At 71.5% G+C, this 56,929-nt stretch carries 54 protein-coding genes (1 of these 54 running past the window's edge); 41 read left to right on the top strand and 13 right to left on the bottom strand.

All coding sequences use genetic code 11. The features are described 5' to 3' along the window. From EFL26_RS04025 to EFL26_RS04015, 3 genes are all read right to left on the bottom strand, one after another. A protein-coding gene (locus EFL26_RS04025; protein WP_123221588.1) for a DUF5667 domain-containing protein crosses the window boundary here: on the bottom strand, positions 1-298 show its start. Its footprint begins 857 nt before the window's first position; the window shows 298 of its 1,155 coding nt (coding positions 1-298); the start codon lies at positions 296-298; its stop codon lies beyond the left edge, outside the window. Positions 299-422: 124 nt separating this feature from the next. Continuing rightward, on the bottom strand, positions 423-1,271 hold the full coding sequence (locus EFL26_RS04020) for a sigma-70 family RNA polymerase sigma factor (protein ID WP_245999996.1): 849 nt from the start codon (positions 1,269-1,271) through the stop codon (positions 423-425). A 160-nt stretch (positions 1,272-1,431) separates the two neighbouring features. Next, complete coding sequence (locus tag EFL26_RS04015; protein WP_123221587.1) at positions 1,432-2,319, bottom strand: HAD family hydrolase; 888 nt, start codon at positions 2,317-2,319, stop codon at positions 1,432-1,434. A gap of 166 nt (positions 2,320-2,485) precedes the next feature. Between EFL26_RS04015 and EFL26_RS04010 the strand changes: the two genes are divergently transcribed. The 7 genes from EFL26_RS04010 (at position 2,486) to hemB (ending at position 10,215) form a co-directional block, all read left to right on the top strand. Continuing rightward, entirely contained in the window at positions 2,486-4,066 is a 1,581-nt protein-coding gene (locus EFL26_RS04010; RefSeq protein ID WP_123221586.1) for a class I adenylate-forming enzyme family protein, read from the top strand. 13 nt (positions 4,067-4,079) lie between these two features. Next, positions 4,080-4,334, top strand: coding sequence for a glutaredoxin family protein (locus tag EFL26_RS04005; protein ID WP_123221585.1), 255 nt, complete (start codon positions 4,080-4,082; stop codon positions 4,332-4,334). A gap of 185 nt (positions 4,335-4,519) precedes the next feature. Further along, positions 4,520-5,194 carry a redox-sensing transcriptional repressor Rex gene (locus tag EFL26_RS04000; RefSeq protein WP_123221584.1) on the top strand — a complete coding sequence of 225 codons (675 nt, stop codon included), beginning with the start codon at positions 4,520-4,522 and terminating at the stop codon, positions 5,192-5,194. Then, positions 5,191-6,480 carry a glutamyl-tRNA reductase gene (locus EFL26_RS03995; RefSeq protein WP_123221583.1) on the top strand — a complete coding sequence of 430 codons (1,290 nt, stop codon included), beginning with the start codon at positions 5,191-5,193 and terminating at the stop codon, positions 6,478-6,480. Before EFL26_RS04000 ends, EFL26_RS03995 begins: the two co-directional genes overlap by 4 nt. Continuing rightward, the gene (gene hemC, locus EFL26_RS03990; protein WP_123221582.1) at positions 6,480-7,517 is read left to right on the top strand and encodes a hydroxymethylbilane synthase; all 1,038 of its coding nucleotides are present in this window, start codon (positions 6,480-6,482) and stop codon (positions 7,515-7,517) included. Before EFL26_RS03995 ends, hemC begins: the two co-directional genes overlap by 1 nt. A gap of 41 nt (positions 7,518-7,558) precedes the next feature. Continuing rightward, positions 7,559-9,232, top strand: coding sequence for a bifunctional uroporphyrinogen-III C-methyltransferase/uroporphyrinogen-III synthase (locus EFL26_RS03985; RefSeq protein WP_123221704.1), 1,674 nt, complete (start codon positions 7,559-7,561; stop codon positions 9,230-9,232). Between the two features lie 5 nt (positions 9,233-9,237). Further along, entirely contained in the window at positions 9,238-10,215 is a 978-nt protein-coding gene (hemB, locus tag EFL26_RS03980) for a porphobilinogen synthase (protein WP_123221581.1), read from the top strand. A gap of 60 nt (positions 10,216-10,275) precedes the next feature. Here the strand turns inward: hemB and EFL26_RS24470 are convergent, their stop codons facing one another. Continuing rightward, the gene (locus EFL26_RS24470) at positions 10,276-11,529 is read right to left on the bottom strand and encodes a lytic transglycosylase domain-containing protein (RefSeq protein ID WP_221176836.1); all 1,254 of its coding nucleotides are present in this window, start codon (positions 11,527-11,529) and stop codon (positions 10,276-10,278) included. A gap of 273 nt (positions 11,530-11,802) precedes the next feature. Between EFL26_RS24470 and hemL the strand changes: the two genes are divergently transcribed. The 8 genes from hemL to EFL26_RS03935 all read left to right on the top strand — a co-directional run bounded on the left by hemL (position 11,803) and on the right by EFL26_RS03935 (position 19,737). Next, a complete protein-coding gene (gene hemL / locus EFL26_RS03970; protein ID WP_123221580.1) occupies positions 11,803-13,137 on the top strand; it encodes a glutamate-1-semialdehyde 2,1-aminomutase in 1,335 nt (444 codons plus the stop codon). Continuing rightward, positions 13,134-13,889: a histidine phosphatase family protein gene (locus EFL26_RS03965; protein WP_123221579.1), complete on the top strand. Its 756-nt coding sequence runs from the start codon at positions 13,134-13,136 to the stop codon at positions 13,887-13,889. The genes hemL and EFL26_RS03965 overlap by 4 nt, the downstream gene beginning before the upstream one ends. 1 nt (position 13,890) lies before the next feature. After that, positions 13,891-14,466: a TlpA disulfide reductase family protein gene (locus EFL26_RS03960; protein WP_123221578.1), complete on the top strand. Its 576-nt coding sequence runs from the start codon at positions 13,891-13,893 to the stop codon at positions 14,464-14,466. Continuing rightward, the gene (locus EFL26_RS03955; RefSeq protein ID WP_183408016.1) at positions 14,463-15,227 is read left to right on the top strand and encodes a cytochrome c biogenesis CcdA family protein; all 765 of its coding nucleotides are present in this window, start codon (positions 14,463-14,465) and stop codon (positions 15,225-15,227) included. Before EFL26_RS03960 ends, EFL26_RS03955 begins: the two co-directional genes overlap by 4 nt. Beyond that, complete coding sequence (gene resB, locus EFL26_RS03950; RefSeq protein WP_245999995.1) at positions 15,227-16,969, top strand: cytochrome c biogenesis protein ResB; 1,743 nt, start codon at positions 15,227-15,229, stop codon at positions 16,967-16,969. Before EFL26_RS03955 ends, resB begins: the two co-directional genes overlap by 1 nt. Further along, complete coding sequence (gene ccsB, locus EFL26_RS03945) at positions 16,966-17,922, top strand: c-type cytochrome biogenesis protein CcsB (protein ID WP_123221577.1); 957 nt, start codon at positions 16,966-16,968, stop codon at positions 17,920-17,922. Before resB ends, ccsB begins: the two co-directional genes overlap by 4 nt. 65 nt (positions 17,923-17,987) lie before the next feature. Beyond that, a complete protein-coding gene (locus EFL26_RS03940) occupies positions 17,988-19,124 on the top strand; it encodes a zinc-binding dehydrogenase (RefSeq protein WP_123221576.1) in 1,137 nt (378 codons plus the stop codon). A gap of 115 nt (positions 19,125-19,239) precedes the next feature. Further along, a complete protein-coding gene (locus tag EFL26_RS03935) occupies positions 19,240-19,737 on the top strand; it encodes a DUF4232 domain-containing protein (RefSeq protein WP_183408015.1) in 498 nt (165 codons plus the stop codon). A gap of 22 nt (positions 19,738-19,759) precedes the next feature. On the opposite strand, the gene EFL26_RS03930 is transcribed toward EFL26_RS03935, so the two are convergent. Beyond that, complete coding sequence (locus EFL26_RS03930; protein ID WP_123221574.1) at positions 19,760-20,242, bottom strand: glutathione peroxidase; 483 nt, start codon at positions 20,240-20,242, stop codon at positions 19,760-19,762. 79 nt (positions 20,243-20,321) lie between these two features. Beyond that, the gene (locus EFL26_RS03925; protein WP_123221573.1) at positions 20,322-20,540 is read right to left on the bottom strand and encodes a hypothetical protein; all 219 of its coding nucleotides are present in this window, start codon (positions 20,538-20,540) and stop codon (positions 20,322-20,324) included. A gap of 23 nt (positions 20,541-20,563) precedes the next feature. Between EFL26_RS03925 and EFL26_RS03920 the strand changes: the two genes are divergently transcribed. Next, a complete protein-coding gene (locus EFL26_RS03920) occupies positions 20,564-20,830 on the top strand; it encodes a DUF4229 domain-containing protein (RefSeq protein ID WP_183408014.1) in 267 nt (88 codons plus the stop codon). Positions 20,831-20,838: 8 nt separating this feature from the next. Continuing rightward, positions 20,839-22,524, top strand: coding sequence for an aminotransferase class V-fold PLP-dependent enzyme (locus tag EFL26_RS03915; RefSeq protein ID WP_123221572.1), 1,686 nt, complete (start codon positions 20,839-20,841; stop codon positions 22,522-22,524). A gap of 85 nt (positions 22,525-22,609) precedes the next feature. Here EFL26_RS03915 and EFL26_RS03910 read toward each other — a convergent pair whose 3' ends face one another. Beyond that, positions 22,610-23,485, bottom strand: a complete 876-nt coding sequence (locus EFL26_RS03910; RefSeq protein WP_123221571.1) for a 1,4-dihydroxy-2-naphthoate polyprenyltransferase — start codon at positions 23,483-23,485, stop codon at positions 22,610-22,612. Between the two features lie 33 nt (positions 23,486-23,518). Here EFL26_RS03910 and EFL26_RS03905 point away from each other — a divergent pair, with 33 nt between their 5' ends. From EFL26_RS03905 to EFL26_RS03880, 6 genes are all read left to right on the top strand, one after another. Beyond that, complete coding sequence (locus EFL26_RS03905; protein WP_245999993.1) at positions 23,519-24,538, top strand: AMP-binding protein; 1,020 nt, start codon at positions 23,519-23,521, stop codon at positions 24,536-24,538. After that, positions 24,531-25,466 (top strand): o-succinylbenzoate synthase, encoded by a 936-nt coding sequence (locus EFL26_RS03900; RefSeq protein WP_123221570.1) that lies wholly within the window; start codon positions 24,531-24,533, stop codon positions 25,464-25,466. The genes EFL26_RS03905 and EFL26_RS03900 overlap by 8 nt, the downstream gene beginning before the upstream one ends. A gap of 16 nt (positions 25,467-25,482) precedes the next feature. Then, positions 25,483-27,075: a 2-succinyl-5-enolpyruvyl-6-hydroxy-3-cyclohexene-1-carboxylic-acid synthase gene (gene menD, locus EFL26_RS03895; RefSeq protein WP_123221569.1), complete on the top strand. Its 1,593-nt coding sequence runs from the start codon at positions 25,483-25,485 to the stop codon at positions 27,073-27,075. A gap of 37 nt (positions 27,076-27,112) precedes the next feature. Further along, positions 27,113-28,963 (top strand): Na+/H+ antiporter, encoded by a 1,851-nt coding sequence (locus tag EFL26_RS03890; protein WP_123221568.1) that lies wholly within the window; start codon positions 27,113-27,115, stop codon positions 28,961-28,963. A gap of 183 nt (positions 28,964-29,146) precedes the next feature. Continuing rightward, entirely contained in the window at positions 29,147-30,703 is a 1,557-nt protein-coding gene (locus EFL26_RS03885; protein WP_148046620.1) for an autotransporter outer membrane beta-barrel domain-containing protein, read from the top strand. 18 nt (positions 30,704-30,721) lie between these two features. Further along, on the top strand, positions 30,722-30,994 hold the full coding sequence (locus EFL26_RS03880; RefSeq protein ID WP_123221566.1) for a transposase: 273 nt from the start codon (positions 30,722-30,724) through the stop codon (positions 30,992-30,994). Here EFL26_RS03880 and EFL26_RS03875 read toward each other — a convergent pair whose 3' ends face one another. The 3 genes from EFL26_RS03875 to EFL26_RS03865 form a co-directional block, all read right to left on the bottom strand. Beyond that, on the bottom strand, positions 30,995-31,426 hold the full coding sequence (locus EFL26_RS03875; RefSeq protein WP_123221565.1) for an Lrp/AsnC family transcriptional regulator: 432 nt from the start codon (positions 31,424-31,426) through the stop codon (positions 30,995-30,997). Positions 31,427-31,481: 55 nt separating this feature from the next. After that, positions 31,482-32,090 carry a LysE family transporter gene (locus EFL26_RS03870; RefSeq protein WP_123221699.1) on the bottom strand — a complete coding sequence of 203 codons (609 nt, stop codon included), beginning with the start codon at positions 32,088-32,090 and terminating at the stop codon, positions 31,482-31,484. Between the two features lie 92 nt (positions 32,091-32,182). After that, the gene (locus EFL26_RS03865) at positions 32,183-33,670 is read right to left on the bottom strand and encodes a flavin-containing monooxygenase (protein WP_123221564.1); all 1,488 of its coding nucleotides are present in this window, start codon (positions 33,668-33,670) and stop codon (positions 32,183-32,185) included. Positions 33,671-33,743: 73 nt separating this feature from the next. On the opposite strand from EFL26_RS03865, the gene EFL26_RS03860 reads away from it, so the two are divergent. Further along, positions 33,744-34,385, top strand: coding sequence for an MBL fold metallo-hydrolase (locus EFL26_RS03860; protein WP_123221563.1), 642 nt, complete (start codon positions 33,744-33,746; stop codon positions 34,383-34,385). Positions 34,386-34,470: 85 nt separating this feature from the next. Further along, the gene (locus EFL26_RS03855) at positions 34,471-35,373 is read left to right on the top strand and encodes a TauD/TfdA dioxygenase family protein (protein WP_123221562.1); all 903 of its coding nucleotides are present in this window, start codon (positions 34,471-34,473) and stop codon (positions 35,371-35,373) included. A gap of 7 nt (positions 35,374-35,380) precedes the next feature. On the opposite strand, the gene EFL26_RS03850 is transcribed toward EFL26_RS03855, so the two are convergent. From EFL26_RS03850 to EFL26_RS03840, 3 genes are read right to left on the bottom strand one after another with little or no spacing between them, the layout of a single operon-like run. Then, positions 35,381-36,211, bottom strand: coding sequence for an NAD(P)H-binding protein (locus tag EFL26_RS03850; RefSeq protein WP_123221561.1), 831 nt, complete (start codon positions 36,209-36,211; stop codon positions 35,381-35,383). 36 nt (positions 36,212-36,247) lie between these two features. Next, positions 36,248-37,540 carry an isochorismate synthase gene (locus EFL26_RS03845; protein ID WP_123221698.1) on the bottom strand — a complete coding sequence of 431 codons (1,293 nt, stop codon included), beginning with the start codon at positions 37,538-37,540 and terminating at the stop codon, positions 36,248-36,250. 45 nt (positions 37,541-37,585) lie between these two features. Further along, positions 37,586-38,497 (bottom strand): L,D-transpeptidase family protein, encoded by a 912-nt coding sequence (locus EFL26_RS03840; RefSeq protein WP_245999991.1) that lies wholly within the window; start codon positions 38,495-38,497, stop codon positions 37,586-37,588. A gap of 93 nt (positions 38,498-38,590) precedes the next feature. Here EFL26_RS03840 and EFL26_RS03835 point away from each other — a divergent pair, with 93 nt between their 5' ends. The 16 genes from EFL26_RS03835 (at position 38,591) to EFL26_RS03760 (ending at position 56,419) form a co-directional block, all read left to right on the top strand. Then, positions 38,591-39,283 (top strand): demethylmenaquinone methyltransferase, encoded by a 693-nt coding sequence (locus tag EFL26_RS03835; protein WP_123221559.1) that lies wholly within the window; start codon positions 38,591-38,593, stop codon positions 39,281-39,283. Positions 39,284-39,455: 172 nt separating this feature from the next. Further along, complete coding sequence (locus EFL26_RS03830; protein WP_123221558.1) at positions 39,456-39,815, top strand: NADH-quinone oxidoreductase subunit A; 360 nt, start codon at positions 39,456-39,458, stop codon at positions 39,813-39,815. A 147-nt stretch (positions 39,816-39,962) separates the two neighbouring features. Then, a complete protein-coding gene (locus tag EFL26_RS03825) occupies positions 39,963-40,517 on the top strand; it encodes a NuoB/complex I 20 kDa subunit family protein (protein WP_123221557.1) in 555 nt (184 codons plus the stop codon). 89 nt (positions 40,518-40,606) lie between these two features. Then, positions 40,607-41,317 carry an NADH-quinone oxidoreductase subunit C gene (locus EFL26_RS03820; RefSeq protein ID WP_123221697.1) on the top strand — a complete coding sequence of 237 codons (711 nt, stop codon included), beginning with the start codon at positions 40,607-40,609 and terminating at the stop codon, positions 41,315-41,317. Then, a complete protein-coding gene (locus tag EFL26_RS03815) occupies positions 41,314-42,660 on the top strand; it encodes an NADH-quinone oxidoreductase subunit D (protein ID WP_123221556.1) in 1,347 nt (448 codons plus the stop codon). Before EFL26_RS03820 ends, EFL26_RS03815 begins: the two co-directional genes overlap by 4 nt. Before the next feature lie 89 nt (positions 42,661-42,749). After that, positions 42,750-43,493: an NADH-quinone oxidoreductase subunit NuoE gene (gene nuoE, locus EFL26_RS03810; RefSeq protein WP_123221555.1), complete on the top strand. Its 744-nt coding sequence runs from the start codon at positions 42,750-42,752 to the stop codon at positions 43,491-43,493. Then, positions 43,490-44,800 carry an NADH-quinone oxidoreductase subunit NuoF gene (gene nuoF, locus EFL26_RS03805; RefSeq protein WP_246000009.1) on the top strand — a complete coding sequence of 437 codons (1,311 nt, stop codon included), beginning with the start codon at positions 43,490-43,492 and terminating at the stop codon, positions 44,798-44,800. The genes nuoE and nuoF overlap by 4 nt, the downstream gene beginning before the upstream one ends. Then, positions 44,797-47,292: an NADH-quinone oxidoreductase subunit G gene (locus EFL26_RS03800; protein ID WP_123221553.1), complete on the top strand. Its 2,496-nt coding sequence runs from the start codon at positions 44,797-44,799 to the stop codon at positions 47,290-47,292. Before nuoF ends, EFL26_RS03800 begins: the two co-directional genes overlap by 4 nt. A 17-nt stretch (positions 47,293-47,309) precedes the next feature. Further along, a complete protein-coding gene (gene nuoH / locus EFL26_RS03795; protein WP_183408025.1) occupies positions 47,310-48,590 on the top strand; it encodes an NADH-quinone oxidoreductase subunit NuoH in 1,281 nt (426 codons plus the stop codon). Then, complete coding sequence (nuoI, locus tag EFL26_RS03790; RefSeq protein ID WP_123221552.1) at positions 48,590-49,135, top strand: NADH-quinone oxidoreductase subunit NuoI; 546 nt, start codon at positions 48,590-48,592, stop codon at positions 49,133-49,135. The genes nuoH and nuoI overlap by 1 nt, the downstream gene beginning before the upstream one ends. After that, positions 49,135-49,917, top strand: a complete 783-nt coding sequence (locus EFL26_RS03785) for an NADH-quinone oxidoreductase subunit J (RefSeq protein WP_123221551.1) — start codon at positions 49,135-49,137, stop codon at positions 49,915-49,917. Before nuoI ends, EFL26_RS03785 begins: the two co-directional genes overlap by 1 nt. A 2-nt stretch (positions 49,918-49,919) precedes the next feature. Continuing rightward, positions 49,920-50,219, top strand: a complete 300-nt coding sequence (gene nuoK, locus EFL26_RS03780) for an NADH-quinone oxidoreductase subunit NuoK (RefSeq protein WP_123221550.1) — start codon at positions 49,920-49,922, stop codon at positions 50,217-50,219. 10 nt (positions 50,220-50,229) lie between these two features. Next, positions 50,230-52,176: an NADH-quinone oxidoreductase subunit L gene (nuoL, locus tag EFL26_RS03775; RefSeq protein WP_123221549.1), complete on the top strand. Its 1,947-nt coding sequence runs from the start codon at positions 50,230-50,232 to the stop codon at positions 52,174-52,176. A 75-nt stretch (positions 52,177-52,251) separates the two neighbouring features. Continuing rightward, on the top strand, positions 52,252-53,844 hold the full coding sequence (locus tag EFL26_RS03770; RefSeq protein ID WP_123221548.1) for an NADH-quinone oxidoreductase subunit M: 1,593 nt from the start codon (positions 52,252-52,254) through the stop codon (positions 53,842-53,844). Continuing rightward, complete coding sequence (gene nuoN / locus EFL26_RS03765) at positions 53,841-55,430, top strand: NADH-quinone oxidoreductase subunit NuoN (RefSeq protein ID WP_123221547.1); 1,590 nt, start codon at positions 53,841-53,843, stop codon at positions 55,428-55,430. The genes EFL26_RS03770 and nuoN overlap by 4 nt, the downstream gene beginning before the upstream one ends. A 59-nt stretch (positions 55,431-55,489) precedes the next feature. After that, positions 55,490-56,419, top strand: coding sequence for a polyprenyl synthetase family protein (locus EFL26_RS03760; RefSeq protein ID WP_123221695.1), 930 nt, complete (start codon positions 55,490-55,492; stop codon positions 56,417-56,419). Positions 56,420-56,929: the final 510 nt, after the last annotated feature.

The following is a 56,929-nucleotide window of genomic DNA, read 5'->3' as shown; positions in this document are numbered from 1 at the left end:
CGACGACGACGAAGGCAGCTGCAGCGGCCGCGAGGCGGCGCTGGCTGCGGCGCGGCCGGAGCGGGACGACCTCAGCCGGCACGGAGTCGACCGGCACCAGCAGCGTGTCGGCGGCGGCCATGAGCTGCGCGCGGAGGTCGGCCACGAAGTCGGGTCGGGCTGCAGGGGTGTCCTGCCTGCGGAGGAGATCCACGGTTGCGGTCAGGTCGGCGTAGCGGTCGGCCACGTCTCCCTGGGAACCGTCGACCACGCGGGCGAAGTCCTCGGCCGCTCTGCGTGCCGAGATCAGCGAGGTCATGATGGCGTTCCTGGGGTCTGGGAGGGCACGCACGCGGGGCCCGCGGGGGTGGTGCGGTCAGCCGTGCGCTCGTTCACAGTGGTCAACGAGGTGACGGCACGGGGGGTTATGCGTGAACCGGACATCATTCACGCTCCCCGGCCGGGATCAGCTTCGCGAGGTTGCGTACGCCGCGCAGCTGCAGCTGCTTCACCGCGCCGCTGCTGCGCCCGAGGATCTCCGCGGTCTCCGCGATCGAGAGTCCCTGCAGGAACCGCATGATCAGGCACTCCCGCTGCTCCGTGGGCAGCTCGCCGAGCGCACGGAGGAGAGCCTCGTTGGTCAGCGACGAGAGCACCTCGATCTCGGGACCCTCCGAGGTGGAGTCGAGGGTCTGCATGTCCTCGGTGGTCTGCTCGAGACGGGTGCGGCCGGCCTTGAAGTGGTCGGCGGTGAGGTTGCGGGCGATGGTCATCAGCCACGCCCCGAAGTCCTTGCCCTGCCAGCGGAACGAGTGCATGCTCCGCAGCGCGCGGAAGAACGTCTCAGCCGTCAGGTCCTCGGCCAGGGTCATCGAGCCGACCCGGTAGTACAGGAACCGGTAGACCGACGGCTGGTAGTGGTCGTAGAGCTGGCCGAACGCCTCCTTGTCGCCGCTGCGGGCGAGCTCGACGAGCGCGATCAGGCGGCTGGCGACGGCGGCGTCCTCCGCCGAGGAGGTGGCCAGGTCGGCGTCGCCGTGGTCGTTGCGGTGACCACCGGGCGCCGCGCCGGCAGGAGCGTCGACCTCGGAGCGGGCGCCGTCGGGTCGGCGCTGGCCGGAGACGGTCGTGGCGGCGAGCAGGATCGAGTCGCTGTGCAGCCACCACGGGGAGCCCGGCCCGGTCGCGACCACGGGGACGGGAGCGCGGAGCACGTCGGCCAGGGCGTCACGCAGCACGCTGAGGCCGCGTGCGGTTCCCCTGCCGACTCCCATGAACTCGATCTCCCTCACTGGCCCCCCGCCAGGCGCTGAGCACTCAGGATAAGGGGAGACCCGCGCGGATGGGAAACAAACGACAATACCGCGGAGGGGCCCCAGAATCCGTCATTTCGGACTCAGTACCCCGTCAGCGTCTCACTAATCGCCCCGGTATGTACTTTTTGCGCCCGGATCAGCGGAGCTTCCGCCGGATCGCCGTGCCGGCCGCCAGGCTGCCGACCGCCGCCCCGGCGACGGCGGCGGTGAACACGCCGACCCGCGCGGCGCGGCGGCCGGTGCGGTAGTCCCGGATCCGCCAGCCGTGGGCCCGGGCGTGCGCACGCAGCTTCGCGTCGGGGTTGATCGCGCAGGGATCGCCGACCATCGAGAGCATCGGCAGGTCGTTGTAGGAGTCGGAGTACGCCGAGCAGCGGGTCAGGTCCAGGCCCTCGCGGGCGGCGAGCGCGAGGATGGCCTCTCCCTTGGCCGGGCCGTGGAGCATCTCGCCGACCAGACGCCCGGTGTAGACGCCGTTGATGTGCTCCGCGACGGTGCCGAGCGCGCCCGTGAGCCCGAGTCGGCGGGCGATGATGTTCGCGATCTCGACCGGTGCCGCAGTCACCAGCCAGACCCGCTGGCCCTGGTCCAGGTGGAGCTGGGCCAGAGCCCGGGTGCCCGGCCAGATCCGGTGGGCCATCGCCTCGTCGAAGATCTCCTCCCCCAGCGACTCCAGCTCCTCCACGGTGTGGCCGGCGATGAAGGCGAGCGCGGCCGAGCGCGCCTCGGCGACGTGCTCGGGGTCCTCGACGCCGACCACGCGGAAGTAGGCCTGCTTCCACGCGGCGCCGAGGATGTCACGCGTGGTGAAGAACTTCCGGCGGTGCAGGCCCTTGGCCAGGTGGTAGATCGAGGCGCCCTGCATGACCGTGTTGTCGACGTCGAAGAAGGCCGCGGACGACAGGTCGGCCTCGACCGAGAGGCTGCTCTCCACCTCGGCCGCCGCGGCGGCCGCCTCGCCGGCCAACCGCGAGCGGCGCTTGAGGTTCACGGGCCTGCGGCTGTGGCCGGGGGAGGGCGTCACAGGGCCACCCTAGAACGCGGCACGGTCGTCGTGCCCGCCCCGACGCCGTGCGATCGTCGCTGCGCTCCTCAACAGGCTCCATCGCCTCGGCAGAGGCTTCGGCCACGGAGAAGCGTTGTGGCCGATCCTCTGCGCTCGGCTCAATCGCCTGTGGGAGACTCCCCGGATGGGGAGCAATGTCGCCGATCTCCTGGCCACCGCTGCACGCGAGGAACCCGAGCGGATCGCCCTCTCGGAGGCCGCCACCGGCCGCACCGTGACCTGGGCGGTGCTCGACGACCTCGCCAGCCGCGTCGCGCACGGTCTCTCCTCCGCCGGCATGGTCGCCGGCTACCGGGTCATCATCGCCACCACGAACCGGATCGAGTTCGTCGCCACCTACTACGGCGTCCTGCGGGCCCGCATGGTCGCCGTACCGATCAATCCGCGCAGTGCCACCGGCGAGGTGGTCCGGATGCTCGCCGACAGCGGCGCGCGGATGGTGGTGAGCGACCCGACGACCGCCGGCACCGTGCGGGCCGCGGTCGTCGGCGTGCGCGAGGCGCTGGCGGCGTCCGGCGACGCCGCGGCGAGCCCGCCGCGCGTGGTCGGCATCGACGTGGCCGTCGAGGACGGCGAGCGCAGCTGGGAGCAGCTGGTGGCCCAGACCGGCGAGCCGGTCCCGGGCGAGACCGACCCCGAGTCGCTGGCCGTGCTGCTCTACACGAGCGGCACCTCCGGGCGCCCGCGGGCCGCGATGCTCAGCCACCGCGCGCTGCTGGCCAACATCGAGCAGGCGGCCGCCGTCGACCCGCCGATGATCACCGGTCGCGACGTCGTGCTCGGCGTGCTGCCGCTGTTCCACGTCTACGGCCTCAACGCGGTGCTCGGCCAGGTCGTGCGCCAGCACGCGCGGATGGTGCTGGTCGACGGCTTCGACCCCGAGGGCTCCCTCGACATCATCGAGGACGAGGCGATCTCCGTGCTCCCGGTGGCCCCGCCGGTGTTCGCCTACTGGATGCAGGTCCCGGGCCTCGAGGAGCGGCTGGGGCCGGTCCGGACGATCCTCAGCGGCTCGGCCCCTCTGGCCGCCGACCTCACGGAGGCGTTCTCGGAGCGCACCGGCCTGGCCATCCACCAGGGCTACGGCCTCACCGAGGCGGCCCCCGTGGTCACCTCCGACCTCTGCAGCAAGAAGGCCGACCCGCGCTCGGTCGGAGCAGCCTTGCCCGGCATCGAGATCCGGCTGGCCGACGAGACCGGCCGGGCTCCCGACGAGGACGACGCGGGCGAGATCCTGATCCGGGGGGACAACCTCTTCTCCGGCTACTGGCCGGACGGCGCCGACGGTCCCGGCGAGGACGGGTGGTGGGCGACCGGGGACGTGGGCTACCTCGACGCCGACGGGGACCTGTTCCTGGTCGACCGGCTCAAGGACCTGGTGATCGTGTCGGGCTTCAACGTCTACCCCAGCGAGGTCGAGGAGGTCATCCTCGAGCTGGACGACGTGGCCCAGGCCGCCGTGATCGGCGTCGAGGACGAGATGACCGGCGAGGCCGTGGTCGCCTACGTCACCCGGGCCGGCGAGGTCGACCCCGATGCCCTCGTCGAGCGGGTGCGCGCCCACTGCGCGGCGCGGCTCGCGGGCTTCAAGCAGCCCAGCGTGGTCAACGTCGTGGACAGCCTCCCCTCGACGATCACGGGCAAGGTGCAGAAGGGCCGGCTCCGCGCCACCGAGCGCCGCCGCGCGCTGGGGCTCCTGGAATGACGAGCTTGCTGAGGTGAACGACGTCCGGGTCACCGTCTACGGCAAGCCCGGGTGCCACCTGTGCGAGGACGCCGTCGAGGTGGTCGCGCGGGTGTGCGCCGAGCTGGGCACGACGTACGCCGAGGTCGACATCACCGCCGACCCCGACCTCCAGCGCCGGTTCGGCGAGCAGATCCCGGTCACCTTCGTCGACGGTGCCCAGCACGACTTCTGGCGGGTCGACGAGCGCCGGCTCCGCGCCGCGCTGGGTCGCGCACCCGGCGGCTGACCCCGGCGTACCCGACCCCGGCGGGTGGCGAATGTCTCACCTGTGGTAGCCCGCTCCGGGTGAGGCGCCGGTCACGGTGCGGACTCGGTTTGTTCCCACGTTCACAAACTCTTATGGTGAATCCGCTGCACGCTTGCGAGACGGGCCCGTCCGCCGGGCCGGAGCGTGCCGCTGGAGAGTAGACAGTGAGCCCTACGCGCATCCCCGAGGCGACCGTCGCGCGCCTGCCGGTGTACCTGAGGGCGCTCAACTCGCTCCTCGAGCGCGAGATCCGCACCTGCTCGAGCGAGGAGCTCGCCAGCGCCGCCGGTGTGAACAGCGCCAAGCTCCGCAAGGACCTCTCCCACCTCGGCTCCTACGGCACCCGCGGCGTCGGGTACGACGTGGAGTACCTGCGCTACCAGATCGCGCGCGAGATCGGGCTGACCCAGGACTGGCCGGTCGTGATCGTCGGGATCGGCAACCTCGGCCACGCGCTCGCCAACTACTCCGGCTTCAGCTCGCGCGGCTTCCGGACCGTCGCGCTGCTCGACGCCGACGCGGCGCGGCAGGGCGAGCTGGTCGCCGGGCTGAAGATCCGGCCGTTCACCGAGCTCTCCGCGATCGTGCGCGAGCACGGCGTCGCGATCGGCGTGATCGCCACTCCCGCCGCGGCGGCCCAGTCGGTCTGCGACCACATGGTCGACGCCGGCATCCGCAGCGTCCTGAACTTCGCCCCGACCGTCCTCACCGTGCCGCCCGAGGTGGACGTGCGCATGGTCGACCTCTCCAGCGAGCTGCAGATCCTCGCCTACCACGAGCAGCGCAAGTCGGCGCCCGCCTCGCCCGACCCGACCCTCGACCCGGAGGTCGTGGCATGAGCGTGTTGGTGGTCGGCATGTCGCACAACTCCGCGCCGGTGGCGGTGCTGGAGCAGGTCGCGCGCGACCCCGAGGGAGCCACCAAGCTGATCCGGGACGTGTTCGACATCGACCACGTCATCGAGGCCACGGTCCTCTCGACCTGCAACCGGATCGAGGTCTACGCCGAGGTCGACCGCTTCCACGGCAGCGTCGAGTCGATCTCGCGGATGATCCTCGAGCCGAGCAACGACCCGGGCGAGCTGCTCGTCCCGCACCTGTACGTGCACTACGACGACGCCGCGGTGTCCCACCTGTTCCACGTCGCCTCGGGCCTGGACTCGATGGTCGTCGGCGAGAGCCAGATCCTCGGCCAGGCGCGTGAGGCGCTCCGGGGCGGGCAGGAGTCCGGCACCGTCGGCCCGGCGTTGAACTCGCTGTTCCAACAGGCGCTCCGCGTGGGCAAGCGCGCCCACGCCGAGACCGACATCGACCGTGCCGGTCCGTCCCTGGTGGCCGCCGCCCTGCAGGAGGCGACCGAGCACCTCGGCCGCTCGACCGACCTGCGCTCGCTCGTCCTCGGCGCGGGCGCGATGGCGTCGCTGTCGGTGTCGACCCTCGCGCGCACCGGCGCGGGCCCGATCGTCGTCGCCAACCGCACGCCGGAGAACGCCCAGCGCCTCGCCGAGCAGTACGGCGGGCAGGCGATCGCGCTCGACGAGGCGCCGGCTCTCCTGGGGTCCGTCGACGTGGTGATCTCCTGCACCGGGGCCACCGGCACCGTGCTCGACCTGGCGACCGTGCAGGCCTCGCGTCCCGGCGCCGACCCGCTCGTGGTGATCGACCTCGCCCTCCCGCGCGACGTCGACCCCGCCGTCGGCGACGAGCCGGGCGTGAAGCTGATCAACCTGGCCGTGCTGGCGGCCGACCTCGAGGGCGCCGGCGAGCGCGCCGAGGTCGCCGACGTCCGCTCGATCGTCGCGCAGGAGCTCAGCGCCTACCTCTCCGCCCGCCGCTCCGCGAGCGTCACGCCGACCGTGGTCGCGCTGCGCACGATGGCGACCGGTGTGGTCGAGGCCGAGCTCCAGCGCCTCGCCGGCCGGCTTCCCCAGCTCGACGACGCCGCCCGCGCCGAGATCGAGCAGGCCGTGCGCCGGGTCGCCGACAAGCTGCTCCACCAGCCGACCGTCCGGGTCAAGGAGCTCGCGAACGAGACCGGAGCGGTGTCCTACGCCACCGCCCTGGCCGAGCTGTTCGCGCTCGACCCCGACGCGGTCGACGCCGTGACGAGGGTGGAGGGGGTCTGATGGCACCGACCTCGCACCCGGGCACGAGCGCGACCACCGGCGTCCTTCGGCTCGGCACCCGCGCCTCCGAGCTCGCCCGCACGCAAAGCGGCCTGGTCGCCGAGCTGCTCTCCGAGCGCAGCGGTCGTGACGTCGCGCTGGTGCCGGTGCGCACGGAGGGCGATGTCGCCACCGCTCCGCTGGCCAGCCTCGGCGGCACCGGTGTCTTCGTCAGCGCGCTCCGCGACGCGCTGCTCGCCGGCGAGGTGGACCTCGCCGTCCACTCGCTCAAGGACCTGCCCACCGCGCCGGCCGAGGGCATCACGCTCGCGGCCGTGCCTCCGCGCGAGGACCCCCGCGACGTCGTGGTCGCCCGTGACGGGCTCACCCTCGGCGAGCTGCCGCCGGGCAGCCGGGTCGGCACGGGGTCGCCGCGCCGGGTCGCCCAGATCGAGGCGCTCGGGCTCGGCGTCGAGCTGGTCGGCGTACGCGGCAACGTGGACACGCGCATCGGCAAGGTGCGCTCCGGCGAGCTCGACGCGGTCGTGCTCGCCCGGGCCGGGCTCGCCAGGCTCGGGAGGCTCGACGAGGTCACCGAGGTGCTCGACCCGATCCAGGTGCTGCCGGCGCCGGGCCAGGGCGCGCTCGCCGTGGAGTGCCGCAGCGCCGACACCGAGCTCGTCGCCCTCCTCGAGACGGCCCTCGACGACGCCCGCACCCGTGCCGCGGTGGTGTGCGAGCGGGTCGTGCTCGCCGAGCTCGAGGCCGGCTGCGCCGCACCGGTCGGCGCCCTCGCGGAGGTCGTCGAGGGCGACGACGGCGAGGAGCTCTGGATCCGGGCGGTCGCGCTCTCGCCGGACGGCGCGCTCGCCGTACGCCGCTCCGCCTCCGGCGCCGCCCACGACCCCGTCGCGGTCGGCCGGGCGCTCGCCGCCGAGATGGTGGCCGACGGCGCCCACGACCTGCTCGACGAGGACCAGCACGTTCCGCACGACCAGCAGCACCCGACCGACCCGCACCCGACCGACCCAGCGCACGTAGCAAGAGGGCAACAGTGACCAAGTCTGCATCCAGCACGACCAACGCCGACACGCAGCGCGTGACCCACGGGCCGAGCCACCGGCCGACCCGGTGGGTGTCCTTCGTGGGCGCCGGACCCGGTGACCCCGACCTGCTCACCGTCCGCGCGGTCGACCTGCTCCGGCAGGCCGAGATCGTCGTGACGGAGCTCCCCGAGCACGAGTCCCTCGTGCGGGGCCTGCTCGGCCTCCCGGCGCCGGTCGAGGCCGAGGTCGACGAGTCCGACGCGGAGGAGGCCGCTGCTCCCGCGCCCGGCCCGGTCTTCGTCGACGGTGGCTTCGGCGAGGACGGCCAGCCGCTCACGCACGCTGCCCGCGCGAAGGTGGTCGCCCGCCAGGCCCGCACCGGCAAGCGGGTGGTCCGGCTGATGGCCGGCGACCCGTTCCTCTACGCATCCGGGCCCGAGGAGGCCCAGGCCTGCGCGAAGGCCGGCATCGGCTTCGAGATCGTCCCCGGGGTCTCCTCGGTGCACGCCGTCCCGGCGTACGCCGGCATCCCGCTGACCACGAAGAACCACCGCGACGTCACCGTCGTGTCGTGCAGCGGCGCGGCGATCGACTGGTCGCAGTACGTCGACCGTCCGACGCTCGTCCTGCTCTCCGCGGTCGGCAGCATCGGCGAGATCGCGCGCGAGCTGGTCGCCGCGGGCCGGCCGGCGGACACCCCGGTGTCGATGACCCGCACCGGCACGGTGACCACCCAGCGCACGGTGGTCTCGACGCTGGCGAACATCGCAGCCGACGCTCGCGCCGCGAAGCTGGAAGCGCCGGCCGTGACCGTGGTAGGACCAGTTGTGGACCTGCGCGACCAGCTGTCCTGGTTCGAGACCAAGCCGCTCTTCGGGTGGCGGGTGCTGGTCCCGCGCACCAAGGAGCAGGCCGGCTCGCTCTCCTCCCGGCTGCGCGGCTACGGCGCCGAGCCGGAGGAGGTGCCGACGATCTCCGTCGAGCCGCCGCGCAACCCGCAGCAGATGGACAAGGCCGTGCGCGGCCTGGTCGAGGGCCGCTACGAGTGGATCGCGTTCACCTCGGTGAACGCCGTGCGCGCCGTCCGCGAGAAGTTCGAGGAGTACGGCCTGGACGCCCGGGCCTTCTCGGGGCTGAAGATCGCGGCCGTCGGTGAGAAGACCGCCGCCTCCTTGCTCGAGTGGGGCCTGCGCGCCGACCTGACCCCGTCGGGCGAGCAGTCCGCCCGTGGGCTGGTCGAGGACTGGCCGCCGTACGACGAGGTGCTCGACCCGATCAACCGGGTCTTCCTGCCCCGGGCCGACATCGCCACGGAGACCCTGGTCGCCGGGCTGGTCGAGCTGGGCTGGGAGGTCGACGACGTGACGGCGTACCGCACCGTCCGGGCTGCCCCGCCGCCGGCGCCGACCCGCGAGGCGATCAAGGCCGGCAAGTTCGACGCCGTGGTCTTCACCTCCTCCTCGACGGTGCGCAACCTCGTCGGGATCGCCGGCAAGCCGCACACCTCGACGATCATCGCGGTGATCGGGCCGGCCACGGCGAAGACCGCCGAGGAGCACGGCCTGCGCGTGGACGTGATGGCGCCGAACCCGTCGGCCGAGGAGCTCGCGGACGCGCTGGCCGACTTCGGCGCCGCGCGCCGTGCCTCGCTGCTCGAGTCCGGTCAGCCGGTCACGCGACCCTCCGAGCGGCGTCCCGCGGGTCGCCGTCGGGCCAGCTCGAAGTAGGTCCGGTGGGCTTCCCCGACGTCCGACCCCGCCGGCTGCGGCGCACGCCTGCGCTGCGCCGGATGGTCTCGGAGACGGAGGTGGCCGCCCACCAGCTGGTGCTGCCGCTCTTCGTCCGGGAGGGCGCGACCGAGCCCAACCCGATCGCCTCCATGCCGGGGGTCGTCCAGCACACCCGTGACTCGCTCAAGAAGGCGGCCGCCGAGGCGGTCGCGGCCGGTCTCGGCGGGGTGATGCTGTTCGGCATCCCCGAGCACAAGGACGCGACCGGGTCCGGGGCGACCGATCCGCACGGCATCCTGAACCTCGCGATCACCGACGTCGTCGCCGAGGTCGGTGACCAGCTCACGGTGATGTCCGACCTGTGCCTCGACGAGTTCACCGACCACGGGCACTGCGGGGTCCTCGACCCCGACGGCAACGTCGACAACGACCGCACCCTCGAGGTGTACGCCGCGATGGCGGTCGCCCAAGCGGCCGCCGGGGTCGACCTGGTCGGCCCGAGCGGGATGATGGACGGCCAGGTCGGCGTGGTCCGCCAGGCCCTCGACGCCGAGCACTACACCGGCACGGGCATCCTGGCCTACTCCGCGAAGTACGCCTCCGCGTTCTTCGGCCCGTTCCGCGAGGCCGTCGACTCGTCCCTGCAGGGCGACCGGCGCACCTACCAGCAGGACCCCGCGAACCGGCTCGAGGGCGTCCGCGAGGCCCGGCTCGACGTGGCCGAGGGCGCCGACATCGTCATGGTGAAGCCGGCGATGGGCTACCTCGACGTGGTCAGCGCCGTCCGGGAGGCCGTCGACGTCCCGGTCGCGGCGTACAACGTGTCCGGCGAGTTCGCCATGGTCGAGGCGGCGGCCGCCCACGGCTGGATCGACCGCGAGGCGGCGATCCTCGAGACGCTCACGTCCATCCGGCGCGCCGGTGCCGACGTGGTGCTGACCTACTGGGCGCTGGAGGCGGCGCAGCTGCTGCGCCGCTAGCCCCGTCCTGGGACGAAGAAGCCCCCGGTCCACCAGGACCGGGGGCTTCTTGCAGTCAGGTCAGTGTGCCGCGATCCAGGCCTTGACCTTGGCGCTGAGCTCGCTCGGTGCGTCCGCCTTGTTGGCGTCCGCGCAGGCCGGCGCCTGACCGATCCGAAGAAGCGGCGTCAGCTGGGTCGTGCACTCGGTCAGCGCGGCCGTGTAGCCGACCACCTGCGTGACGGTGCCCGTCACCGTGTTGGTCACCGTGCCGGTGGCGTCGGCCAGCCCGCTGGTGACGCCCTGCGTCGCCTGCTTGATCGGGTCGGTCACCGTGCCCGTGCTGGGCTTGTCAGGGAGGCTCGGGCTGGACCCGGTGCCACTGTTGCTGCCGCTGGTCGAGCCCGTGCTGCTCGAGGAGCCGGTCGACGAGGACGACGATCCAGCGGCCGCCGCCGCGTGGTGCTGCTGGGCGGCGTGCTGGCGGGACTTGATCGTGGAGGCCGCGCTCGGGGAGAACACCGTGCCGCCGTACGTGCCGGACGGGATCGCGGTGTAGTCGCCCTGGCTGTAGGCCTCCATGATCCGCAGGACCAGGTCGACGTAGGCCTGGCTGTGGTTGTAGCGGAAGACCGCGGCCTGCTGACCTCCGCGGGTGCCGAGGTCGTCGTTGCCGGAGCAGAGGTAGACCGCCGAGGCCAGGGAGGCGTCGTCGATGTCCTGCGGGTTGCGCTGGCCGTCGCCGTCGGCGTCGACCTTGACCGAGGACCAGGTCGAGGGGATGAACTGCATCGGGCCGACCGCGCGGTCGTAGACCGGGTCGCCGTCGAGCTGGCCACCGTCGGTGTCCGCGATCGCCTGGGTGCCGTTCTTGCCGTCCAGGGTCGGGCCGAACACGCCGGGGACGCTGACGCCGTCGCTGTTGAGGGTGTTGCCGGCGTACTGGCCGTGGTTGGACTCCACGCGGCCGATCGCCGCGATCAGCTCCCACGGGACGTTGCAGGTGGTGTCGGCGGCGTCGATGATCTGCGCCGCGCGCTGGTACGCCGAGAGCGCCGCGGACGGGATGCCGCTGGTGGAGGCGCCGGCCACGGTCGCGTCGGCGGCACCGTCGGGGACGGCCGGGGCGATCTGGCCCGGGATCGGCACGCTCGCGGGCGCCTTGATCGCCTGGCTCGGGACGGCGCTGCCGTCGGGGAGGTTGCTGCCGTCGTTCTTGGCCGCCGAGGCGATGCTGTCGGCCCCGGCGATGCTGGCCGTCCAGGCGGCCGAGAGCAGCGCCAGCGGGACGAGCGAAGCAGCCTTGCTCTTGCGGCCCTTGAGCTTTGCGGACATGCGGTTGAGTCTCCCCTGGGTCAGTAATCCGTCCGATTCACCTAAATCGGACGACACCCCTGTCAACGATGTTCCCCACTCGGGGTCACGCCAAACAGCCGAACGATCTCGTGGGGAGACCAATCGACGGGGTGCACGCGTCGATGAGACGGACCGGGTCACCGATTATGGCGTGAAAACGCGCAGAAGTCTTTATCGGAATCTCAGCCCGTGGCCGCTCTCGGTGCTGGACGCCGAATTGGTGAGCCTCCCGGGGTCAGGGAGAATGCCGGGGTGCCCCATCCTGAGTCCGACGCGTGGTTCGCCCGCGCCCGCGCCGTCACCCCCGGCGGGGTGAACTCCCCGGTCCGCGCGTTCGCCGCGGTCGGGGGCACCCCGCGCTTCATGGCGTCGGGCCAGGGCGCCTGGCTGCGTGACGTGGACGGCAACGAGTACGTCGACCTGGTCTGCTCCTGGGGGCCGATGCTGCTCGGGCACGCGCACCCTGAGGTCGTGGCCGCCGTGACCGCCGCGGTGGCCCGCGGGACGTCGTACGGGACGCCCACGACGACCGAGGTCGAGCTCGCCGAGGAGATCCTGGGCCGCACCCCCGTGGAGCGCGTGCGGCTGGTCAGCTCGGGCACCGAGGCGACCATGTCGGCGATCCGGCTCGCGCGCGGCTTCACCGGGCGGGACCTGGTCGTGAAGTTCGCCGGCTGCTACCACGGGCACGTCGACTCGCTCCTGGCCAGCGCCGGGTCCGGGCTGGCGACGCTGGGCATATCTCTGGGCGTCAGCACGACACCCGGCGTCCCGGAGTCGTCGGCCGCCCAGACGATCGTGCTGCCCTACAACGACCGGGCCGCGGTCGAGGCGGCGTTCGCCGAGCACGGGGACCGGATCGCCTGCCTGGTCACCGAGGCCTCGCCGGGCAACATGGGTGTGGTGCCCCCGGCCGCCGGGTTCAACGCGTTCCTCGCCGAGACCTGCCGCCGCCACGGCGCGCTGTTCGTCAGCGACGAGGTGATGACCGGCTTCCGGGTCTCGCGTCAGGGCCAGTGGGGCCTCGACGGTGCGGTGGAGGGCTGGACGCCCGACCTGATGACCTTCGGCAAGGTGATGGGCGGTGGCTTCCCTGCGGCCGCGTTCGGCGGTCGGGCCGACGTGATGGCGATGCTCTCCCCCGAGGGGCCGGTCTACCAGGCCGGCACCCTGTCCGGGAACCCGGTCGCGACGGCCGCCGGCCTGGCCACGCTGCGGCTCGCGACCGACGAGGTCTACGCCCGCGTCGACGAGGTGGCGGGCACGATCGCGGCGGAAGCGGCCAAGGCGCTGACCGCGGCGGGCGTGCCGCACGTGCTCCAGGCGAACGGCAACATGTTCAGCATCTTCTTCACCGACGCACCCGCGGTCACCGACTACGCGACGGCCGCCGGACAGGACACCGGCGCGTTCAAGGCGTTCTTCCACGCGATGCTCGACCGCGGCGTCTACCTGCCGCCGAGTGCGTTCGAGGCCTGGTTCTGCTCGTCGGCCCACGACGACCGCGCCGTCCAGCAGGTGCTCGACGCCCTGCCGGCCGCCGCCGAAGCCGCTGCGGCCGCAGGCTCGGAGGGAGGCGCTCGATGAGGACCACGGTGCACCTGCTGCGCCACGGCGAGGTCTACAACCCGCGGGGCATCCTCTACGGCCGCGCTCCCGGGTTCGTGCTCTCCGACCGCGGCCGGGCGATGGCCGAGCGGGTCGCCGAGCGGATCGGCGACCGCGACATCACCCACATCGTCTCCTCGCCGCTGGAGCGCGCGCAGGAGACGGCCGCCCCGCTGGCGAAGGCGCGCGGCGTCGTACCCGTGCTCGACGAGCGGGTCATCGAGTCGACCAACGTCTTCGAGGGGCGGCCGTTCTCGGTCAGCGCCGGGCTCCTGCGCCGGCCCTCGGTGTGGCGCCACCTCTGGAACCCCTTCAAGCCCTCCTGGGGCGAGCCGTACGCCGACGTGGCCGCCCGGATGTGGGCGGCGGTCGAGGACGCCCGCGACGCAGCGGCCGGCCACGAGGCCGTCGTCGTCTCCCACCAGCTGCCGATCTGGATCTGCCGGCTGCACGCCGAGGGGCGTCGCTTCCTCCACGACCCGCGGCGGCGGCAGTGCACGCTGTGCAGCGTGACGTCGCTGACCTTCGAGGACGACGAGCTGCGCACGATCGGCTACTCCGAGCCCGCCGGCGACCTCATCCCGGTCGCCCAGCGCAACGCGACCTTCTCCTCGGGCACCGGCTTCGAGGAGCCGAACGACCTGCCCCAGCAGCCCGGATCCCAGGCGCAGCCACGGGGGAGCGAAGCGACCGGCCGTAACCCGGACGTGGATCCCGGCGCCGGCCGCTGAGATGCCCGCTGCCCTTCGCTCCCTGCTCGTGGTCGCCGTCGTCTCGGCGGCCCTGCTCGGCGCGAGCGGGTGCAGCAAGGTCGGCAGCACCGGCGACAAGGGCTACATCGCCGGCGCGGGCGTGATCACGCTGCTGCCGGAGGCGCAGCGCAAGGCGCCCGGCGAGGTCAGCGGTCAGACCCTGGACGGCGACCAGCTCTCGCTCGCGTCGTACGCCGGCAAGGTGGTCGTGGTCAACGTGTGGGGCGCGTGGTGCCCGCCGTGCCGCGCCGAGGCGGACGACCTCGCCGCGGCGGCCCGCGAGCTCGCTCCGAAGGGGGTGGTGTTCGTCGGGATCAACACCCGCGACGCCAGCCAGGACAACGCCCGTTCCTTCGAGCGCCGCTACGACGTGCCGTACCCGTCGATCTACGACCCGGGCGGCCGCAACCTCCTCGCCTTCCACCGCACTCTCACCCCCAACGCGATCCCGAGCACCGTGGTGATCGACGCGCAGGGCCGGGTCGCGGCGAGCATCCTGGGCGAGGTCACCAGCAAGACCACGCTCGTCGACCTGGTGCAGGACGTGATCTCGTGATCGTTCTCGACCTCGGCACCTGGTTCCGCGACACCGCCCTCGACGGGTCGCTCCTGCTCGCCGTCCCGGTGGCGCTGGTGGCCGGACTGGTGTCCTTCTTCAGCCCGTGCGTGGTCCCGCTGCTGCCCGGCTACCTCTCCTACACGACCGGCCTGTCCGGCGCCGACCTGGCGTCGGCCCGTCGCGGCCGGATGCTGGCCGGCTCGCTGCTGTTCGTGCTCGGGTTCTCGTTCGTCTTCGTGTCCTTCGGTGCGCTCTTCGGCGCGGTCGGGGACTGGCTCTGGCAGTACCAGCACGAGGTCACGATCACCCTCGGTGTGTTCACGATCCTGGTCGGCATCGCCTTCCTGGGCGCGCTGCCCTGGCTGCAGCGTGACTGGCGGGTGCACAAGGTGCCGGCAGTCGGGCTCGCCGCGGCGCCGATGCTCGGCGTGCTCTTCGGGCTGGGCTGGACTCCGTGCATCGGGCCCACGCTCAGTGCGATCACGTCGCTCGCGGTCAACGAGGGCAGCGCCGAGCGGGGTGCCCTGCTCAGCTTCGTCTACTGCCTCGGTCTCGGGTTGCCGTTCATCGTCGCCGCGCTCGCCTACCGCCGCATGCTCGGCACCATCGGTTGGGTCCGGCGCCACCAGCAGTGGGTCACCCGGCTGGGCGGGCTGATGCTGATCGCGGTCGGAGTGCTGCTGGTCACCGGCTGGTGGGATGTGCTCGTCGCCGACCTGCGCAACTGGTTCTTCCCCGGCTTCACGGCGGGGGTGTGATGGTTTCGGCAGGCTCAACCACCGAGGGCCACGGCTCAACCACCGAGGGCCACGGCTCAAGCACCGGTCGCAGCGAGACGACCGGCCGCGAGGGCATGGGCAGCGCCCCGGCCGACCCGGGCGCCGCGCCGCTGGCGCCGCGCGAGTTCCTGCGCTGGGCCTGGCGGCAGCTCACCTCGATGCGCACGGCACTGATCCTGCTGTTCCTGCTCGCACTGGCCGCGGTGCCGGGGTCGGTCGTCCCCCAGGAGGCGGTCGACGCGACCAAGGCCTCCCAGTGGCGGGAGAACCACCACACCCTCGCGCCGATCTACCAGAAGCTCGGGCTGTTCTCGGTCTACGACTCCGCCTGGTTCTCCGCGATCTACCTGCTGCTGATGGTCTCGCTGGTCGGCTGCATCCTGCCGCGCACGCGGGTGTACTGGAAGGCGCTGCGCGCCCGGCCCCCGGCGGCGCCGCGGAACCTCTCTCGGCTGCCCGAGCACCGTGCCTTCGAGACCTCCGCCTCGCCGGAACAGGTGCTCGAGCGGGCCCGAGGGGCGCTGCGGGGGTACCGGGTGGTCAGCGACGTGGCGGAGGTTTCGAGGCTCGCTGGCGCTCGCACCTCGACCACCGGCGGTGAGGAACTGTCCCTGTCCGCCGAGCGCGGCAAGCTCCGCGAGGCCGGCAACCTGTTGTTCCACCTCTCGATCCTGGTCGTGCTGGTCGGGTTCGCCGGTGGCGCGCTGCTCGGCTACAAGGGCGGCGTGATCGTGGTGACCGGCAACACCTTCGCGAACTCCCTCAGCCAGTACGACGACTTCCGCCCGGGCAGCCTCTTCAAGCCATCGGGCCTGGCGCCGTTCGACTTCAAGGTCACCGACTTCGACGTCACCTTCATCAAGGAGGGCCGCGAGGCCGGGATGGCCCACAAGTTCTCCGCCGGCCTGGACTACCGCACCAGCCCCGGGGCCGCCACCCGGCACACCCGGATCTCGGTGAACCACCCGCTCACCATCGACGGCACGAAGATCTACCTGATCAGCCACGGCTACGCGCCGCACATCACCGTGCGCGACGCCACCGGCGCGATCGCCTACTCCGGGCCCGTGGTGTTCCTGCCGGAGGACAACACGTTCAAGTCGTGGGGCGTCGTCAAGGTGCCCGACGCACAGGGGCCGTCCGGACCGGAGCAGCTCGGCCTCGAGGGCGAGCTGTACCCGACGTACGCGTTCACCGACGCGACCGGACCCTTCTCCGCCTTCCCCGACGACAAGAACCCGGCGCTCTCGATGCTCGCCTACCAGGGTGATCTCGGCCTCGACGACGGCGTGCCGCAGTCGGTCTACGCGCTGGACAAGAAGGGCCTCAAGCCGATCCTGAAGCCCGACGGCAAGCCGCTGCGGGTCGACCTGATGCTCAACCAGACGGTCACGCTGCCCGACGGCATGGGCTCGGTCACGTTCGACGGGATGAGCCGGTTCGTGAAGCTGCAGGTCAGCCGCAGCCCGGGGGACCTGGTCGCCCTCGGCGGCGTCGTGCTGGCGCTGCTCGGGCTGCTCGGGTCGCTGTTCATCCGGCCCCGCCGGGTCTGGGTGAAGGTACGTCGTGACGGCGGCGGGCCGGACCGGCGTACCCTCGTCGAGGTCGCCGGGCTCGACCGCTCGGCCGGTGGTGACCTCGCCGGCGAGATCGACCAGGTCGTCGCGTCGTTGAGGGGCGCGCCGCAGCAGGAACCCGTGAGGGACGAGGAGCAGGTGTGAGTCACGACCAGTTCGAGGTGCTGAGCAACCAGGCCGTCGCGGTGTGCGCCGCGGCGTACTTCCTCGCCCTGCTCGCCCACCTGGCGGAGTGGGCCACCGCACGCTCGGTGCCCGCCACGGCGACCGCGGAGGAATCGGGCACGGCGTCCGCGGCCGGGGGTGGCGTGGACGTGCTCGAGCGCGTCGACGTGGACACCGACCGGGTGGCCCGGTTCGCGCGCATCGGCGTCGTGCTCACCACGGTGGCCGCCGGCGTCCACCTGGTCGCGGTGGCCTCCCGCGGACTCGCCGCCGACCCGGTGCGGGTGCCCTGGGGCAACATGTACGAGTTCACCCTCACCGCCACGCTGATGGTGACCATCGGCTACCTGCTGCTCTACCGCCGGTTCTCGCTCGACTGGCTCTCCCCGGTCGTCACCGGCTTCGTGCTCGTCACCCTCATGGTCGACGTGCTGCTGCTCTACACACCGGTCGTCCCGCTGCGCGACGCCCTGCAGTCGCCCTGGCTCGTGATCCACGTGATCGCCGCGATCATCGCGACCGGCGCCTTCACCCTCGGCGGCATGTGCTCGGCGCTCTACCTGGTCAAGGAGCGCTGGCCGAACACCCGCGAGGGCGGCTACCTCTCCCGGCTGCCCGGCCTCGACGCCCTCGACCGGATGGCCTACCGGACGCAGGCGTTCGCCTTCCCGGTGTGGACCTTCGCCGCCCTCATCGCCGGTCCGATCTGGGCCCAGCACGCGTGGGGCCGCTACTGGGGCTGGGACCCCAAGGAGGTGTGGGCGTTCATCACCTGGGTGGTGTACGCCGCGTACCTGCACGCCCGCGCCACGGCCGGCTGGAAGGGCCGTGCCGCCGCGATCGTCGCGCTGATCGGCCTGGCCACCCTGTGGTTCAACTTCGTCGGGATCAACTTCTTCTTCGGCAGCGGGAGCATGCACTCCTACGCCTGACGCCCGGGCCCGGAGCGCCGGGCGGCCGGGGCTAGGCTCCCGAGGAGCCTCCAGAAGGGACCGCCATGCCCGAGATCCCGGCCACGATGCGCCAGCTCCAGAGCCTGGTCACCACCACCGGCGAGCTGCACCTGTCGCTCGAGACGGTGGACACGCCGCAGCCCTCGGAGCGAGACGTGCTGGTCCGCGTGGAGGCGGCGCCGGTCAACCCTTCCGACCTCGGGCTGATGCTGGCGATGGCGGACGTGTCCCGGGCCGTCCAGGGCGGTTCCGCCGAGGAGCCGACGGTGACGGCACCGGTTCCGGCAGCGGTGATGGGCGCGCTGAAGGCCAGGGTCGGACAGGCCATGCCCGTGGGCAACGAGGGCGCCGGCCTGGTGGTGGCGGCGGGAGCGTCGCCGGAGGCGCAGGCGCTGCTCGGCCGGACGGTCGGGTTCGCCGGCGGGGCGACGTACGGGGAGTACTGCCTGGCCTCGCCCCGGATGTGCCTCCCGCTGCCGGACGGAGCGACCGCCGCCGACGGGGCGTCGTCCTTCGTCAATCCCCTGACCGCGCTCGGGATGGTCGAGACGATGAGGCGCGAGGGGCACACGGCGCTCGTGCACACGGCGGCCGCGTCCAACCTGGGTCAGATGCTCAACCGGATCTGCCTGACGGACGGAGTGCCGCTCGTGAACATCGTCCGGCGCCCCGAGCAGGCGGCGCTGCTGCGGGAGCAGGGAGCCCTGCACGTCTGCGACTCCAGCGCGCCGACCTTCGACGCCGACCTGGTCGCGGCCCTGCGGGGGACGGGGGCGACGCTCGCCTTCGACGCGGTCGGCGGCGGGCAGCTGGCCAGCCAGATCCTCAACGCCATGGAGGCTGCGATCGTGACGCCGGACGCGCCGTACAGCCGGTACGGCAGCGACGTGCACAAGCAGGTCTACGTGTACGGCGCGCTGGACCCGCGGCCGATCGAGCTGCGCCGGCGGTTCGGCTTCGCGTGGGGAGTCGGCGGCTGGCTGCTCACGCCCTTCCTCGCGCGCACCGGCCCGGACGACCTGGCGCGGATGCGGCGGCGGGTCTCCGACGAGCTCACCACGACGTTCGCCAGCCACTACACCGACGAGATCTCGCTGCGTGAGGCCCTGCACGTCGGGACGCTCCAGCGCTACGCGCGCCAGGCGACCGGGGAGAAGTTCCTGCTCCGACCGCAGAGCTGACCCCGGCGGTCACCGGCACGATCCTGCGGCCGGAATGCAACCGGTCGGCGCCTCCCTGCGTGTCATGGGTGGAGGGCTCCTGCCCTCGACGGACCCACGACCCACGGAGGCTGCGATGAAGTCACGACTCGGCGCCACCCTGCTCCTGCTGATCGGCCTGCTCGCAGCGGCGCCGGCCCACGGGGTCGGCCAGTCCGCCCCGTGGTGCAGGAACGCCGACCTCAAGGCGTCGTACCGCTACAGCGACAGCGGGGCGGGACACGTCTGGGGCTGGATCGTGCTGCGCAACCGGTCCACCCACGCCTGCCGGACGGGCGGTTTCGGCGGCATCTCGTACGTCGGCGGGGGCGACGGCACCCGGATCGGCGCACCGGCCGACCGGACCGGCACCCCGGCGACGTACCTCGTGCGGCCGGGCCAGCGCGTGCGCAGCCTGCTGCAGGAGACCCGCGCGGCCAGCTACCCGGCCGGACGCTGCCGTCCGCACGCCGTCGACGGCTTCCGCATCTACGTGCCCGGCGCGGTGCGCTCCCAGTTCGTCGCGCACCCGACGACCGGCTGCCTCGACACGGACGTGCACCTGCTCACGCACCAGCCCTACCGGCGCCCCTGAAGCGGACGCGGCGGCCCGGGCGTCAGTCGGTGAGGGCCTTCTCGATGTCCTCGGCGATCTTCTCCGGCTCGGTGGTGGGCGCGTAGCGCTTGATCACCTGGCCGTCGCGGCCGATCAGGAACTTGGTGAAGTTCCACTTGATCGCGTCGCCGAGGACGCCGCCCTTCTCGGTGCGCAGCCAGCGGTAGAGCGGGTGGGTGTTCTCGCCGTTGACCTCGATCTTGTCGAACATCGGGAAGCTCACGCCGTAGTTGCGCTGGCAGAACTCGCCGATCTCGTCGGCGGTGCCGGGCTCCTGGCCGGCGAACTGGTTGCACGGGAACCCGAGGACCACGAGGCCCTGGTCGACGTACTTCTCGTAGAGCGACTCCAGCCCGGAGAACTGCGGCGTGAGCCCGCACTGCGAGGCGGTGTTCACGACGAGGACCACCTTGCCCTGGTAGGCGGCGAGGTCCTGCTCGCGGCCGTCGAGGGTGGTGGCACTGAAGTCGCTCAGGGTCGGCATGGTGCTCCTCTGGTCAGGGGTACGTCGCCGGCCGGCGACGAGGGGGCAGCGGCAGGTGCTCCGAGAGCCGTCGTGGGTCCTAACCGGGGGGTGGGTCGCCGTGTTCCCGGCGACGCCTGCGTTCCAGGTCACGCAGGAAGGCCTCGTCGTCGTCGGGACCGAGCGGTCCGCGCGGGCGAGGCGCCCTCGGCTGCCGGGTGCGGGGCGGACGCCCCGGACCGTTGCGCCGATCGATCGCCCAGAACACGGCGTACAGCAGCGCAGCCAGGAGCAGCAGCCACACGACGAACCGGATCACGCGTCAAGACTATCCTTGCCCCTGTGAAGCACTTCGTGGTCTACACCCTTCTCCGCTTCGGCCTGTTCGTGGCGACCTATGCAGTGCTCAGCGCTCCCGCCGTGCTGATCTTCGGCAACAAGGTGACGGTCCTGTTCGTGACGCTGGTCCTGGCCGCCCTCGTCTCCTCGCTGCTCTCGTTGCGCTTCCTGGCCGGACCGCGGGAGCGGTTCGCCGAGAGCGTCGAGGCTCGGGCCTCACGTGCGCGCGACAGGTTCGAGGAGATCCGGTCGCGCGAGGACGCCGAGTAGGTCCCGCCATGGATGTCCGGGCGCCCGCCGACCGGCCCGTCGAGACCCCGCTGCTCCGCCGCGTCCGGGAGTCGGTGATCGGCGACGACCAGGTGATGCTCGGACCGTTCGGGCCGCGCCGGGTCACGTACGCCGACTACACCGCGTCGGGTCGCGCGCTGACGTTCCTCGAGGACTTCATCCGCGCCGAGGTGCTGCCCCGGTACGCGAACACCCACACGGAGTCCAGCGGCACCGGCCTGCAGACCACCCGGCTGCGGGAGGACGCGCGCCGGACCATCCACGAGGCGGTCGGCGGCGACCCCGAGGTGGCCGTGATCTTCGCCGGCTCGGGGAGCACCGGCGCGATCGACAAGCTGGTCGGGGTCCTCGGCCTGCGGATCCCCTCCGAGCTCGAGGACCGCTACCGGCTGTCAGCGCACATCCCGGCCGCGGAGCGTCCCGTGGTGTTCATCGGACCCTTCGAGCACCACTCCAACGAGCTGCCCTGGCGTGAGTCGATCGCCGACGTCGTCGAGTGCCCGCAGGACGCCGACGGGCACGTCGACCTCGACTTCCTCGAGTCCCAGCTGGAGCGGTATGCCGACCGGCCGCTGCGGATCGGCTCGTTCTCCGCTGCCTCCAACGTCACCGGCATCCTCAGCGACGTCGCCGGCATCTCGGCCCTCCTGCACCGCCACGGGGCGCTGGCGTTCTGGGACTACGCCGCCGCGGCGCCGTACGTCGCCCTGTCGATGGACGGCCTCGACGCGATGTTCCTGAGCCCGCACAAGCTGATCGGCGGGCCGTCGACCCCGGGCGTGCTGGTGGTGCGGCGCTCGCTGCTGACCAACCGCGTGCCCGACGTACCGGGCGGCGGCACGGTCGCCTACGTCAACCCGCTCGAGCACCGCTACCTCGACGACCCGGTGCAGCGCGAGGAGGGCGGCACGCCCGCGATCGTCGAGGCGATCCGCGCCGGCCTGGTCTTCCAGCTCAAGGACGCCGTCGGCATCGACGTGATCCGGGCGCACGAGGAGCACTACCTCCACCGGGCGGTGGCGGCGTGGAAGGAGGAGCCGACGATCGAGATCCTCGGCAACCTCGCCGCCGAGCGGCTCTCGATCGTGTCGTTCGTCGTCCGCGCCCCCAGCGGACGCCACCTGCACCACAACTTCGTGGTGTCGCTGCTCAACGACCTGTTCGGCATCCAGGCGCGCGGCGGCTGCTCGTGCGCGGGACCCTACGGCCATCGGCTGCTCGGCATCGACCTCGACCGCAGCCACGAGTTCGAGCACGAGATCGCCTCCGGCTGCGAGGGCATCAAGCCCGGCTGGGTGCGGGTGAACTTCAACTACTTCATCAGCGAGGCAGTGTTCACCTACGTCGTCGACGCGGTCCGGCTGGTGGCGCGCCACGGCTGGCGGCTGCTCGGCGACTACCGCTTCGACGTCGCGGCCGGTCGCTGGCACCACCGCGACGGCCTGGTCGAGCCGCCGCTCCGGCTCACCCAGGTCTCCTACTCCGCCGACGGCGAGATGGTCTACCCCCGCCACGACGACACCGCGCCGGAGTCGGCGCTCGCCGACTACCTCAAGGAGGGCGAGGAGATCATGCTCGCCACCGAGCCCGCTCCCGACGAGCCGCCCACCGGCGTCTCCGCCGACTTCGAGCACCTGCGCTGGTTCGAGCTCCCGGGCCGCTGCGTTCGTTGAGTTGGGGACAACCGCCCCGCGAGTTGGGTGGAACCGGCCAACCGTGGGGCGGTATCACCTCACTGGACGGGCGGTTTCGCGCAACTCAACGAGCGATGAGGAGGCCGGCGAAGAGACCGGCGGCGTAGAGCAGCTCGCCGAGACCGGTGAGCTGGAGGACGGGGATGAGGTCGCGACCCCGGGCGCCGTCGGTCACGGTGTGCACGGCCCGGAGCAGCAGGACGAACGCCACCAGGCCCAGCAGCGCCCACCAGCTCGTCGTCGCGGCGACCGCGACCAGGGCGAGCAGCGCAGCGCTGACCAGGCCGCCGTACAGCATCCGGGTGCGACGGTCGCCCAGCTTCACCGCGAGCGTCCGCTTGCCCGACTCGGTGTCGGTGGGGATGTCGCGCAGGTTGTTGGCGACGAGGATCGCGCAGGCCAGTGCGCCGATGCCGATGGCGGCTGACAGGCCCGCCCACGTGAGGTCCTCGGCCTGGACGTACTGCGTGCCCAGCACCGCCACGAGGCCGAAGAACACGAACACCATCACCTCGCCGAGCCCGAGGTAGCCGTACGGCTTCTTGCCGCCGGTGTAGTACCAGGCGGCGAGGATGCTCAGCGCGCCCACGGCGACCAGCCACCACGCCGTCGTGGCCGCGAGCACGAGCCCGACGACCGCGGCCAGGCCGAAGCTGAGGAACGCGGCTCGCTTGACCGCCTCGGGTGCAGCGACCCGGGAGCCGACGAGTCGCAGCGGGCCGACGCGCGCGTCGTCGGTGCCGCGGATGCCGTCGGAGTAGTCGTTCGCGTAGTTCACGCCGACCTGCAGCAGCAGCGACACGACCAGGGCGAGGACGGCCTTCCACCAGACCTCCTGGTGCGACCACGCCGCGACGCCCGTGCCGGCGAGCACCGGGGCGACCGCCGCCGGCAACGTCCTGGGGCGCGCGCCCTCGATCCACTGTCCTGCAGTCGCCATGGGCGGATTCTGGCAGGCACTAGCCTCGGGCTGGTGAGCAGCCTGTGGCCGGTGTCCGGGGACGCCGAGGGGATCCGTGCGCTGCTCCGCGAGTGGGACGCCGCCGACGACCCGAAGCCCCTCGTGATCCAGACCTCCGGGTCGACCGGCCGGCCGAAGCGGGTGATGCTCTCGCGCGCGGCGATGCGGGCCTCCGCGCTGGCCACGCAGGAGCGGCTCGGCGGTCCCGGCCGCTGGCTGCTCAACCTGCCGCCCACGTACGTCGCCGGTGTCCAGGTGCTCTACCGCTCGGTCGTGGCGTGCACCGAGCCGATCCCGTTCCAGGGCTCGTTCAGCGCTACCCGCCACCTCGTCCACGGGCGCGCCTTCGTCTCGTTGGTGCCCACCCAGCTGGTCCGCCTGCTCGAGGACCCGGACGAGACTGCAGCGCTGGAGGACTTCGAGGCCGTGCTGGTCGGCGGCGGCCCGCTGCGGCTGGAGGTGCGCGAGCGCGCCGAGGCGGCCGGTGTGCACGTGGTGCAGACCTACGGGATGAGCGAGACCTGCGGCGGCTGCGTGTACGACGGCGTGCCCCTGCCAGGCGTCGAGGTGCGGATCGACGACGACGAGCAGGTGCTGGTGCGCGGACCGATGCTCTTCGACGGCTACGAGGGCGAGCCCGAGCGCACCGTGGCAGCGTTCCGCGACGGCTGGTTCGTGACCGACGACCTCGGCCACTGGACGCCGGACGGCCGGCTCGCGATCGACAGCCGCGTCGACGACGTGGTGATCAGCGGTGGTGTGAAGGTGCCCGGTCCGGCGGTCGCGGCCGCCCTGCTGGGCCACCCGTGGGTCAACGAGGCCGAGGTGGTCGGCGTACCGGACGACGAGTGGGGCCAGCGCGTGGTCGCCGTGCTGACCGTGTCCGGACCGGTCGCCCTCGACGAGCTCCGCGATCTCGTCGAGCCGCGCAGCTGGGCGCCGCGCGCCCTGGTGGTCGTCGACGAGCTGCCCCTGCTGCCGAACGGCAAGGTCGACCGCGTGACGCTCGAGGAGCTGGCCGCGGATGCCTGAGGCGCACGTGTACTCCATCCCGCTCACCACCCGTTTCCGCGGCATCGACGTGCGCGAAGGGATGCTGCTGCGCGGCGACGCCGGGTGGGGGGAGTTCAGCCCGTTCCTCGAGTACGACGCCGCCACCGCCCGCCCGTGGCTGGCCGCGGCTCGCGAGGCGGCCGACCAGGGCTGGCCCGAGGCAGTCCGCAGCGAGGTCCCGGTCAACGTGACGGTGCCTGCCTGCGACCCCGAGCGGGCGCGCGAGATCGTGCTCGCGTCGAACGGCTGCCGCACCGCGAAGGTCAAGGTCGCCGAGCGCGGGCAGGCGGTGGGCGAGGACGAGGCCCGGCTCGAGGCGGTGCGCGACGCGCTCGGCGCCGACGGGCTGGTCCGGGTCGACGCCAACGGCGGCTGGTCGGTCGAGGATGCGGTCGCGCGCATCCCGCTGCTCGACCGTGCCGCCAGCGGCCTCGAGTACGTCGAGCAGCCGGTCGCCTCGGTCGAGGACCTCGCGGTCGTCCGGCGCCGGGTCGGCGTACCGATCGCGGCGGACGAGTCCATCCGGCGGGCCGAGGACCCCTACCGCGTGCGCGACCTCGAGGCCGCCGACGTCGCGGTGCTCAAGGTGCAGCCGCTGGGCGGGGTCCGGGCGTGCCTGCGGATCGCCGAGGACATCGGCCTGCCGGTGGTCGTGAGCAGCGCGCTCGAGACCAGTGTCGGGATCGCTGCCGGGGTCGCGCTCGCCGCCGCCCTTCCCGAGCTCCAGCACGCGTGCGGGCTGGCCACCGTGCAGCTCCTGGCCGGCGACGTCACCGACGATCCGCTGCTGCCGACCGACGGCGTGCTGGCGGTCCGCCGACCGGACGTCGACCCCGGCCTGCTCGCCCGGTGGGCTGCCGGCCCCGACCGCGAGCGGCACTGGGACCACCGCCTCGCCGAGCTGTAGGGCAGGATCAGTCGACGTGAACGCCACCGAGCTCGCCCGCGCCGTCGTCGACGGGCTGCTCTCGGCGGGTGTCCGTCAGGTGGTGCTCGCGCCCGGATCGCGCAACGCACCCCTCTCCTTCGCCCTGCACGACGCCGCGACCGCCGGCGCGCTCATCCTCCACTCCCGCATCGACGAGCGCACCGCGGCCTTCCTCGCCCTCGGCATCGCGAAGAGCTCCCGGCGACCGGCGGCCGTCGTCACGACGTCCGGCACGGCCGCGGCGAACCTGCACCCCGCCGTCATGGAGGCCGCGCACGCCGGGGTGCCCCTGGTCGCGGTCACCGCCGACCGCCCGGCACGGTTGCGGGGCACGATCGCCAACCAGACGGCCGACCAGGTCGGGCTGTTCGGCACGGCGGCCGTCACGGCGGCCGACGTGGTCAGCCGGGCCGACGTGCTCGAGGGCCTCGACGGACTCTCCCGCGGTCCGGTGCACCTGAACGTCCAGCTCGACGACCCGCTCGTGCCCACCGACCACGGCCGGCCCGTCGTCCGCGACCTGGACGATCCCGAGCGCGAGACCGCCGACGAGCTGCTCCTCGACGCCGGGCCCGCCACCGTGGTCGTCGCCGGCGACGACGCCGGCCCGGCCGCGCGCGTGCTCGCCGAGGTCGCCCAGTGGCCGCTGCTGGCCGAGCCGAGCAGCGGCGCGCGCAACGGCACGCACGCGATCCGGACCTACCGGCTGCTGCTGGGCACGGCCCTCGCCGACCGGATCGAGCGCGTGGTCGTCGTCGGCGCGCCGACCCTGTCCCGGCCGGTGCAGCGGCTGCTCGCGCGCGACGGGCTCGAGGTCGTGGTGAACCGCCCCCGCGGCGTGTGGGCCGACCGCCCGCACCCGGTCTCCTACGAGCACGACGGCGTCTTCGCCGTCTCCGCCCCGGACGACCCGGCCTGGCTCGACGAGTGGCGCTCGGCCGACCGCGTGCTCTCCGACCGGCTCGACCGGCTGGTCGCCGACGAGCCCGAGCTCACGCCGTACGACGTCGCGGCCGCCGTCAACGCCGCGCTGCCCGCCGGCGGACTCCTCCACGTCGGCGCCAGCAACCCCATCCGCGACCTCGACCTGATGGCAAAGCCCTACCCCGTCGGCCAGCACCGGCTGGTGATCGCGAACCGCGGGCTGGCCGGCATCGACGGCACCCTCTCCACCGCGATCGGCGCCGCACTCGGCCGGCCGCGCACGACCCGGGCGCTGGCCTACGTCGGCGACGTCACCTTCCTCCACGACCTGACCGGTTTGGTGATCGGTCCGGACGAGCAACGGCCGGACCTCACGATCGTGGTCGCCAACGACGACGGCGGCTCGATCTTCGCCACGCTCGAGCAAGGTGCGCCCGAGCACCGGGGGCTGTTCGACAAGCTGTTCGGCACCCCGCACGGCCTCGACCTCGCGACGCTCTGCTCCGGGCTGCGCGTCCCGCACTGGCGGGTGCAGGACCGGGCCGAGCTCGAGCACGCCCTGGCGAACCCGAACGGCGGGATCGAGGTCGTCGAGGCCGTCGTACGCCGCGACAACCGGCGTGCACTCGACGAGCGGATCCGCGGTCTCGCCGACGCTCTCTGACCGGCAACCCGCTTGCCCCGGCTGACATGATCCCGGGGTGGACCTGGTCACCACCCTCGTCGCGATCGTCGCCACCGTGCTCGCGACGACCGCCGTCTGCGGACGGCTGGACATGTCTCCGCCGCTCGTCCTGATCGTCGTCGGCATCGTCGGCTCCTACCTCCCCTTCGTGCCCGACGTGCAGCTGCACCCCGAGGTGGTCCTGCTCGGCCTGCTCCCGCCGCTCCTGTACGCCGCGGCGCTGCAGACCTCGCTGGTCGAGTTCAACGTCAACCGGCGACCGATCCTGCTGCTCTCGGTGGGCCTGGTCGCGTTCACGACGGCGGGCGTCGCGGTGCTGGTGCACGCGCTGGTCGACGGCCTCGGGTGGGACGGGGCGTTCGCGATCGGCGCCGTCGTCGCTCCGCCCGACGCGATCGCCGCCAGCGCGATCGCGCGCCGGATCGGCCTGCCCCGCAGGGTCGTGACGATCCTCGAGGGCGAGTCGCTGCTCAACGACGCGACCGCGCTGGTGGCCCTGCGCACCGCGCTCGCTGCGACGGTCGCCTGGCAGGTCGTCGTGCGCGACTTCGCCGTCGCGGCGGGCGGTGGCGTCCTCGTCGGCCTCGCCTTCTTCGTCGGCATCGGCCTGGTCCGCAAGCACGTGACCGACCCCGTGCTCGACAGCGGCCTCTCGTTCGTCACACCCTTCGCGGCGTACATCGCGGCCGAGGAGATCCACGCGTCCGGGGTGATCAGCGTCGTCGTGGCCGGCCTCCTGCTCGGGCACAAGGCGCCGATCCTCCAGGTCGCCCAGTCCCGGATCGCGGAGCGGATGAACTGGCGCTCGATCGCCTTCCTGCTCGAGGGCGGCGTCTTCCTGCTGATCGGCCTGCAGGCCCGCTCGATCATCCGCGACGCCGGCCGCGACGACCTCGGCGGCTGGCGGATCGCGCTGATCTGCGCGCTCACGCTGGTCGCCGTGATCGTGTTGAGGCTGATCTGGGTCTTCTTCGCCCGCTACGCCCTGGTCCGGCCGGGGCCGGACGACACCGGCCACACCCCTCCGTGGACCTTCACCTTCGTGCTCGGCTGGGCCGGGATGCGCGGCGTGGTCACGCTGGCCGCGGCGTTCGTGATCCCGACGGACATGCCCCACCGCGAGGTGCTGCTGCTGATCGCGTTCACGGTCACCGCCGGCACCCTGTTCGTGCAGGGCCTGTCGCTGCCGTGGGTGGCGCGCAGGCTGCGCGTGCCGTCACCCGACCCCGGCGCCGACGCCCTGGCCCGGGCGAACCTGCTCCACCAGGCCTCCCAGGCCGGGCTCGCGAAGCTCGACGAGCTCGAGGAGGAGGATCCGCACGAGGTCAGCGCGACGATCCGCGACCGGGTCCGGCGGCGCGACTACGCGGCCTGGGAGCAGGTGAACATGACCAGCGCCGAGACCCCGAGCGAGATCTACGCCCGCCGGCGCCGGCTGATGATCGACGCCGAGCGTCGCCGGGTGCTGGAGATCCGCTCGACCGGCACCGTGCCGCACGCGGTCGTCGCCGAGGTGCTCGCCATGCTCGACGTCGAGGAGTCGATGCTGGAGTACAGCGAGGGCGAGCGTGCCCGCGTGCGCGCTAGCGTCGGGTCCGTGAGTCGGGCTGACGGATGCGTGGACCTGGAGCACTCGCGCTCGGACGTCGAGCCGAACACACCCGGCGTCTGCGAGGACTGCGTGCGCGAGGGCAACCAGTGGGTCCACCTGCGGCTCTGCCTCGCCTGCGGTCACGTCGGCTGCTGCGACTCCTCGCCGCGCCGGCACGCCACCGCGCACTTCCACGACTCCGCGCACCCGGTGGTCCGCTCCGCCGAGCCGGGCGAGTCCTGGCGCTGGTGCTACGTGCACGAGCTCACCGGCTAGCGCCGGGCTCTTCCACAGGCTGATCCGGACTGCGGATCTGCTCGTCACCGCTGCGGATTCCGCTCGGTTCCGCCGGTGCGCCGCGGATACCGCGGTATCAGCTCCCGGGCTCTTCCTCGGTCGGCTCGGGCAGGTCAGTGTCTGCCTGCGAACGAGCTTCCGGACAGACCAGGAGAACCGATCATGTTGCGTCGCCTTGCGATCTTCGCAGCCCTGTTGACAACTGCGGGTACGACGGGAGTCGTGCTGAGCGCGCCGGCGTACGCCGTCGACCACGTCATCTGCGTGAACAACCCTGTGGGGGTGACGTGCGACCAGAGCTTCGCCTTCCTCGGGACAGCGGTCAACGCCGCGGACTCGAACGGCATGGACGACACCATCGTCCTTGGGCCGGGGACGTACAGCGACGGACCGTACAGCCTGAAGGAGGTCGGCTTCCACGAGGCTCTGATCGGTTCGGGCCAGGGAGCGACGTTCCTGACGCTGCCCGCCGGGGTCATGCAGATCTACCTGAACGTCTACAACTCCACGGTCCGTGATCTCACCGTCCTCATGAACGGGACCACGTCGACCGGCGACGTAGGGCTCGACGCCACGACCTCGATGATCGAGTCCGTCACCGTCGACGGCTCGAACACGAGCAGTGCGACCGGCGTCTTCCTCGACGGGTCGTCGATCTCGGCCTCGACGGTCGACATGGCGAGGTCCTCCGCGTCGTTCACCACCGGGATCAACCACCTCGCAACCGGTTCGGTCACCGACACGACGATCACGGCCAGCTCTGCGTACTACCACTCGATCTCGGGGACCACCGCGACCCTGTCTCGCCTGAAGATCTACGGCGCCTTCGCCGGCATCACCGATATGGCCGGATCGGTCGCGGTCGACGACACCCTCATCGATCTCGGCACCACACCCGAGGGGGCCGGCCTCGCTGCGATCAACGACAACAACGCCAACGGATCCAAGTCGATCGCCGCCGATCACGTGACCGTCCTCGGCGGCGGCAAGTTCTCGGTCGGTGCTGGTGCGTACGCGCGCGCCCCGGGAGCACTCGAGCACGCGAGCATCACGCTGACCAACTCGGTGATCGCGGGCCCGGAGACGTCGCTCTACGTGGAGGCGACGAACGACGGCGCGCAGGGAGCAAACAGCACGGCGACGATCACGACGTCGTACTCCGACTGGTCCACGAGCAAGGTCGTGCAAGGCCCCAACGGGACCGCCGGCATCGCCAGCGGAGCCGGACACCTCGACGTCGACCCCGGGTTCGTCGACGCGGCTGGCGGGGACTACGGACTCGCCGCATCGTCGCCGTTGATCGACATGGGCGCACCGGGCACCGGTGCGCCGACTCAGGACCTGGCTGGGGGCACTCGGGTCCTGGACGGCAACGGCGACGGTGCGGCGGTGCGGGACATGGGCGCCTACGAGGCGCCGGCGAAGGCGGTCCAGGCCGCCCCGGTCACCTCGGTCACCCCGGACACCACGGCACCGAGCACCACGATCACCGCGCACCCGGGCAAGCGGACCGCCAAGCGTCGGGTGACCTTCGGGTTCAGCTCGAACGAGTCGTCCGTGACCTTCCAGTGCCGGATCGACAAGCAGGCCTGGGGCGCCTGCGCCTCACCCAAGCGCGTGCGGGTGACGCGTGGCTGGCACGTCTTCCGCGTCCGTGCCCGCGACGGTGCCGGCAACCTCGACGCGACACCCGCGACCTGGCGCTTCAAGCGCGTCTAACAGGCGGGGCCGACCCAGATGCAGCGCCACTCAGCAGACGCGATCGCCGCTGCTCTCCGCGACGGTGAGCGGCTGGAGCGCGAGGGCAGGACGGTCGCCCAGGTCGCGGCCGAGCTGGGCATCTCGCCGAGCACCTATCGGTCGTGGCGACGACGGTACGGACAGGGGAACGACGGCGACGTCGCCCGGATCAAGAGCCTGGAGCGGGAGAACGCAGCACTGCGCCGCATCCTCGTCGACAAGGAGCTGGAGAACGAGGCCTTGCGCGAGCTCTCGCGAGGGCGCTGGTGATCAGACGACGCGGAGGATGAGCCGGGTCTGCGTGTCGCGGACGCCCCCGGTCTCCTTCATCGCGCCGATCAGGTCGTCGAGCTGGGTCGGGTCGTCGCACGAGGCTCGGAGCAGGTAGTCGGCGGAGCCGGTGAGGTGCACGGTCTCGACCACGTTGGGATGCGCGCGGACGAGTCGCTCGAACTGGGCCGCGTGGTCGGGAGACCGGAGGCGCACGTCGACGAACGCGTGCAGCCGCTTGTCGATCCGCCCGGGGTCCACGTGGGCGTGGAACCCCGTGATGACGCCCCGGGCAAGGAGGCCGCGGACCCGGTCGCGAGCGGCGTTCGGGCTCAGGTTCACGCGCTCCCCGAGCTCGCGGAAGCTCAACCGGGCGTCCTGGCGGAGCAGCTCCAGGATCGCCGCGTCGGTGCTGTCCAGCGTGGCAGCCATGAGGGCATTATCCGGACGGGGTCGATGGCCGGCCCGGATTTTCCTCAGCCCGCCCCTAGAGCAGCGGCTTGAGCGCGAGCACGGCGATCGCGAGGGCCGCCACCACCCCGGTCGTACGCCGGCCCCGCGGACTGGACATCCACGTCCCGAGCCCCACGCCCACCGAGGCGACGAAGACCTGCCAGCTGGCACTGGCCGCGAACGCTGCGAGCACGAACACGAATCCCTCGAGCGGCCCGTGGATCTTCACCGTGCCGCCGATCACGATCGCCGCGAAGTAGAGCACGGTCGCCGGGTTGATCGCCGTGATCGCGGCGAAGGTTGCCCAGGCGCGCAGCGGTGTCCAGGCACGCAACGGCTCCTCGTCGGCGCGCTCCGGCCGGAAGGCGTGCACCAGGGTGAGGCCGGCGATCGCGAGCAGCACGGCCACCGAGACGGCCGTGAGCGTGGAGGAGATCGGCTCGAGCAACCGGGCGACGGCAGTGCCGGCGAGCACCGCCACCGCGGCGTACGCCCCGTCGACGCTGGCGACCCCCAGCCCTGCCGCCGCGCCGGTGCGCCACGACGTGCGCGAGCTGACCGCGACGATCATCACCGCCACGGCGCCCACGGGCACCGCGATGGCGTAGCCGGTCAGGAGGCCGGAGAGCAGGACGTCGAGCACCCGCTGATCGTGGAGCGCGGCGACCACGGAGGCAATGGCGTTTCGAGGCGGTTGCTGCGCAACCGCGCCTCAACCACCGTCTCGGCCACCGATCAGGCGTAGACGTAGTCGTCGAGCGGGAACGCCTCGACGGCGCGGCGGGCGTGCGCCGACGAGGTCGGGCGCAGCAGGACCGCGTCGCCCTCGTTGGTGTAGTAGTAGCTGCGCGCCGTCGCGCACGACCCCTGCACGAACACGGTGTCGTCCATCCGCTCGAGCATGTGCGCGAGGAACTCCTGGTCGGCGCGTTCGGAGATCTCGAAGGTGTGGGCCCCTCGCTGCTGCAGCTCGCCGAAGAGCCGCTCGAGGTGGCGCATCTGCACCTCGATCGTCATGAAGTAGCTCAGGCCCGAGTAGGAGTACGGCGAGTTCAGCGTGACGAAGTTGGGGAAGCCGGCCACCGTCACGCCCTCGTACGCGTGGTAACCCTGCTCGCGCCACAGCTTGCCGAGGTTGCGGCCGTCGCGGCCGATCACCTCGAAGGCGGGGAAGTTCGTGTCCCAGAGGTTGAAGCCGGTCGCGAGCACGAGCACGTCGGCCTCGGTCTCCCGGCCGTCGCCGGTCACCACGCCGGTCGACGTGATGTTGCGGATCGGCGTTGTCTCCAGGGTGACGTGCGGCCGCGTGAAGGTGGGGTAGTAGTCGTTGGAGAACGTCGGCCGTTTGCAGCCGAAGCTGTAGTCGGGGGTCAGCTTGCGCCGCAGCTCGGGGTCGGCGACCTGACGACGCAGGTGTGCCTTCGCCAGCGCAGCGGCGCCCTGGTTGAAGAGCCTGGCCTGCTTGTAGTGCAGGACGCCGGTGACCATGAGCGTCTCCAGCCAGGTGCTGTTCAGCCGGCGGGCCAGGCGCTGGGTCCACGGCTGCGCCGCGAAGAGGTACTGCACGGCGCGCGGGATCCGGAAGTCGGCCTTCGGCGTCACCCAGATCGGCGTGCGCTGGTAGACGGTCATCGCCGCTGCCTGCCGGGCGATCTGCGGGATCAGTTGCACGGCCGTGGCGCCGGTGCCGATCACGGCCACCGTCTTGCCGGTCAGGTCCGCCGAGTCGTCCCACTGCGCGGTGTGGATCACGGTGCCGGCGAAGTCGTGGACGCCCTCGATGTCCGGCAGGCGCGGCTGGGAGAGGAACCCGGTCGCGGTCATCAGGTACGTCGCGGTGCGGGTGCCTGCGCTGGTCGACACGACCCAGTGCCGCTCGTCCTCGTCCCACCGCGCTCCCTCGACCCGCACGCCGAACTCCATGTGGCGGCGCAGGTCGTAGGTGTCCGCGACGTGCTCGGCGTACCGCTTCAGCTCGTGGCCGCGGGCGAACCAGTGCTCCCACCACGGGTTGGGCTCGAAGGAGTAGGAGTAGGTGACGCTGGCGATGTCGACGGCCAGGCCGGGGTAGTGGTTCACGTGCCAGGTGCCACCGAGGTCGTCCTCGCGCTCGAGGATCGCGATGCTGCGGGTCGCGGCGCCGTAGCCGAGCCGCTTCAGGCTGATCGCCGCGCCCATGCCGCCGAAGCCGGCGCCGACGATGATCACGTCGTGGTCAGTCATGAGCCCCACGCTCACTTCCTTGGCCGAACGCTTCTTGAATAGCGTTCAATAGCGGCCACCCTAGTCTGGCTGCATGCGGATCTTCAAGCATGGTCACGCCTGCGTGAGACTCGAGACCGGTGCCCACCACGTCGTGATCGACCCCGGCATGTTCACCGCGCGGGAGGCGGTCGACGGCGCGACCGTCGTCCTGATCACCCACGAGCACCCGGACCACTGGACACCCGACCTGCTCCGCGCGACGCACGCGCCGGTCTTCACGATCGAGGCGGTGGCCCGCCAGATCCGGGAGCAGGCGCCCGACGTCGTGGAGCGGGTCAGCGTCGTGCAGCCGGGTGAGGTCCTCGACCTGGGGCTGCGGGTCGAGCTGGTCGGGGAGAAGCACGCGGTGATCCACCCCGAGCTGCCGCACTTCGACAACAGCGGCTTCTTCCTCACCGCCGAGGGCACCACGGTCTTCCACCCGGGCGATGCCCTGACGGTCCCGCCGACCGTGCCGGACCTGCTGATGCTGCCGGTGAGCGCGCCCTGGCTGAAGGTCTCGGAGTGCATCGACTACGCCCGCGAGGTGGGTGCGCCCCGCTCTCTGGCGATCCACGACGCGGTCTACAGCGAGGCAGGCCTCGGCATCGTCGACGGGCACCTCGGTCGCTTCCTGGCGCCGCGCGAGCAGGAGTACGTCCGCCTGGCCGCCGGCGAGGAGCTCACCGCCTGACGGGGATTCCGTGGCGAGGTTGCAAAGTAATCAATGTCTAGTAAGTTAGAAGACAATGATTGCATCCCCCACCGCAGGAGCCTCCATGACCCTCGACCTTCGCAAGATCACCGCCCACATCGGCGCTCGCGTCCTCGGCGTCGACCCCGCCGACGACCTCTCCGACGACACCGTCGCCGAGCTGCGGGCCGCGCTCGGCACGCACAAGGCGCTGGTCCTCGACGCCCCCGACCTCGACGCCGCCGGGCAGGAGCGCTTCGCCGCCCGCTTCGGGTCGCTGACCGCGGCGCACCCGACGGTGCCCGGGGGCGAGACGCCGCAGGTGCTCGACGTCGACGCCGCGGTGAGCAAGGCGAACGAGTGGCACTCGGACGTGACGTTCGTCGTGAACCCGCCGGCGATCACCACGCTGCGCAGCATCACGGTCCCGGCGTACGGCGGCGAGACGCTCGTGGCCAGCAGCGCCGCGGCGTACCGAAGCCTTCCCGAGCCGCTGCGCCGCTGGGCCGACACCCTCTGGGCGGTGCACACGAACGTCTACGACTACGCCGAACCGCGGCCGCGCAGGACCGCTTCCGAGGCGGCCTACCGCGAGGTCTTCGAGTCCACGCGGTACGAGTCCTCGCACCCGGTCGTGCGGGTGCACCCCGAGACGGGGGAGCGCGGGCTCTTCGTCGGCGGCTTCGTGCGGGGCATCGAGGGGCTTTCCACCACCGAGTCGCGCGACGTGCTCCGGCTCCTCCAGGCGCACGTCACCCGGCCCGAGCACGTGCTGCGGTGGTCGTGGCAGCCGGGCCAGCTGCTGGTCTTCGACAACCGGATCACCCAGCACTACGCGATCGACAATTACGACGACCAGCCGCGTCGGCTCAGCCGCGTGACCGTCGGCGGCGACGTGCCGGTCTCGGTGAGCGGGCAGCGCAGCCGGGCGCTGGTGGGGGACTCCTCGCACTACTCCGCGCTGCCGGAGGAGGACGTCGCGGCGTGAGTCACGCTCAGTGCGCGAGCACGTCCTCCAGCGACCGGGGGTCGTGGCCGGTGACCCGGCGCACGTCGTCGGTGACGGTCTCCATCTGGCCGTCGCGGATCGAGGTGTAGGTGCTCACCCAGGCGTCCAGCTGCCAGTCCTCGGCGTCGTACGCCGCACGCCGGGACGCGTAGGCCTCGTCCTCGGTCTCGTCCTCGAACCGGAGGGTGCGACCGAGGACGGCCGAGGCGCGGGCCGCGAGCTCGGTCAGGGTGAACGCCTCCGGCCCGGTCAGCTCGTAGGTCGCGCCGGCGTGGGCGTCGGGGGAGCGCAGGACGGCGGCGGCGACGTCGGCGACGTCCGCACGGGCGACGGCTGCGACCCGGCCGTCGCCCGCCGGCCCGCGGATCACCCCGTGGGTGTCGGCGAAGAACGGCAGCAGGTCGAGGTAGAAGTTGTCGCGCAGGAACGTGTGCGCGATGCCCGTCTCGGCGATCGCCTGCTCGGCGTCGAAGTGGTCGCGGCCGAGGGTGAAGGTGGCGTCCGGGGCCGCGCCGGCGAACGACGTGTAGACGAGGTGGGAGACCCCGGCTTCTGCGGCGGCGCGGATGAAGGTGCGGTGCTCCTCGCGGCGGGTGCTGCTCTCCGCCGCGGACACCATGAAGAGCACGTCGACCTCGCGGAGGGCCGCGATGCTCGCCTCCAGGTCGGCGTACGTCGCCTGCGCCACCGTCGCGCCGTCGATCTCCGGCACCCGCGAGGCGTCACGCACGACCAGTCTCGGCTGCAGGTCGGCGACCAGGTGCGCGACCCGCCCCCCGACGTGCCCGGTGGCGCCGGTGACGGCGATCGTCCGCATGGGAGGACGGTACGCCGCCCCGGTGCGAGGCCCGGCTCAGCGTGCGGTGAGGGCGTCCCGCACGGGCACGAACTTGGCCTGCGCCTCGGCGAGCTCCGCCTCGGGGTCGGAGTCGGCGACGATCCCGCAGCCGGCGAAGAGCCGCACACGCGTGCCGGAGTACTCCGCCGAGCGCAGCGCGATGCCGAACTCGCCGTCGCCGTGGGCGTCCATCCAGCCGACGGGGCCCGCGTAGCGCCCGCGGTCCATGCCCTCGATCTCCTTGATCATCTCCACGGCGACCTTGGTCGGGGTGCCACCCACGGCGGCCGAGGGGTGCAGCGCCGCTGCCAGCTCCAGCACGGTCGACCCGTCTGTGTCCGGCACCACGCCGGCGACGTCGGTGGCCAGGTGCATGACGTTCGGCAGGTGCAGCACGAACGGCGCCTCCGGCACGTTCATCGAGCTGCAGTGCGGGGCGAGCGCCTCGGCGACCGAGCGGACAGCGTACTCGTGCTCCTCGAGGTCCTTCGACGACCGGGCCAGGGTGGCGGCCAGCGCGAGGTCGCGCTCGTCGTGGCCGGTCCGGCGGATCGTGCCGGCCAGGACGCGGGAGGTGACCAGGCCGCGCTCGCGGCGGACCAGCAGCTCGGGGGTGGCGCCGAAGAGCCCGTCGACGTGGAACGTCCAGCACATCTCGTACGACGTGCCGAGCCGGCGCAGCGGCCAGCGCACGTCCAGCGGCTCGTCGGTGGTGGCCACCAGGTCGCGCGCGAGCACCACCTTCTCCAGCTCGCCGGAGCCGATCCGCTCGACCGCGCGGGCGACGATCGCCTCCCACTCCGCGCTGTCGACGTCACCGTCGGTGAAGACGACGTTGCCCGGTGCGCGTGGCTCGGGCTGCCGCTGCAGCGTGGGTGCCGGGGTGAGCTCGTCGTCGCCGATCAGGGTGATCCAGCAGCGGTCGCCGCGGCGACCGACGACCACACGAGGCACGACCAGCACGCTCTCGCCCGGCTCGTCGGCGAAGGCGAAGCTGGCCAGGCAGACCAGGCCGGAGCCGGGCACGCGCAGGTCGTCGCGCACCACGGCGGCTCCCGCGACCTCGCGCCACCAGTCCACGGCGTCGTCGAACCGACCGCTGCCCGTGGTGCGGATCGAGGCGGCGACGCCCCACCCGACGATGCCCTCGCCGCGGCGCAGCCAGGCGGTCAGGCCGGGGTCCTCACCGGCTCCCTCGGCCGCGTCCGGCAGCAGCTCCAGCAGGGGACCGGGATCGGTGATCTCGGTGGTCCGGGCGACGAGACGGCCGGCGACGGCCTGCGTCGAGGCGCGCGGAGTGCTGGTCACGAAGGTGGAGCCTACGCCCGGGTAGCCACCCACCCGGCTGGGGGTCTAGGACCAGTAGATGACCACCGTGTCGCCCACGCGGACCTGGCCGAACAGCCACTTGATGCCGTTGTAGTCCCGCACGTTGACGCAGCCGTGGCTCGCTCCTGCGTAGCCCCGGGCCGCGAAGTCCGACGAGTAGTGCACCGCCTGCCCACCGCTGAAGAACATCGCGAACGGCATCGAGGTGTGGAACAGCGTGGAGACGTGGTCACGCGACTTCCAGCCGATGTGGAAGACGCCCTCGCGGGTCGGGGTGTACGCCGCGCCGAACCGCACCGCCATGGTCCTGCGGACCTCGCCGTCGACCACCCAGCGGATGGTGCGGCTCGCCTTGTCCACGCACAGCACGTGGCCGGAGCGGCAGCGCCGGTCCAGCGCCGCGGTGGTCCAGGTGCCCCCGCCGCCCTGGCCTCCGACGGTCCGGTTGTGCAGCTCGTCCCGGGTCGGCCTGCGGGTCAGTGACCAGACCTGCAGGAGCGTCGGTCGGTCCACGGAGCCGGTGACCGGCAGGGCGTGCCGGGCCTGGAAGCCGCGCACCGCCGTGGTCGTGCGGGGGCCGTAGCGGTCGTTGACCGTGCCGGCGTACCAGCCGAGCTGGCGGAGCCGGGCCTGGAGCACCCGCACCCGAGGACCGGTGTCGCCCGGCTGCAGGACGGCCGGGGCCGGGGCCGGTGTCGGTGTCGTGGTCGGCGTCGGGGTCAGCGGGTCGGAGGCCGGGAGGATCTGTGGTCCTGCAGCGACCGCGGCCGGCTGGGTCGACGGCGAGACCGTGGCGGCCGGGGCCGACCGGTGGCCGTGCCCGGCCGTGGCCCCGCTTGCCGAGACGGTCGTGGCGGCGTACCCGAGACCTGCGATGGCCAGCAGCAGCACGAGAAACCTCGTCCCACCGCCCCCACGCTTCACACCAGTGTTCACCGGGACATCCTGCCCCTTGCGTTGCTCCATGCCCTCGTAGACGCACCGGAGACCGGAAAAGTTGCCTCGTGCGGGCACCCATAGGGTGTCTGCGTGACCCGCGCTGACCTGGACAAGAAGCCCGCCGAGGTGCAGGCGATGTTCGACGACGTCGCCCGGCGCTACGACCTCACCAACGACGTCCTGTCGCTCGGCCAGGACCGGCGGTGGCGCCACCAGGTGATCGCGGCGGTCGACCCGAGGCCGGGCGAGCTCGTCCTGGACCTCGCGGCCGGCACCGGTACGTCGAGCCAGCCGTTCCGAGACCGCGGCGCGACCGTCGTGCCGTGCGACTTCTCCGTCGGCATGCTGCGGGTCGGCAAGCAGGCGCGCCCCCACCTGCCCTTCGTCGCCGGCGACGGCACCCGGCTGCCGTTCCCCGACGACACCTTCGACGCGGTGACGATCTCCTTCGGGCTGCGCAACATCGTCGACCCCGACGCCGGCCTCCGCGAGCTGCTGCGTGTGACCCGTCCCGGCGGGCGGCTGGTCGTCTGCGAGTTCAGCTCGCCGACCTGGGCGCCGTTCCGGACGCTCTACATCGAGTACCTGATGAAGGCGCTCCCGGCCGTGGCGCGCGCGGTCTCCTCGGCTCCCGACGCCTACGTCTACCTGGCCGAGTCGATCCGCGCATGGCCCGACCAGCGCGGGCTGGCCGCACGGCTCCAGCGCGCCGGCTGGACCGGCGTCGAGTGGCGCGACCTGAGCGGCGGGATCGTGGCCCTCCACCGCGGCACCAAGCCGTGATTTAGGCCACGCTCGCATGCCCTAAATGGGCCGGTCCCCGCGTGGATTCCACCCGGGGGGAGGGGGGTTCGCGCGTTGTGACGGAGGCCTCTATGCTGACGAAGTCGCGAGATCGTGAAGTGGTTCACAAGCGCACAACCTGCGTGCGATGAGCCCTGCAGGAAGGTGAGGAATGGCGCTCTACACCCCGGTTCTGGCGCTCCTGATCCTGGCGGCCGGCTTCGCCGTGTTCTCGGTGATCATGAGCGCGCTGGTCGGCCCGAAGCGCTACAACCGCGCCAAGCTCGACTCCTACGAGTGCGGCATCGAGCCCACGCCCCAGCCGATCGGCGGCGGCCGCTTCCCGGTCCGCTACTACATCACCGCGATGCTGTTCATCGTCTTCGACATCGAGATCGTCTTCCTCTACCCGATCGCCGTGGCCTTCGACGCCATGGGCACCTTCGCGCTGGTGGAGATGGTGCTGTTCATCATCCCGGTCTTCGTCGCCTACGTGTACGTATGGCGTCGCGGCGGCCTGGACTGGGATTGAGAGCCGTGATGTACGCACACTGCCCGCGCCATCCCAGATCCGTGGCGTGTCGGTCGACGGCCGACGCGGCGCGTCGTAGGCCGCCTTCCCTCCTCCGCCTTGGCATTGCACGCACCTCCCGACTCTCAACACTGGGAGCACATTGACATGGGTATCGAAGAGAAGCTTCCGTCCGGCGTCCTGCTGACCACGGTCGAGGGCGTCGCCGGCTACATGCGCAAGGCGTCGTTCTGGCCGGCCACCTTCGGCCTCGCCTGCTGCGCCATCGAGATGATGACCACCGGCGGCCCCAAGTACGACCTGGCCCGGTTCGGCATGGAGGTGTTCCGGGCCAGCCCGCGGCAGGCCGACCTGATGATCGTCGCCGGCCGGGTGAGCCAGAAGATGGCCCCGGTGCTGCGCCAGATCTACGACCAGATGCCCGACCCGAAGTGGGTGCTGGCGATGGGCGTGTGCGCGAGCTCGGGCGGCATGTTCAACAACTACGCGATCGTGCAGGGTGTCGACCACGTCGTCCCCGTCGACATGTACCTCCCCGGCTGCCCGCCGCGCCCCGAGATGCTGATCGACGCGATCCTCAAGCTCCACGAGCAGGTCCAGGGCACCAAGCTGGGCAGCAACCGGCTTGCCGAGATCGAGACGAACGAGGCGTCGGCGCTCAAGGCGCTGCCGACCAGCCAGATGAGGGGCCTGCTGCGGTGACCGACGAGCCCGACCAGAAGAGCGCCGACGACGCCGCTCCTGAGAAGTCCCAGCTCGCCCAGCGCGAAGGCGGCACGCAGGACGCCTCCCTGGACGCCGTCGAGGCCCACACCGCCGACACCCGCGAGGTGATCGGCGAGCGGCGTGGCATGTTCGGCACCCAGGACGCCGGTGACACCTCCGGCTACGGCGGTCTGCGCCGCACGGTCACGCTGCCCGGCGCCACGCCCCCGCCGTACGGCCCTTCGGCAGGCTCAGGAGGGCCCGGCTGGATGGACGACGTGGCGGCCTCGCTGGCGAGGGTCACCCGCGAGCAGGGTCTGGAGTCCTCGGTCGAGAAGGTGGTCGTCCACCGCGGCGAGATCACCTTCTTCATCCGTCGCCAGGACCTGCCCGCCGTGGCCAGGCTGCTCCGCGACGACGAGGCGCTCCGGTTCGAGTTCTGCGCCGGCGTCAGCGGCGTCCACTACCCCGGTGACACCGGGCGCGAGCTGCACGCGGTCTACCACCTGCTCTCGATGACCCACAACCGGCGGATTCGCCTCGAGGTCACCTGCCCCGACTCCGACCCGCACATCCCCAGCGTGGTCGCGACCTACCCGACCAACGACTGGCACGAGCGCGAGACCTTCGACTTCTTCGGCATCGTGTTCGACGGCCACCCGGGCCTCACCCGCATCGAGATGCCGGACGACTGGCCGGGCCACCCCCAGCGCAAGGACTACCCACTCGGCGGCATTCCTGTGGAGTACAAGGGCGGCACGGTGCCGCCGCCGGACCAGCGGAGGGCGTACTCGTGACCACCACCTCGAACGATCCCTACGCCGCGACCGAGTCCCAGACCTCGCAAGGCAAGGTCTACACGGTCACCGGCCAGGACTGGGACTCCGTCGTCACCGGCGTCGCCGAGGACCACGACGACAAGATCGTCGTCAACATGGGCCCGCAGCACCCGTCCACGCACGGCGTGCTCCGGCTGATCCTCGAGCTCGAGGGCGAGACGGTCACCGAGGCGCGGTGCGGCATCGGCTACCTGCACACCGGCATCGAGAAGACCATGGAGTACCGCACCTGGGTCCAGGGCGTGACGCTGTGCACCCGCATGGACTACCTCGGCAACCTGGCCTACGAGGCGGCGTACTGCCTGGGCGTGGAGCGGTTGCTCGACATCGAGGACCAGATCCCCGAGAAGGCCAACGTGATGCGGGTGCTCCTCCTGGAGCTCAACCGGATCGGCTCCCACCTGGTGGCGATCGCCACCGGCGGCATGGAGATCGGCGCCCTGACCGTGATGACGATCGGGTTCCGCGAGCGCGAGCTGGTCCTCGGCCTGCTCGAGCTGATCACGGGGCTCCGCATGAACAACGCGTTCATCCGCCCCGGCGGCGTGTCACAGGACATGCCTGCCGGTGCGCTCGACGAGATCCGCGACTTCGTGGCCCTGATGAAGAAGCGGCTGCCGGAGTACGCCGACCTCTGCAACGCCAACCCGATCTTCAAGGCCCGCCTCGTCGACGTGGGCCACCTCGACCTGGCCGGCTGCATGGCGCTGGGCATCACCGGCCCGGTGCTGCGCTCCACCGGCTACCCGTGGGACCTGCGCAAGAACCAGCCCTACTGCGGCTACGAGGACTACGACTTCGAGGTCTGCACCTGGGACACCGCCGACTCCTACGGCCGGTTCCGGATCCGGCTGAACGAGATGTGGGAGTCGCTGAAGATCATCGAGCAGTGCGTCGAGCGGCTCGCCGGCCTCGAGGGCGCGCCGGTGATGATCGGTGACAAGAAGATCGCGTGGCCCAGCCAGCTCTCCATCGGCAGCGACGGCATGGGCAACAGCCTCGACCACATCCGGCACATCATGGGTGAGTCCATGGAGGCCCTCATCCACCACTTCAAGCTGGTGACCGAGGGCTTCCGGGTCCCGGCCGGACAGGCCTACGTGCCGATCGAGTCGCCGCGCGGCGAGCTCGGCGCGCACGTCGTCAGCGACGGCGGCACGCGCCCCTACCGCGCGCACTTCCGCGACCCCTCGTTCACCAACCTCCAGGCGACCTCGGTGATGAGCGAGGGCGGCATGATCGCCGACGTCATCGTCGCGATCGCGAGCATCGACCCTGTCATGGGCGGTGTCGACAGATGAGTTCGTTGGTTTCAGTCTGCGCGCATTGCGACACGTGGTCCTGTCGCGCTGTTGTTCCGATTCATGGTTGCGGAAGGGCTGTGGTCTAGGTGCCTCTGCCACAAGAGACAGTTGCAGAGCTCGAGGAGATCGCGGCGCGCTACCCCCAGAAGCGCTCGGGCCTGCTCCCGATGCTGCACCTCGTGCAGAGCGTTGCCGGGCAGATCACGCCCGAGGGCATCGAGGCGTGTGCCGAGATCCTCGAGATCTCCGCGGCCGAGGTCAGCGGCGTGGCGACCTTCTACACGATGTACAAGCGCCGCCCGGTCGGTGACTACCACGTCGGGGTCTGCACCAACACGCTCTGCGCGATCATGGGCGGCGACCTGATCTTCGAGCGGCTCAAGGACCACCTCGACGTCGGCAACGACGAGACCACCGAGGACGGCAAGATCACCCTCGAGCACGTCGAGTGCAACGCGGCCTGCGACTACGCCCCGGTGATGATGGTCAACTGGGAGTTCATGGACAACCAGACGCCGGAGTCGGCGGTCCGGCTCGTCGACGACCTGCGGGCCGGCAACGAGGTCCGCTCGACCCGCGGCCCCCGCGTGGTGACCTGGCGCGAGGCCGAGCGCGTGCTCGCCGGCTTCCCCGACGACCTCGCCGACGAGGGCCCCGCAGCCGGACCGGCGTCGCTGGTCGGGCTGAAGATCGCCCGTGAGCAGGGCTGGACGGCGCCCTCGGGCTCGGCCTCCGGCGACGCCGATGCGGTGCCTGACGACAAGGGCGAGGCCGTCGAGCACGCCGACACGTCGCGCGCCGAGTCCGAGACCACGGCGGAGGAGTCCTGATGGACGTATTGACCCCGATCCTCACCGACAACTGGGATGCGGAGCGTGCGTGGACGCTCGCGTCGTACGAGTCGCGTGGCGGGTACGACGCGCTGAAGAAGGCGCTGTCGATGTCGCAGGACGACGTGATCGCCGCGGTGAAGGACTCCGGTCTCCGCGGTCGCGGCGGGGCCGGCTTCCCGACCGGCATGAAGTGGAGCTTCATCCCGCAGGACAACCCGAACCCGAAGTACCTCGTGGTCAACGCCGACGAGTCCGAGCCGGGCACCTGCAAGGACATCCCGCTGATGATGGCCAGCCCGCACACGCTGGTCGAGGGCGTGATCATCAGCTCCTACGCGATCCGCGCCAACAAGGCGTTCATCTACGTGCGCGGCGAGGTGCTGCACGTCGTACGCCGGCTCCAGCGGGCCGTGCAGGAGGCCTACCTCGCGGGCCACCTCGGCACCGACATCCACGGCTCCGGCTACGACCTGGACCTCGTGGTGCACGCCGGCGCCGGTGCCTACATCTGCGGTGAGGAGACCGCGCTCCTCGACTCGCTCGAGGGACGCCGCGGCCAGCCCCGCCTGCGGCCGCCGTTCCCCGCCGTGGCCGGCCTCTACGCCAGCCCCACGGTGATCAACAACGTCGAGAGCATCGCGTCGGTGCCGTCGATCATCGCCAACGGCGCCGACTGGTTCGCCTCGATGGGCACCGAGAAGTCCAAGGGCTTCGGGATCTTCTCCCTGTCGGGCCACGTCAACAGGCCCGGCCAGTACGAAGCCCCGCTCGGCATCACCCTGCGCCAGCTGATCGAGCTGGCCGGGGGCATGCGCAACGGCAACCAGCTCAAGTTCTGGACGCCCGGCGGCTCCAGCACCCCGCTGCTCAACTCCGAGCACCTCGACGTGCCGCTGGACTTCGAGGCGGTCGGCGAGGCCGGGTCGATGCTCGGCACCCGGGCGCTGCAGATCTTCGACGACACCACCTGCGTGGTCCGCGCGGTGCTGCGCTGGACGGAGTTCTACAAGCACGAGTCCTGCGGCAAGTGCACGCCGTGCCGCGAGGGCACCTGGTGGCTGACCCAGACGCTCGCCCGCCTGGAGAACGGTCAGGGCAGCGAGGAGGACCTCGACCTGCTGCTCGACCAGTGCGACAACATCCTCGGCCGCGCGTTCTGCGCGCTCGGCGACGGCGCGACCAGCCCGATCACCTCCTCGATCAAGTACTTCCGGGCCGACTACCTCGCCCACCTCGAGCACGGCGGCTGCCCGTTCGACCCGATGGCGTCCACGGTCTTCGCCGCTGAAGGAGCCTCCGCATGACTGTGACGACCGGCGACGGTGCGGGCAGCGCCGTCGAGAAGTCCGACCTGGTCACGCTGACCATCGACGGCATCGAGGTCAGCGTCCCGAAGGACACCCTGGTGATCCGTGCCGCCGAGCAGGTCGGCGTGCAGATCCCGCGGTTCTGCGACCACCCGCTGCTCGACCCGGTCGGCGCCTGCCGCCAGTGCCTGGTCGACATCCCCGACGCCGGCAACGGCCGCGGCTTCCCCAAGCCGCAGGCCTCGTGCACGCTGCCCGTCGCCGAGGGCATGGTCGTGAACACCCAGGCCACCAGCGCGGTCGCCGACAAGGCGCAGCAGGGGATCATGGAGTTCCTGCTGATCAACCACCCGCTGGACTGCCCGGTCTGCGACAAGGGCGGTGAGTGCCCGCTGCAGAACCAGGCGATGAGCAACGGCCGCGGCGAGTCCCGGTTCGTCGAGCACAAGCGCGTCTACCCCAAGCCGATCAACATCTCCGCCCAGGTGCTGCTCGACCGCGAGCGCTGCGTCCTGTGCGCCCGGTGCACGCGGTTCTCCGAGCAGATCGCCGGTGACCCGTTCATCGCGCTGATCGAGCGCGGTGCGCTCCAGCAGGTGGGCATCTACGAGCGCGAGCCGTTCGAGTCCTACTTCTCCGGCAACACCATCCAGATCTGCCCGGTCGGGGCGCTGACCTCGGCGGCGTACCGGTTCCGCTCGCGGCCCTTCGACCTGGTCTCGGCTCCGGCGGTCGCGGAGCACGACGCGTGCGGCTCCGCCATCCGCGTCGACCACCGGCGCGGCAAGGTGATGCGCCGGCTCGCCGACAATGACCCCGAGGTCAACGAGGAGTGGATCACCGACAAGGACCGGTTCGCGTTCCTGTGGGCGCGCCAGGACGACCGGCTGACCCACCCGATGGTCCGCGACGAGGAGACGGGTGACCTCCGGGTCGCTTCCTGGTCCGAGGCCTTCGCGGTCGCCGCCCGGGGCCTCGCGGCCGCGAAGCGGAAGGTCGGCCTGCTCCCCGGCGGCCGGCTCACCGTCGAGGACGCCTACGCGTGGAGCAAGTTCGCGCGCGTCACCTGCCGGACGAACAACATCGACTTCCGGTCGCGCCCGCTCGGCGCCGACCGTGGGGCGGAGGAGGCGGCGTTCCTCGCCTCCCAGGTCGTCCTCACCGGCCCCGACGGTGGCGCGGTCACGTACGCCGACCTGGAGACCGCCCGCACCGTTGTGCTGGCCGGGCTCGAGCCGGAGGACGAGGCGGGCGCGATCTTCCTGCGGCTGCGCAAGGCGAACCGCGCGCACGGCACCCGGATCTTCTCGCTGGCGCCGTTCACCTCCCGCGGCCTGCGCAAGATGGGCGGCCGGCTGCTGCCGACGGTGCCCGGCACCGAGGCCACCGCGCTCGACGCCCTCGCCGAGAACGGCGAGGTCGCCCTCGACGGGGGCGGCATCGTGCTGGTCGGTGAGCGCCTGGCGAGCGTGCCCGGCGCCCTCAGCGCGGCCGTGCAGCTCGCGCAGACCACCGGCGCCCGGCTCGCCTGGGTGCCGCGGCGTGCCGGCGACCGGGGCGCCCTGGAGGTCGGCTGCCTGCCGAACCTCTTCCCCGGCGGACGTCCGGTCTCCGACGCGTCGGCCCGGGTCGACCTGGGTGCCGCCTGGGGCGCCGCGAAGCTTCCGGAGGCCGAGGGTCTCGACGCGGAGAGCATCCTCGACGCGCTCGTCGAGGGTGACCTCGAGGCGCTGGTCGTCGGCGGGGTCGACCCGGCCGACACTCTGCAGCTCTACGGGGGGCAGCTCCACGGCGCCCGGGCGAAGAAGCTCCGCAAGGCGCTCCGCAAGGCGTTCGTCGTCGCCCTCGAGGTGCGCTCCTCGGAGCTCACCGAGGTCGCCGACGTGGTCTTCCCGGTCGCTCCGACGACCGACAAGGCCGGCTCGTTCGTGAACTGGGAGGGCCGGGTCCGGCCGTTCGGCAAGGTCCTGGAGAGCCCCACCTCCCTGCCCGACGTACGCGTGCTCGCCGGCATCGCCGAGGAGCGCGGCCGCCCGATCGGGATCCGCAGCCCCGAGCAGGCGGCGACCGAGATGCAGCAGCTGGGTCCGTGGGAGGGCGAGCGGTTGGTGATCGAGCCTGCCGAGATCCCGCACGAGGTTTCGGCAAGCTCAACCAGCGGGGAGCGCACCCTCGTGCTCGCGTCCTGGAAGCAGCTCATCGACGACGGGCGGATGCAGGACGGCGACGACCACTACCGGGCCACCGCCCGGCGTCCGGTCGTGCTGGTCGGGCAGGCGACGTTCGACGGACTCGGCGGGGTCGAGGAGGGTGACCTGGTCACGCTCACCGGCCCGCTGGGCAGCCTGAACCTGCCGGTGCGCGTCGCCGACCTCGCCGACGGCGTCGTGTGGGCTCCGGCGAGTGCGCCCGGGTTCTCGGTGCGCCACCTCGTCGGTCCGGCCGGCAGCACGGTGACCGTGAGCACCCTCGAAGGAGGCCGCAAGTGACCGCGAACCTGACCGCGCTGTTCACCGGGCTCGACTCGACGCCCGGTCTCGGTGCGTTCGGCCACGACAACGTCTGGCTGGTCATCCTCAAGGCCGTGCTGATCTTCCTGATCCTGGTGCTGCTCACGCTGTTCAACATCTGGCTGGAGCGCCGGGTCGTGGCCCGCATGCAGCACCGGATCGGTCCGAACGTCAACGGCCCCTTCGGCCTGCTGCAGTCCCTGGCCGACGGCGTGAAGCTCGCGCTCAAGGAAGACATCATCCCCAAGGCCGCGGACAAGGCGGTCTTCCTGCTCGCGCCCGTGATCGTGGTGATCCCGGCTTTCGTCACCTGGTCGGTGATCCCGTTCGGCCCGACCGTGAAGCTGCCGTGGAGCGACACCCACACGCCGCTGCAGCTGACCGACATGCCGGTCGCGGTGATCTTCGTGCTGGCGATCGCCTCGGTGGGCATCTACGGCATCGTGCTCGGTGGCTGGTCGTCCGGCTCGACGTACTCGCTGCTCGGTGGGCTCCGCTCGAGCGCCCAGATGATCTCCTACGAGGTCTCGATGGGGCTCTCGTTCGTCGCCGTGTTCCTGTACGCCGGCTCGATGTCGACGTCGCAGATCGTCGCCGCGCAGGACAAGTTCTGGTACGGCGTGATCCTCGCGCCCTCGTTCGTGATCTACGTGATCTCGATGATCGGCGAGACCAACCGCGCGCCCTTCGACCTCCCCGAGGCCGAGGGCGAGCTGGTCGGCGGCTTCCACACGGAGTACTCCTCGCTGAAGTTCGCGCTGTTCTTCCTCGCCGAGTACGTCAACATGGCGACGGTCTCGGCGCTCGCGACCACGCTGTTCCTCGGCGGCTGGCGCGCCCCGTTCTGGATCGACACCTTCTGGGCGGGCGCCAACCACGGGTACTGGCCGTTCCTGTGGTTCATGGGCAAGGTCATGTTCTTCGTCTTCATCTTCATCTGGCTGCGCGGATCGCTGCCGAGGCTCCGGTACGACCAGTTCATGCACTTCGGCTGGAAGCGGCTGATCCCGTTCTCGCTGGTGTGGATCCTCGCCGTCGCGGCGATCCGCACGATCGACCTCAACGGCGGCCTCGACCGGCGCTGGCTGTACGCCGCGATCGCGGTGTGCGTGGCCCTGATCGTCGTGCTGATGTTCTTCGAGGAGAAGCAGGACTCCGACGCCGCTGCCGAGGAGGAGGCCACCGCCTTCGACGCGTTCGCGGGCGGTTACCCCGTGCCGCCGATGCCCGACCAGATCGGCATCGCCACTCGTTCCACCTCCGGACAGGAGCACTGATGGCAACGCTCAAGGAGCAGCTGTGGGACCCGATCGCCGGCTTCGGCGTGACGTTCCGCACGATGTTCCGCAAGGTCGTCACCGAGCAGTACCCCTTCGAGAAGGTCCCGACCGCTCCCCGGTTCCACGGTCGGCACCAGCTCAACCGCTGGCCCGACGGCCTGGAGAAGTGCGTCGGCTGCGAGCTGTGCGCGTGGGCCTGCCCGGCGGACGCGATCTACGTCGAGGGTGACTCCAACACCGACGACGAGCGCTACAGCCCGGGCGAGCGCTACGGCCGCGTCTACCAGATCAACTACCTGCGCTGCATCCTGTGCGGGCTGTGCATCGAGGCCTGCCCGACCCGCGCCCTCACGATGACCAACGAGTACGAGCTGGCCGACAACTCTCGCGCGTCCCTGATCTACGAGAAGTCCGACCTGCTCGCGCCGCTGCTGCCGGGCATGGAGCAGCCGCCGCACCCGATGCGCCTCGGCGACGACGAGGGCGACTACTACCGGGGCAACCTGCGCGCCCGCGCCGACGACGAGGCGGGGGAGGCCTGATGCTCGCTTTTTGGATCCTGGCGCCGATCATGGTCGCCGCCGCCCTGGGGCTGCTGTTCGCCCGCAAGGCGGTGCACGCAGCCCTGGCGCTCGCGGTCGTGATGATCTCGCTGGCCGTCCTGTACGCCGTGCAGGACGCGCCCTTCCTCTTCGCGGTGCAGATCATCGTCTACACCGGCGCGATCCTGATGCTGTTCCTGTTCGTGCTCATGCTCGTCGGCGTGGATGCCTCGGACTCGATCATCGAGACCATCCGGGGCCAGCGGATCGCCTCGATCCTGGTCGGGCTGACCTTCGCCGCGCTGCTGGTGCTCGGCGTCGCGCAGGTCTCGTTCGGCACCGTGATCGGACTGGGCAAGGCCAACGAGGGCGGCAACGTCCCCGCGGTGGCCAAGATCCTCTTCACGCGCTACGTCTTCGCCTTCGAGGTCACCTCGGCGCTGCTGATCACGGCCGCGCTCGGCGCGATGGTGCTCGCCCACCGCGAGCGGCTGACCCCGAAGCCGACGCAGGCCGCGCTCGCCGCGCAGCGGATGCGCGACTACGCGGCGACCGGCAAGCACCCCGGGCCGCTGCCGCCACCGGGCGTGTTCGCCCGCCACAACGCAGTCGACACCCCCGCCCTGCTGCCGGACGGCACCGCGGCCCCGGGCTCGATCTCGCGCGTGCTGGCTGCGCGCGGCACCGTGAAGTCGGCGCCCGAGATCGCCGAGGAGATCAAGGCGCTGACCGGCGAGGACTCCACCGTGAGCGGCTCCGCGCACACCGAGGGAGAGGGGTAGCCATGAGCGCGACACCGTTCATCGTGCTCAGCGCGATCCTGTTCACGATCGGCTGCCTCGGGGTGCTCACCCGGCGCAACGCGATCGTGGTGTTCATGAGCGTGGAGCTGATGCTCAACGCCAGCAACCTCGCGCTGGTCACCTTCTCCCGCGCCAACGGCAACCTCGAGGGCCAGATCGCCGCGTTCTTCGTGATGGTGGTCGCGGCGGCCGAGGTCGTCGTGGGACTGGCGATCATCATGACCATCTTCCGCACCCGCCGCTCGGCCTCCGTCGACGACGCCAGCCTGCTGAAGTACTGAGGATCACGTGATGTCATTGGTTCCCTCCTCCCTGGCTGCGCTGCACTCCGGTGCGCCGGTGGTGCACGCGGCCTCGGCCGACGGGGTGTTCTCGCTGCTCTGGCTGGTGGTCGCGCTGCCGGCGCTCGGCGCAGCGGTGCTGCTGCTCGGCGGACGGCGTACCGACCGGTGGGGCCACTGGCTCGGCGTCGGCACCGTCGCGGTCTCGTTCCTGCTGAGCCTCGTGCTCTTCTTCGCGCTGGTCGGCCGCGACAGCGGTGACCGGCAGGTGTCCCAGCACCTGTGGACCTGGTTCACGGCCGGCAAGTACACCGTGAACCTCGACCTGCTCTACGACCAGCTGTCGGCGGTGTTCCTGCTGCTGATCACCGGCGTCGGCGGGATCATCCACCTCTACTCCGTGGGCTACATGGAGCACGACGAGCGCCGGCGCCGGTTCTTCGGCTACCTCAACCTGTTCGTCGCCTCGATGCTCACGCTCGTCCTCGCCGCCGACTACGTCGGGGTGTTCCTCGGCTGGGAGGGCGTCGGCCTGGCGTCGTACCTGCTGATCGGGTTCTGGCAGTACAAGCCGTCCGCCGCAGCCGCGGCCAAGAAGGCCTTCGTGATCAACCGGGTCGGCGACATCGGCCTCTCGCTCGGCAGCGCCCTGATCTTCGTGACCTTCGGGTCGACGTCGTTCGCGGTCGTGTCGGCCAACGCCGACAAGGCGAGCAGCGGCACGCTCACCGCGATCGGCCTGCTGCTCCTGCTCGCCGCGTGCGGCAAGTCGGCGCAGTTCCCGCTGCAGACCTGGCTCCTCGACGCGATGGAGGGCCCGACGCCGGTCTCGGCGCTGATCCACGCGGCGACGATGGTGACGGCCGGTGTGTACCTGATCGTCCGGTCGAACTTCATCTTCAGCCTGACCGAGGACGCCCGCACCGGGGTCGTGATCGTCGGCTGCATCACGCTGCTGATGGGCGCGATCATCGGGTGCGCGAAGGACGACATCAAGAAGGCCCTGGCCGGGTCCACGATGAGCCAGATCGGCTACATGATCCTGGCGGCCGGCCTCGGCCCGGCCGGCTACGCGCTCGCGATCTTCCACCTGCTCACGCACGGCTTCTTCAAGGCGAACATGTTCCTCGGTGCCGGCTCGGTGATGCACGGCACCAACGACGACGTGAACATGCGCCACTACGGCGCGCTGCAGAAGGCCATGCCGGTCACCTTCGTGACCTTCGCGATCGGCTACCTGGCGATCATCGGCGTCCCGCCCTTCGCCGGCTTCTGGTCGAAGGACCGGATCATCGAGACGGCCTTCGCCGACAACTTCGTCGTCGGGCTGTGCGCGCTGGTCGGTGCCGGGATCACCGCGTTCTACATGACCCGACTGATGCTGATGACCTTCGTCACCGAGCAGCGCTGGGAGCCGGACGTGCACCCGCACGAGTCGCCGCGCGTGATGACCATCCCGCTGATCGCGCTCGCGGCGCTCTCGGCGCTCGGCGGCTTCCTCATCCTCAACGGCTGGATCACCGACTGGCTCGCGCCGGTCGTCGGCACGCACGAGGAGAAGTCCCTCGCGATCGGTGCCCTCGGCATGAGCCTGGTGACGCTGGTCGTGGTCGCCATCGGCATCGCGATCGCCTGGACGTTCTTCGGCCGTCGCGCGGTGCCGCGCGAGGCGCCCACGCAGGTGTCGGTCTTCACGCGTGCTGCGCGAGCCGAGTTGTACGGCGACGCCTTCAACGAGGAGGTGATCGTGAAGCCCGGCTACACCGGCATCCGCGGCCTCTCGGTCTTCGACGGCTCGTTCGTGGACGGCATCGCCGAGGGCACGGCGTCGGCCTTCGGCGGCATGTCCAGCTGGTTCCGGCTGGCCCAGAACGGCTTCGTCCGCTCCTACGCGCTCGCCGTGCTCTCCGGCGCCGCGCTCGTCCTCCTGGCCCTGCTGGCGGTGAACTTCTCATGAGCGAGCGAAGCGAGCGAATCATTCAACACAGCCCGCTGGTGCCTCATGCGCGCCCGGAGCGAAGCGAGGACGTGCATGAGTAACTTCCCCTGGCTCTCGGTGCTGATCGCCGTGCCGATCGTCGGCGCGGTGGTCGTGCAGGCGCTTCCGCGCCGAGCCAACGCCGCGGCCCCGAAGCAGATCGCCTTCGGCGTCTCGCTGCTGACCCTCGTGCTCGGTCTGGTGATGGCCAGCGGCTACGAGAACGACGGCGGCATGCAGTTCACCGAGCAGCACACCTGGATCAAGTCGTTCGGTGCGCACTACGCGGTCGGTGTCGACGGCATCGGACTGACGCTGGTGCTGCTCACGCTGATCCTGACCCCGGTCGTGCTGCTGGCCTCCTGGAACGACGCCGACCCGATCCCGCTGGACGTCCGCGACGTCGCGGCCGAGTCGCCCCACGTGGCCCCGGCCCGCTGGTCGCCGAACGCGTTCTTCGCGTGGATGCTCGCGATGGAGGGCCTCGCGGTCGGCGTGTTCGCGGCCACCGACGTGTTCCTCTTCTACGTGTTCTTCGAGGCCACGCTGATCCCGATCTACTTCCTCGTGGGCGGATACGGCGGCGCCGGCAGGGCCCGTGCCGCGGTGAAGTTCCTGCTCTACTCCCTGGCCGGCGGTCTGATCATGCTGGCCTCGGTGATCGGCCTGTACGTCGTGTCGGCGAAGAGCTCGGGCGGGGCGACGTACCTGGTCTCGGAGCTGAGCAAGATCGACTTCGGCACCGACACCGGCCGCTGGCTGTTCGTGGGCTTCTTCATCGCGTTCGCGATCAAGGCGCCGATGTTCCCGGTGCACACCTGGCTGCCCGACACCACCGAGAACGCGACCCCGGGCACCTCGGTGCTGCTGGTCAGCGTGCTCGACAAGATCGGCACGTTCGGGATGATCCGCTTCTGCCTGGAGCTGTTCCCCGAGGCCTCGCGGTGGGCGACGCCCGTCGTGGTGACGCTGGCGGTGGTCAGCGTGATCTACGGCGCCCTCATGGCGATCGGCTCGGACAACATCCCGCGCCTGATCGGCTACACCAGCGTCTCGCACTTCGGCTTCATCGTGCTGGGCATCTTCGTGATGAACAGCCAGGGCCTGTCGGGCGCGAACCTCTACATGTTCAACCACGGCCTCTCCACCGCGGCGCTGTTCCTGGTGACGGGCTTCCTGATCTCGCGCCGGGGCTCGGCCCTGATCAGCGACTTCGGTGGGGTGGAGAAGGTGGCTCCGGTCCTGGCCGGGGTGTTCCTGGTCTCCGGCCTCGCATCGTTGTCGCTGCCCGGCCTCTCGCCGTTCGTGTCGGAGTTCCTGGTGATCGTCGGTGCGTTCTCCCACAGCGTGGTCGCCGCGGCCTTCGCGGTGACGGGCATCGTCCTGGCTGCGATCTACATCCTGCTGATGTACCAGCGCACGATGACGGGCCCGACGCGCCCGGAGATCGTCGGCATGCGTGACCTCGGCACTCGCGAGATCGCCGCCGTGGCGCCGGTGCTGCTGCTGATCGTCATCTTCGGGTTCTTCCCGAAGCCGCTGCTGTCGGTGATCAACCCGTCGGTCGACCACACGATGAGCCAGGTGGACCGGCACGACCCGGCGCCCACGGTGGCCGAGCAGAGTCCGGAAGGGGCCCACCAGTGAACTTCACCGCTCCGCACATCGAGTACGACCTGATCTCGCCGATCCTGGTCGTGCTGGGCGTCGCTGTGGTCGGCGTACTGGTCGAGGCCGCCGTGCCGCGGGTGTACCGGTACTGGACCCAGGTCGTGCTCGCCGCGGTCGGCGTCGTCGGTGCGCTCGGTGCCACCGTCTACGTGCTGAACCGCATCCACCCCGGGTCGGACCACCCGAAGCCCGGGTTCCTGGTCGCCGAGGGCGCGCTGGCCGTCGACGGGCCGACCTTGTTCATCTGGGTGCTGATCCTCGTCCTCGCGCTGCTGGGCGTGCTGCTCTTCGCGGAGCGCCAGCTCGAGGGCGGCGTGACCGCGTTCGCCGGCCAGGCGGCCGCCCTTCCGGGCACCGAGGCCGAGCGTGAGGCCTCGGCCCAGGGTCTCGAGCACACCGAGGTCTTCCCGCTGCTGATGTTCGCGGTCTCCGGCATGCTGATGTTCCCGGCCGCGAACGACCTGCTCACGCTGTTCGTGGCGCTCGAGGTGCTCTCCCTGCCGCTCTACCTGCTCTGCGGGCTGGCGCGGCGCCGCCGGCTGCTCAGCCAGGAGGCGGCGCTGAAGTACTTCATGCTCGGCGCGTTCAGCTCCGGGTTCTTCGTCTACGGCATCGCCCTCACCTACGGGTACGCCGGGTCGATGGAGTTCAGCAAGATCGCCCAGGCGGTCGCCAGCTCCAGCGGCAGCCGCGCGCTGCTGCTCGGCGGCATGGGCATGCTCGCCGTCGGGCTGCTGTTCAAGGTCGGTGCCGCGCCGTTCCACGCCTGGACGCCCGACGTGTACCAGGGCGCCCCGACCGCGGTGACCGGCTTCATGGCCGCGGCCACCAAGGTGGCGGCGTTCGGAGCGCTGCTGCGGCTGTTCTACGTCGCCTTCGGCGGCGCGCGCTGGGACTGGCAGCCGCTGATGTGGGGCGTCGCGATCCTCACCATGGTCGTCGGGTCGGTGTTCGCGCTGACCCAGACCGACGTGAAGCGCCTGCTCGCCTACTCCTCAGTGGCGCACGCCGGCTTCATCCTCACCGGTTTCCTCGGGGCCCGGTCCCTGGGCGAGATCCACGCGGGCGACATCAACCCGGTGCAGGCGGTGCTGTTCTACGTCACCACCTACGGCCTGATGACGATGGCGGCCTTCGCGATCGTCACCGTGGTCCGTGACGCGGGCGGGGAAGCGACCCACCTGTCGCGCTGGGCCGGGCTGGGCAAGGAGTCCCCGCTGGTCGCCGGCATCTTCGCGTTCCTGCTGCTCGGCATGGCCGGCATCCCGCTCACCAGTGGCTTCACGGGCAAGTGGGCCGTCTTCGCGGCCGCGCTGTCGGCCGGTGCCTGGCCGGTGGTGATCGTGGCCGTGCTGATGTCGGCGGTCGCGGCGTACTTCTACGTCCGCGTGATCGTCGTGATGTTCTTCGCCGACCCGGTCGGTGACGGACCGTCCGTCGCGGTGCCCAGCGTGCTGACCAGCTCCGTGATCGCCGTCGGGGCGGCTGCGACGCTCGTGCTCGGCGTCGTACCGGGCCCGTTGCTCGACATGCTCGGCCGTATTGCAGAATTCATCAGGTGACCTCCCCTCTCGCGCTGCCGATCCTCGACCCTGAGCTCGAGGCGCGGCTCAGCGCCCGGATGGACGAGGTCGAGAAGGCGCTCCACGGTCACGTGGAGAGCGAGGCGCCGTTCGTCACCGAAGCGGCGCGCCACCTGATGGAGGCCGGCGGCAAGCGGTTCCGGCCGCTGCTCTGCTTCCTCGCGGCCGAGGCCGGCGACGCGTCCTCCCCGGACGTGCTCACCGCCGCCTGCGTGGTCGAGCTGACGCACCTGGCCTCGCTGTACCACGACGACGTGATGGACGAGGCCGCGCTCCGGCGCGGCGCCGAGTCCGCGAACGCGCGCTGGGACAACCACGTCGCGATCCTGACCGGCGACTTCCTCTTCTCGAAGTCCTCGGAGCTGACCGCGTCGCTCGGCCCCGACGCGGTGCTGATCCAGGCCCAGACCTTCACCCGGCTCGTCGAGGGGCAGATCCTCGAGACGCTCGGCCCCGGCCCGGACGACGACCAGCTCGCGCACTACCTGCGCGTGGTGGCCGGCAAGACCGGCTCGCTGATCGCGACGTCCGCGCGGTACGGCGCGCTGTTCGCCGGCGCCTCTCCGGAGGTGGTCGACGCCCTGACGTCGTACGGCGAGAAGGTAGGGGTCGCGTTCCAGCTCTCCGACGACATCCTCGACATCGCCTCGGAGAGCGCCGAGTCGGGCAAGACGCCCGGCACGGACCTCCGCGAGGGCGTGCCCACGCTGCCCGTGCTGATCGCCCGCAAGTCGGCCGACCCGGCGGACGCCCGTCTCCTCGACCTCCTCGACGGGGACCTCACTGACGACGCCCGCCACGCCGAGGCGCTCTCGCTGCTCCGCGCCCACCCCGCCATGGCCGCCGCGCGTGACTACGTCGCCACCGAGGCGACCGAGGCCAAGCGGCTCCTCGGCGCACTCCCCGAGGGCCCGGTCCGCACCGCCCTCGAGGCGTTCGCCGACGTCGTCGCGAACCGCAGCAGCTGACGGTCCTCGCGTCGTCGGGTTCGGTCGGTGGTGCATTTCGGTGGTTGAGGTGCGAGCGCCAGCGAGCCTCGAAAGCTCGTGACGGGCAGCCAACCACCGGTGGTTGAGCTTGCCGAAACCACTCTGGTCGGGTGGCGGTCTGTGCCGGGGGGACGGGCGGCGACGACGGGGACGGCGTGGGGCCGGGTCTTGCTGTCGCGCGCGCGCTCCTAGGTGGTTGAGGTGCGAGCGCCAGCGAGCCTCGAAACCACTCTCGTCGGGTTGCGGTCGGTGCCGGGGGAACGGGCGGCGACGAGGGTACGGCGCGCGGCTGGGACTCGCGGTTGGGCGCGAGTCCCTCGGTGGTTGAGGTGCGAGCGCCAGCGAGCGTCGAAACCACCCGTCGGGCAGGGACCCAGCCATCGACCGCGGAGCCGACCCCAAGGTGGTTGAGCCTGCCGAAACCACCCGACCCGCACGGCCGGGGTGAGCCGCGGCGGGCCGCGAAAGGTTCTCGAGAAATCTTCCGAA

Origin of the sequence: Nocardioides pocheonensis (assembly GCF_003725535.1) — a bacterium.
Lineage (GTDB): Bacteria > Actinomycetota > Actinomycetes > Propionibacteriales > Nocardioidaceae > Marmoricola > Marmoricola pocheonensis.
The sequence above is the reverse complement of the archived record's forward strand: the minus strand, read 5'-3'. Positions and strand labels throughout refer to the sequence as shown.

What these genes read in the sequence shown, in the direction of transcription:
- EFL26_RS03940 (WP_123221576.1), top strand. Translation starts at nt 17,988, where the DNA reads ATGCCCGAGATCCCGGCCACGATGCGCCAGCTCCAGAGCCTGGTCACC.
- EFL26_RS03880 (WP_123221566.1), top strand. Translation starts at nt 30,722, where the DNA reads ATGCAGCGCCACTCAGCAGACGCGATCGCCGCTGCTCTCCGCGACGGT.
- EFL26_RS03860 (WP_123221563.1), top strand. Translation starts at nt 33,744, where the DNA reads ATGCGGATCTTCAAGCATGGTCACGCCTGCGTGAGACTCGAGACCGGT.
- EFL26_RS03960 (WP_123221578.1), top strand. Translation starts at nt 13,891, where the DNA reads ATGCCCGCTGCCCTTCGCTCCCTGCTCGTGGTCGCCGTCGTCTCGGCG.
- EFL26_RS24470 (WP_221176836.1), bottom strand. Translation starts at nt 11,529, where the DNA reads ATGTCCGCAAAGCTCAAGGGCCGCAAGAGCAAGGCTGCTTCGCTCGTC.
- EFL26_RS03910 (WP_123221571.1), bottom strand. Translation starts at nt 23,485, where the DNA reads ATGGCGACTGCAGGACAGTGGATCGAGGGCGCGCGCCCCAGGACGTTG.
- resB (WP_245999995.1), top strand. Translation starts at nt 15,227, where the DNA reads ATGGTTTCGGCAGGCTCAACCACCGAGGGCCACGGCTCAACCACCGAG.
- EFL26_RS03875 (WP_123221565.1), bottom strand. Translation starts at nt 31,426, where the DNA reads ATGGCTGCCACGCTGGACAGCACCGACGCGGCGATCCTGGAGCTGCTC.
- nuoI (WP_123221552.1), top strand. Translation starts at nt 48,590, where the DNA reads ATGGCAACGCTCAAGGAGCAGCTGTGGGACCCGATCGCCGGCTTCGGC.
- EFL26_RS03935 (WP_183408015.1), top strand. Translation starts at nt 19,240, where the DNA reads ATGAAGTCACGACTCGGCGCCACCCTGCTCCTGCTGATCGGCCTGCTC.
- EFL26_RS04010 (WP_123221586.1), top strand. Translation starts at nt 2,486, where the DNA reads ATGGGGAGCAATGTCGCCGATCTCCTGGCCACCGCTGCACGCGAGGAA.
- EFL26_RS03930 (WP_123221574.1), bottom strand. Translation starts at nt 20,242, where the DNA reads ATGCCGACCCTGAGCGACTTCAGTGCCACCACCCTCGACGGCCGCGAG.
- EFL26_RS03825 (WP_123221557.1), top strand. Translation starts at nt 39,963, where the DNA reads ATGGGTATCGAAGAGAAGCTTCCGTCCGGCGTCCTGCTGACCACGGTC.
- EFL26_RS03830 (WP_123221558.1), top strand. Translation starts at nt 39,456, where the DNA reads ATGGCGCTCTACACCCCGGTTCTGGCGCTCCTGATCCTGGCGGCCGGC.
- EFL26_RS03965 (WP_123221579.1), top strand. Translation starts at nt 13,134, where the DNA reads ATGAGGACCACGGTGCACCTGCTGCGCCACGGCGAGGTCTACAACCCG.
- EFL26_RS03915 (WP_123221572.1), top strand. Translation starts at nt 20,839, where the DNA reads ATGGATGTCCGGGCGCCCGCCGACCGGCCCGTCGAGACCCCGCTGCTC.
- EFL26_RS03770 (WP_123221548.1), top strand. Translation starts at nt 52,252, where the DNA reads ATGAGTAACTTCCCCTGGCTCTCGGTGCTGATCGCCGTGCCGATCGTC.
- hemC (WP_123221582.1), top strand. Translation starts at nt 6,480, where the DNA reads ATGGCACCGACCTCGCACCCGGGCACGAGCGCGACCACCGGCGTCCTT.
- EFL26_RS03995 (WP_123221583.1), top strand. Translation starts at nt 5,191, where the DNA reads ATGAGCGTGTTGGTGGTCGGCATGTCGCACAACTCCGCGCCGGTGGCG.
- EFL26_RS03885 (WP_148046620.1), top strand. Translation starts at nt 29,147, where the DNA reads ATGTTGCGTCGCCTTGCGATCTTCGCAGCCCTGTTGACAACTGCGGGT.
- EFL26_RS03800 (WP_123221553.1), top strand. Translation starts at nt 44,797, where the DNA reads ATGACTGTGACGACCGGCGACGGTGCGGGCAGCGCCGTCGAGAAGTCC.
- nuoK (WP_123221550.1), top strand. Translation starts at nt 49,920, where the DNA reads ATGAGCGCGACACCGTTCATCGTGCTCAGCGCGATCCTGTTCACGATC.
- EFL26_RS03785 (WP_123221551.1), top strand. Translation starts at nt 49,135, where the DNA reads ATGCTCGCTTTTTGGATCCTGGCGCCGATCATGGTCGCCGCCGCCCTG.
- nuoL (WP_123221549.1), top strand. Translation starts at nt 50,230, where the DNA reads ATGTCATTGGTTCCCTCCTCCCTGGCTGCGCTGCACTCCGGTGCGCCG.
- EFL26_RS03850 (WP_123221561.1), bottom strand. Translation starts at nt 36,211, where the DNA reads ATGCGGACGATCGCCGTCACCGGCGCCACCGGGCACGTCGGGGGGCGG.
- EFL26_RS03865 (WP_123221564.1), bottom strand. Translation starts at nt 33,670, where the DNA reads ATGACTGACCACGACGTGATCATCGTCGGCGCCGGCTTCGGCGGCATG.
- EFL26_RS03855 (WP_123221562.1), top strand. Translation starts at nt 34,471, where the DNA reads ATGACCCTCGACCTTCGCAAGATCACCGCCCACATCGGCGCTCGCGTC.
- EFL26_RS03900 (WP_123221570.1), top strand. Translation starts at nt 24,531, where the DNA reads ATGCCTGAGGCGCACGTGTACTCCATCCCGCTCACCACCCGTTTCCGC.
- EFL26_RS03760 (WP_123221695.1), top strand. Translation starts at nt 55,490, where the DNA reads ATGGACGAGGTCGAGAAGGCGCTCCACGGTCACGTGGAGAGCGAGGCG.